The organism is Streptomyces sp. RLB3-17, assembly GCF_007113425.2.
Lineage (GTDB): Bacteria > Actinomycetota > Actinomycetes > Streptomycetales > Streptomycetaceae > Streptomyces > Streptomyces mirabilis_D.
Genome location: NZ_CP041610.2, coordinates 5,367,435 through 5,423,894, shown reverse-complemented (window position 1 = coordinate 5,423,894; position 56,460 = coordinate 5,367,435). Strand labels below are relative to the sequence as shown.

Genomic DNA, 56,460 nt, shown 5'->3' with positions numbered 1-56,460 from the left:
GGATCGAAGCGGTACGGCGCGACTTCGTCGCGAACGTCAGCCACGAGCTCAAGACGCCCGTCGGCGCGCTCTCCCTCCTGTCCGAGGCCGTCATGGACGCCTCGGACGATCCGGAGGCCGTCGAGCGCTTCGCCGGACGTATGCAGATAGAGGCCACCCGGCTCACCAACCTCGTCCAGGAACTCATCGACCTGTCGAGGGTGCAGAACGACGATCCCCTCGAGGACGCCGAGCCGGTCCGCGTGGACGAGCTGGTCGCCGAGGCCATCGACCGGTGCCGCCACCAGGCCGGCACCAAGCAGATCACCATGGCCGCCGGCGGCACCGCCGACCTGAGCATCTGGGGGAACCGGGGCCAGCTGGCCGCCGCCCTCGGCAACCTCGTCGAGAACGCCGTCAACTACTCGCCCGCCCGCACCCGGGTGGGTATAGCCGCGCGCCGGGTGACCGCGCCCGGCGGAGACCTCATCGAGATCGCCGTGACCGACCAGGGCATCGGCATCTCGGAGAAGGACCGGGAGCGCGTCTTCGAGCGCTTCTACCGCGTCGACCCGGCCCGTTCCCGCCAGACCGGCGGTACGGGTCTCGGTCTCGCGATCGTCAAGCACGTGGCCGCCTCGCACGGCGGGGAGGTCACCGTGTGGAGCTCCGAGGGTCAGGGCTCCACGTTCACCCTGCGGCTGCCTGAGGCGGCCGCGGCCCGCGACCGCGGGATCGACCACGACATGCCCGGACTCGACGATGAGGACGAGAACGGGCAGCCCGACGGGACGACCACCGTCACATCCCCGTATGAACCGCTTCCCGCTCCGGAGGTCCTTCCGTGACCCGTGTGCTCGTCGTCGAGGACGAGGAGTCCTTCTCCGACGCCCTGTCGTACATGCTCCGCAAGGAGGGCTTCGAGGTCGCCATCGCGACCACTGGGCCCGACGGACTCGACGAGTTCGAGCGCAACGGCGCCGACCTCGTCCTCCTCGACCTGATGCTGCCGGGCCTGCCCGGCACGGAGGTCTGCCGCCAGCTGCGCGGCCGCTCCAACGTGCCGGTGATCATGGTCACCGCGAAGGACAGCGAGATCGACAAGGTCGTCGGGCTGGAAATAGGAGCCGACGACTACGTCACCAAGCCCTTCTCCTCCCGCGAACTGGTCGCCCGTATCCGGGCCGTCCTGCGTCGCCGCGGGGAGCCGGAGGAGGTCACCCCGGCCGCTCTCGAGGCGGGTCCCGTCCGGATGGACGTCGACCGCCACGTGGTGACCGTCTCCGGCTCCAAGGTCGACCTGCCCCTGAAGGAGTTCGACCTCCTGGAGATGCTGCTCAGGAACGCGGGCCGCGTGCTGACCCGTATGCAGCTCATCGACCGGGTGTGGGGGGCCGACTACGTGGGCGACACCAAGACGCTGGACGTCCACGTGAAGCGTCTGCGCGCCAAGATCGAGCCGGACCCGGGCGCGCCGCGGTACCTGGTCACGGTGCGTGGCCTCGGCTACAAGTTCGAGCCGTAAACCGAACCCGTTTCACGGCGGTGCGTACGACGCGACCCACCCGTAGGACAAAGGGCGGCACGTACGACAAAGGGCGGCACCCTTCGGGGTACCGCCCTTCGTGCGTGCTGGATCAGTGGCCGGCCGACGAGGAGGCCGTCGCGGTGGCCGTGCCCGTGGCCGTCGCGCTCGCGGAGGCCGCGTCGGTGGGCAGGCCCGAGACGGAGTCGGACGGCGAGGTCGAGGCCTTCGGCGACTTCGAGGTCTTCGAGGTCTTCGGCGACTTCGAGGAGGTCGCGGAACCGGTGGCCGTCGCGCCGGGCGCCGCGGGGATGTTGGTCGGGCCCCACTTGGTGAAGTAGCTCTCGGCCGGGACGACGAACGCGCGCAGCTTCACGTCACCGGTCTTGCTGAAGGTGAAGGTGATCGGCTGGGCGTTGCCGTCCTTGACGGCCGCGCCGGGGTTGCTCAGGGCCGCGGAGGCGTTGCCCTCGCCGCCCAGGATGACGTGGCCGCCGGCGGGGATGGTCAGCTTGCCGCCGCCCTTGGCGGGCGTGATCTGGGCGACGCCGTCGCCGCCGATCTTGACCGAGTCGAGGGTCTGCGGGGTGCGGCCGTTGTTGAAGACGGTCGCGGAGACCACCGCCGGGCCCGTGGACGTCGTGTCGGGCTGGGTGATGACGAGGGCGTTCTGGATCTTGATGTCGCCGACGCTGGTCGCCGCGTTGTCCGGCTTGACCTCCAGCGTCTGTGCGTTGTTGCCGGCGCCGCATGCGGCGAGCGAGGCGATCGAGAACGCAATGGCGGCGGCGGCGAGGGCGCCGCGTCGAAGGCTGCTGCTCACGGCGGCGGCAACTCCTTGAACGTGGGCGAAGCAGAGCGGCTCCGGTGTAAAGCCGCCCTAAGGGTCTGTCAGCGGGCTTAGGTTACCGAGCCGTTCCGACGCCGCCGCACCCGACCCGCCCCTTGACGCCCGCGAGCCCCGTTGCGCCGCTCGTGCGCCCCGGTCCTCGAGTGGTTCCGGTCGGCCTCATCAGCTACTTTGAGCTTCCGTTCGTCCGCCATTCACATAAGCGGCTGTACGTGTTGCCGCGAGAGTAGTGACGAGATCCGCTTGGGGTTTTCCGGTAAGGAATCCGCGGCGGTCCGGAAAATTGATCATCGGTAGATCGGGGCGGTCCGTGATCAATTCCGGATTCGTCTCGTACCCGACTCCGCTCACCGAACGGAGTAGCGGAAGTCGAGCTCCTGGAGCGGGACAAACCGGGATGTTCAGACCCTGGTCAGGAACGTCCGGTGTGTGTAACGTACGCGTTTCTCTTGCCCTGGACAGCCGCTCCCACCTGCGAATACCCTCTTCCGCTCCCCCTTCGCAGCACGTTCCTGTCGCGGTTGTCAAGCCCCGAGATATGCCCTGACCTGCGAAAACGCCATTCAGAAGACGCCGTTTCCGTGTTACCCTGGATAGCCACGGAAGGGGTACCTGTCACATGACGTTCAAGGTTGGCGACACCGTGGTCTATCCCCATCACGGGGCCGCGCTGATCGAGGCCATCGAAACTCGCCAGATCAAAGGCGTGGACAAGACCTACTTGGTGCTGAAGGTCGCCCAGGGCGACCTGACGGTGCGTGTGCCAGCGGACAATGCGGAGTTCGTCGGCGTGCGTGATGTGGTCGGTCAGGATGGGCTGGACCGGGTCTTCGAGGTGCTGCGCGCGCCGTACGCCGAGGAGCCCACGAACTGGTCTCGTCGTTACAAGGCAAATCTGGAGAAGCTCGCCTCCGGCGATGTCATCAAGGTCGCGGAAGTCGTGCGTGACCTGTGGCGTCGTGAGCGCGAACGCGGACTCTCCGCCGGAGAGAAGCGCATGCTCGCCAAGGCCCGCCAGATCCTGGTGAGTGAGCTCGCCCTCGCGGAGAACACGAACGAGGACAAGGCCGAGGCCCTGCTCGACGAGGTTCTCGCGTCCTGACGCAGGCAGTCGAGACGGTGGCCGCTCACCCGGCGGTCGTCCCGGCGTCCACACAAGGCCGCACAGCTGCGCAATGAAATGCCGCGGTGCCCGATGACGTAATTGCTGTCGCTCCACACGATGGCTGTCGCCGGGCGCTGCGGCATGTTCGTACCCGCGCGATTTCGGAAACGTGTGGCCTCGAATACACCTGCGTCCCATGGAATACATCTGTGTCCCATGCGCCTGCGTCCCCGATGCCGCGTCGATACCCGCGTCCCCGATACTTGGCGTGCCGGGCCCGGACAGCTTGCTCGACCGGATGTCACGGAAGGGTCCGGTCAGGGCTCGCGCCCGGCACTGCCCCGAGCTCTCGGCTTCGCTCGAGCAAGGGGCACGCCCAGGCCATACCCAAGCACGCCGAGTACACAAACCTGACAGGAACCGATGTCTGACGATTCGCGCTCCTCGCTGTCCGGAGGCCGCACGGCGGCCGTCATTCCGGCCGCCGGACGGGGCGTGCGCCTCGGTCCGGGCGCCCCCAAGGCGCTTCGCGCGCTGAACGGCACCCCCATGCTCATCCACGCGGTGCGCGCCATGGCCGCCTCCCGCGCGGTGTCGCTGGTCGTCGTCGTGGCCCCGCCCGACGGTGCCGCCGAGGTGAAGGCGCTGCTCGACACACACGCGCTGCCCGAGCGAACCGACTTCCTCGTCGTCCCCGGCGGCGACAGCCGTCAGGAGTCCGTGAAGTACGGGCTCGACGCGCTGCCCCCCGGCATCGACATCGTCCTCGTGCACGACGCGGCCCGCCCGCTCGTGCCGGTGGACACGGTCGACGCCGTCATCGAGGCCGTACGCGACGGCGCGCCCGCCGTCGTCCCCGCGCTGCCGCTCGCGGACACCGTCAAGCAGGTCGAGCCGGCGAGCGAGCCGGGGATGCCGGAGCCCGTCGTCGCCACGCCCGAGCGGGCGCGGCTGCGGGCCGTGCAGACGCCGCAGGGTTTCGACCGCGCCACCCTCGTCCGCGCCCACGAGACCGTCACCGACAACGTGACCGACGACGCGAGCATGGTCGAGCAGCTCGGGGAGCGGGTGGTGGTCGTGCCGGGGCACGAGGAGGCGTTCAAGGTGACGCGTCCCCTGGACCTCGTCCTCGCGGAGGCGGTCCTCGCGCGCAGGAGGGCCAACGATGGCTTCTGAGTCACCCGCGCCGGTTCCTGTGGCGCTGCCGCAGGTCGGCATCGGTACCGACATCCACGCCTTCGAAGAGGGGCGGGAGCTGTGGTGCGCCGGGCTGCTCTGGGAGGGCGAGGGGCCGGGGCTCGCGGGGCACTCCGACGCCGACGTCGTCGCGCACGCCGCCTGCAACGCGCTGTTCTCGGCGGCGGGGATCGGTGACCTCGGCGCCCACTTCGGGACCGGGCGGCCCGAGTGGTCCGGCGCTTCCGGGGTCACGCTGCTGACGGAGGCCGCGCGGATCGTCCGCGCGGCGGGCTTCACCATCGGCAACGTCGCCGTCCAGGTCGTCGGGCCCCGCCCGAAGATCGGTAAGCGACGGGACGAGGCGCAGAAGATCCTCTCCGAGGCGGTCGGTGCACCGGTGTCGGTCTCCGGAGCCACGACGGACGGCCTCGGCTTCCCGGGCCGCGACGAAGGACTGATGGCGATCGCCACCGCCCTGGTGGCCCGCACGCCCTGACGCGCGTCGGCCCCGCCCCGTCCCCGGTGCCGATGGTGTCGGGAGGGCGATGGCCGCCCGCAGATGTCACGAATAAGTCCTCCTTGCGAGGGAAGGTCGCGGGGCACTCCCCGTGGCCCACTACCCTGGAGTGGTGACCATTCGCCTGTACGACACCAGCGCCCGGCAGATCCGTGACTTCTCCCCGCTCAAGCCGGGTTGTGTCTCGATCTACCTGTGTGGCGCCACCGTGCAGGCCGCACCGCACATCGGGCACATCCGCTCGGGCCTCAACTTCGACATCATGCGCCGCTGGTTCGAGTACCGCGGGTACGACGTCACGTTCATCCGCAACGTGACCGACATCGACGACAAGATCATCACCAAGTCGGCGGACCAGGGCCGCCCTTGGTGGTCGATCGGGTACGAGAACGAGCGCGCGTTCAACGACGGGTACGCCGTGCTCGGCTGCCTGCCGCCCACCTACGAGCCGCGGGCCACCGGGCACATCACCGAGATGGTGGAGATGATGCGCGGGCTCATCGAGCGCGGGCACGCCTACGAGGCGGACGGGAACGTCTACTTCGACGTGCGGTCCTTCCCCGGGTACCTCCAGCTGTCCAACCAGGAGCTGGACAACCTCCAGCAGCCGTCCGGTGTCGGTGAGACCGGCAAGCGGGACCCGCGCGACTTCGCCATGTGGAAGTCCGCGAAGCCGGGCGAACCGAGCTGGGAGACGCCGTGGGGGCGGGGCCGGCCAGGCTGGCACCTGGAGTGCTCCGCCATGGCCCACAAGTACCTGGGCCCCGCGTTCGACATCCACGGCGGCGGGATCGACCTGATCTTCCCGCACCACGAGAACGAGATCGCGCAGGCCAAGGCCTTCGGCGACGAGTTCGCCATGTACTGGGTGCACAACGCCTGGGTCACCATGAGCGGCGAGAAGATGTCCAAGTCCCTGGGCAACTCCGTACTCGTCTCCGAGATGGTCAAGACGTGGCGTCCGATCGTGCTGCGCTACTACCTCGGCACCCCGCACTACCGCTCGATGATCGAGTACAGCGAAGAGGCCCTGCGCGAGGCCGAATCGGCGTTCGCGCGCATCGAGGGCTTCGTGCAGCGGGTCGTCGAGAAGGCGGGGGGCGTCGTCGAGCCCGCCGCCGAGGTGCCGCCCGCCTTCGCCGAGGCGATGGACGACGACCTGGGCGTCCCGCAGGCGCTCGCCATCGTGCACACGACCGTGCGACAGGGGAATTCGGCCCTGGCCGCCGACGACAAGGAAGCCGCCGTCGCCCGCCTCGCCGAGGTGCGGGCCATGCTCGGCGTCCTCGGACTCGACCCGCTCGACGAGCAGTGGGCCGGCGAGGGCGACCGCGGTGAGGATCTGCACGGCGTCGTCGACACCCTGGTCCGGATGGTCCTCGACCAGCGCGAGGCCGCCCGCACCCGCAAGGACTGGGCCACCGCGGACGCCATCCGCGACCAGCTCAACCAGTCCGGTCTGGTCATCGAGGACGGCCCGCAGGGACCGCGCTGGACGCTCGGCCCCCGCTGAGCGGCCCCCTCGGGCCCTCCGCAGGACCTTCTCGGGGCCTCTCGGCCTTGATCGATTGTGCCGCCCGGGCCTCCGGGCGGCACACTGCATATACGACACTTCAAGAACGTACGCACGCTCGCCTCACACAGACAGGTAGGTCATGGCCGCTAACAACCGCCGCATGTCCGGCAAGAAGGGCGCGCAGGTCGGCAGTGGCGGCCAGCGACGCCGGGGCCTGGAAGGCAAGGGCCCCACCCCGCCCGCCGAGATGCGCAAGGGGCACAAGAAGAACCGCATCGCGGGCGCCAAGGCGAAGCAGATCGCACGCCGTCCCGCCGCCCCGCGCGGGCGCGGTGGCAAGGGCACGTCCGAGATGGTCGTCGGGCGCAACTCGGTCGTGGAGGCGCTGCGCGAGGGCGTGCCCGCCTCGATGCTGTACGTGCAGCAGTTCATCGACAACGACGAGCGGGTGCGCGAGGCGCTCCAGCTCGCCGGTGAGCGCGGCGGCATCCACCTCATGGAGGCCCCGCGCCCCGAGCTCGACCGCATGACCAACGGGCTCAACCACCAGGGTCTGGTCCTCCAGGTCCCGCCGTACGAGTACGCGCACCCCGAGGACCTCGCGGCCGCCGCGTACGACGAGGGCCAGGACCCGCTGATCGTCGCCCTCGACGGCGTGACCGACCCCCGGAACCTGGGTGCCGTCGTCCGTTCCGTCTCGGCCTTCGGCGGCCACGGCGTCGTCGTGCCCGAGCGGCGCGCGGCCGGCATGACCGCCGGTGCCTGGAAGACGTCGGCCGGTGCCGCCGCCCGTACGCCCGTCGCCCGCGCCGCCAACCTGACGCGTGCCCTCGAGTCGTACAAGAAGGCCGGTCTCGTCGTGGTCGGGCTCGCCGCGGACGGCGAGGTCGAGGTCGGTGATCTGGAGGCCCTCGGCGGTCCCGTCGTCATCGTCGTCGGCAGCGAGGGCAAGGGACTGTCCCGACTGGTCGGCGAGACCTGCGACTTCCGGGTGCGGATTCCGATGCCGGGCGGCACCGAGTCGCTGAACGCCGGTGTCGCGGCGGGAGTCGTGCTGTACGAGGCCTCGCGCCGACGCGTCTGAACGGACGTCCGAACGGATATCTGAACAGGCGTTTGAGCGGACGTCTGAGTGAGTCACCCCCGTGGGGCAATCGGAATGTTCGGGATGACCTTGACGCGGTCCGGACAGATCGGCGCAGTCAAAGCAGTGTCCTAAACACACATCACTCGGTTAGATGAGTGTGGACACCAGAACACCCCGCACACCCACGGGGGACCGCTCGTCGGGATTCGACGACGCTCCCGCGCTGAGCATGGTGAAGGTGCCGAGCGATCCGGCGCAGGTCATCGTCAATCATGCGAGCTTCCGCGTGCAGCTAGGCGGCGCGACGCGGACCCCATCCTCGCGCGTCGCACGGCACTTGAGCGCCGACGACACCGCACGGATCCCCGTCGTCGGTACGGCGGGCAGAGCGGGCGGCCCGGCAGCCGGGGCCCGCCGCCGCGCACCCGTCGTCTGGAGCGGGCGGTCCGACCCCGACGACACCGGCGCCCACCGCCTCCTGCAGGCCGTGCGCAGCACCAGCGTGCGCCACGGCGTCGCGGACCCGACGGGCGACGGCGGCGCCACCCAGGTCATCCCCCGCCTCGACGAACACCAGGGCTACGCGGGCGACTTGACCGTCCACACGGCCGAGACGCCCCTCGTCGGCAGCCAGCGCGGCCACGACCACGACTCCGCGGGGACCCGGCTGCTGCCGAACATGCGCAGCGTGGACAGCGCGTACGACGAACCGCGCTACACGGGCGGGCAGTTCGCGGCGGAGGACCCCGACGACGGCTACGGCGGCGGCACACCGGCCAGGCGGCACGGCTCGGACCCGGTCCGGCACGCCTACTACCCCGGGCGCCGGATGAACCTCGGCGTGGTGCTGCTCCCGCTCCGCGTCTTCCTCGGCTTCATCTCCATCTACGCCGGCATGGGCAAGCTCTGCGACCCCGTCTACTTCGACGGCGGCAAGCGCGGCTCCATGGTCAAGTGGCTGAACACGCTGCACCCTTGGGACGTCGCCGAGCCGCTGCGTCAGTTCGCGCTCCAGCACCCCGTCGGCTCCGGGCTCGTCATCGCCTTCCTCCAGGTCATCGTGGGCGTCCTCACGGTGCTCGGGCTGTGGCAGCGGGTCGCCGCCGTGGTCGGCGCGATGCTGTCGGCCGCGCTCATCGTCACCGTCAGCTGGAAGACGGTCCCCGCGTACGACGCGCCGGACATCATCTACCTCGCCGCCTGGTCGCCGCTGATCATCGCGGGCGCGCCCGTCTACTCCGTCGACGGACGCCTCGCGAGCGAGGCCTGGCGCACGCTCGGGCCCCGCGCCGACATCTGGGACCTGCGGTACCGGGTGCTGCGCCGCGGCTCGCTCGTCTCGGCCATCGTCGTCGGCCTCACGCTCCTCATCGGCTCGCTCCTCGGCGGCGCCGTTCGTGACGCCGACCGGGTGGTCGTGCCGGGACCGGGCGAGGCTCCTCGCAACGAGCTGCCCGGTTCCCCGCTTCCCGAGGAGCCCGGCACGCCCCAGCACAAGACGACCACTCCCTCGGCCTCGGCCAAGGCACCCACCCACGGCAGCTCCTCCTCGCCGTCGGGCGCGGCCACCACGCCGAGCGCCGCGGTCCGTGAGACGGGTGGCACGGTCACCAGCGGCCCCAGCCAGACCCAGGGCACCGGCCAGGCCCCGCCGCAGCAGTCCTCGCCGGTCCACCAGGCCCCGAGCACCAGCGCGGGCCCGACGTCCAGCGGTGGCGGCTCCAGCACCGGTGGCAGCGGTTCGGGCGGCGGTACCTCTTCCGGCGGTTCGAGCGGCGGCGGCAGTGGTGGTGGCACCTCCGGCGGCTCGGACAAGCTGGTCGGCGGTCTCCTCGGGTAACGCCTAACGCCCCCTGGCGATACGAGGACGGGCCCCGCACATCAGATGTGCGGGGCCCGCCCTCGTACTGCCGGAAAGGGGCTCTCAGCCCTCGTGCCGCCGGAAAGGGGCTCTCGCCCCGTACTGCCGGAAAGGGGCTCTCAGCCCCTCGTGCTGCCGGGAAGGGGCTTATCAGCGTCCCAGGGCCGCGAGTTCCTTCGCCGCCTCCGTGAGGTCCTTCGCGGTGTCGATGGCGCGCCAGTAGGCGCCCTGCGGGAGCGGGAAGCCGGCCAGGCGGCGTTCGCGGGCCAGGTGCGGGAACGTGGTGCGCTCGTGGTCGCCGCGCTCGGGGAGCAGGTCGGCGAACTCGGCGGAGAAGACGTAGACGCCCGCGTTGATCTCGTACGTGGTCGGCGGGGACTCGATGAAGTCCGTGACGCGTCCGAAGCCGTCGGTCTTGACGGCGCCCCACGGGATGCGCGGGCGGGCGAGGGCGAGGGTCGCGACGGCGTCGCGCTCGGTGTGGAAGTCCGCCATGTCGCGCAGCGAGAAACGGGTCCAGATGTCGCCGTTCGTCGCGTACCAGGGCTTGTCCGGGTAGGGGAGGTGCGCGGCGGCGTACTTCAGGCCGCCGCCCCGGCCGAGCGGTTCCGTCTCGACGACCGTCGTGATGTTGACCGGGAGGTCGGCCGAGTCCAGCCACTTCTGGAGGACCTCGGCGAGGTGGCCGCAGGAGACGACGACGTCGGTGACGCCCTCCTCGGCGAGCCAGGTCAGCTGGTGACCGATGATCGGGGTCCCGGTGCCGGGGATCTCGACCATCGGCTTGGGCCGGTCGTCGGTGTAGGGACGCAGTCGGGAGCCCTGACCACCGGCCAGGACAACGGCTTGAACGGGGCGTGACGCGGCGTTCGGATGGGTCATGCCCGAACTGTACGTGGCGCCCCGCTCGCGGCTTCTGTCGGCAACGGTTCCCTTAAACAGCTGTTACCTGACAGAACGGGTGGGGCCGGTGTGGCTCAGAGATGCGTGGCCGCGACCCCCGATGCGAAGGACGTGTCGCAGACCGGGCGCGCGAACGCCTGGGCGCGCGTCGGGCCGTACGCGCGGACCGCGGCGCGGCCGAGGGCGCGGGCGATGGAGACGCAGTGCTTGGCGAGCGACGGGCGGCCGTTCACGGCCTCCTGGAGGTGGGTGAGGGCGACGCCCGGGTTCTTCTCCTGGAGCTCCAGCAGGAGCCGGTCGCGCAGCACGTCCTGCGGCGCACGGGAGACGGCACGCGAGGAGACGTCCGAGGAGGAGGCGGTGAGCACCGAGTCCGAGGAGTTCCCCGACCAGTTGACTCGGGTGACCGCCAGGGTCCCGGAGAGCACCAGGACGACAGGCAGAACGAGGGCGAGGGTGCGACCGATCCGGCGCGCGGGGCCACGGCCACGCCGGGTCCGTTGGTTAGTGGTGGAGTGCTTCACGCGAGTGAGGGTAGCGCGGGGTGATGATTTGGCGACATTTAGTAATCAGTTCGAGGGATAGGGGACCGGCTTTCGCTGGGTGGCGAGTTGACGTACAGGGATCGAAATGACCGGCTTGCCGGGGTATTTGTCGACAACGAAGAGAGCCCCACAGTCTGCTGTGGGGCTCTCTTCGTCAACTTGGGTGAATTCGACCGCGGCGCGGTTTCCGTCCCCCCGACTTGCTTTTCGCGGTGATCAGGGCGATCAGGGCGATCGGGTGATCAGGGTGATCAGTCGGAGAGGCGCTCGCCCGTGGAGGTCGAGAACACGTGGGTCTCGCCCGGTCGCGGCACGACGTGCAGCGTGGCGCCCTTGTCCGGGACCGCGCGGCCGCTGACGCGGACGACCAGGTCCGTGAGCTTGTCGTCGACCTTGGCGCTGCCGTAGACGTAACCGTCGGCACCGAGCTCCTCGACGACGTTCACCGAGACGGCGAGGCCGGCCGGGGCGTCCGCGCTGTCCTTGGACAGCGACTTGGCGGCTTCGCCGTTGTGCTCGACGATGTCGAAGTGCTCCGGGCGGACGCCGACCGTGACGGTGCGGTCGCCCTTGTCCGCGGCGGCCTTCAGGGCCTCGCGGTTCACCGGCACGACGGAGTTGCCGAACTTCACGCCGCCGTCCGTGATCGGGACCTCGACGAGGTTCATGGCCGGGGAGCCGATGAACCCGGCGACGAAGAGGTTCGCGGGGCGGTCGTACATGTTGCGCGGCGAGTCGACCTGCTGGAGCAGACCGTCCTTGAGCACGGCCACACGGTCGCCCATGGTCATGGCCTCGACCTGGTCGTGGGTGACGTAGACGGTGGTGATGCCGAGGCGGCGCTGCAGCGAGGCGATCTGCGTACGGGTCGAGACGCGGAGCTTGGCGTCGAGGTTCGACAGCGGCTCGTCCATGAGGAAGACCTGGGGCTCACGCACGATGGCGCGGCCCATCGCGACACGCTGGCGCTGACCGCCGGAGAGGGCCTTCGGCTTGCGGGCGAGGTAGTCCGTGAGGTCCAGGATCTTCGCCGCGTCCTCGACCTTCTGGCGGATCTCGGCCTTCGGGACACCGGCGATCTTGAGCGCGAAGCCCATGTTGTCGGCGACCGTCATGTGCGGGTAGAGCGCGTAGTTCTGGAACACCATCGCGATGTCCCGGTCCTTGGGCGGCAGGTGCGTGACGTCGCGGTCACCGATGCGGATGGCGCCGGCGTTCACGTCCTCGAGCCCCGCGAGCATGCGGAGCGAGGTGGACTTGCCGCAGCCGGAGGGACCGACGAGGACGAGGAACTCGCCGTCCTCGATGTCGATCTCCAGAGCATCGACGGCGGGCTTCTCGGAACCCGGGTAGATCCGGGTTGCCTTGTCGAACGAGACAGTGGCCATGGTGAGGGGCCCCCTTCACCGGCAGGAACGTGCCGGACGATCCGTTGTAAAGGTGGTGTCCACCGCGAAGCCTTCGCGGTGGTGTAGTCCACAAGAGTGAACTGGCTCAGGACGGTACCTGGCGTTCACCTGGTCTGTCAGTAGCCAGGGGGCTGTGAACTTCGCGGAAATTTTCGAGAGGGCCCGGCTGGGACCTGGGTACACTGCACGGGCACACGCGTGCAGGCCTCCTTAGCTCAGCTGGTCAGAGCGCCGCTCTTGTAAAGCGAAGGTCGTCGGTTCGAATCCGACAGGGGGCTCCAACAGCGCAAACAACACGGGCATCCCGCGGTGATGCCCGTGGTTTTCCCTGCCATGCCCCGCTTTACGGCCTTACCCTGTTGGGCACCATCAGGGTGCCGCGCCAGCTGTGTGGAGGTAACGGGGTGAGAGGGCGCAGTCCGGATCGGGTCCGCAACGAGCTCATTGTCTCCATCGTGGACGCGTTGCAGGGGTCGGCCACGGTGAGCCAGGGGAGCAGCCGCGAGGTCTGGCGGGATCTGCTGGCCGGTGAGCTGGCCGCGCCCGTGGAACCCTTCGGCGGTGATCGGCTGCGGCCGTGGCTGTTACAGGTGGTGAAGGAGTGCACGGCCGTCGGTGACGGCCTGGCCTGCCTGGTGCGGTCGCTGGAGTACGTGGAACAGCAGTCGGCGACGGTCGCCGAGCTGTGGCCGCTCGTGGACGAGTGGGAGGCCGTCGACTTCTTCAACAACGCCGATCTCGCTCACCTGCGGCCCGTCCTGCTGGCGATGGGCTCCACGGACCTGGCCGTCATGGCGCGCCGCGCGAGCCGCTCCCGCGTCCAGGAGCTGCCCGGGTGGTGCCAGACGGGGTGGCAGGTCTTCCTGCGGCTGGCGGGCGAGAACTCCCCGGCGGGTGAACTCCCGCCCAGCATGGCCTTCCTGGCGCTGTCGGCCGACCGGCTGATGGAGGACGGCCAGGCGGACGCCGCCGAGGTGCTGCGCCGCTTCAACCGCACCCAGGCCCTCACTCTGGGCATGGAGGGACTGCTCTCGGACTGGCAGCACTCGGACTTTCCACAGCCCGCGCCCTCCCTCGTCCCCGCGTATCTGATGATCCAGTTCGAGCCGGACCGGATCGAGACGGACCGGTACTACCTCTCGCACTGGCGCCAGTCCGACTCCGAGGGCTGGCATCCCGTGCGCGGCGAGACGGTCCACCTGGGCCGGGAGGAGCTCCCGGGCGCGGTGGAGCGGCTGATCGAGGAGGCCGAGGAGAAGTGGGCCGACCTGCGGCAGCCGGTGATCCTTGAGTTCATCCTGCCCTGGGAACTGCTCAACGAGCCGGTGGAGTGGTGGTCGAAGGAGTCCGGCTCCGAGGCCCCGACCCCGCTGGTCATGGACTATCCGGTGGTGGTGCGCAGCATCGAGCGCCTGCAGCGGGCCGCCTGGCACCGGCCCTGGCACCACAAGTGGCGGCAGTTGCGGGAGCGCCCGGCGGACAGTCACTCGCACTGGAGCAGCCCGGCGGAGGACGAGGCGTACTTCTTCCACCTGGAGCGTGAACTGAAGGAGGACCGGCACGCGGTGTGCCTGGTGCTCAGTCAGCCTCCCGGTGACGACTCGGGCACCGGACGCCGCGAGATCCTCGCCGGCCTGCGGGCCGGGGTGCCCGCGATGATCTGGCACCGCAGCGACTGCGCGGACCCGAAATTCAGGGACGCCATCGGCGAGATACTGCAGGACCGGGGGCTGGGCAGCCTGGCGGAACGTGTCGGGGAGTGGCGCAAGGACGCGCTGGCCCTCGGCCCCGGTGCCTGGGACGGGCACGTGGGTCGCCATCTGGCCATTCTGCTCGACGATCCCGAGCGCAAGCCGAGTCCGCCCGGACCGGTGTAGGCCGTCATGCCCCGACGGCCCGGGACGGGCCTCCGACCGGCGGGCGGAGGCGGATACCCCATGGTCTTGCACACGCCATCGCCGACTGTCAGGCTATTGACGAGACAGAGCCACCGGCTGTCCACAGGGGGCAAGTACCATCCGGCGATTGACTTTCGGACCCTTCTGCCGTCTCCTGTGGCCTGCCATGTTGCACCGCAAGCAGACCACTGCCAGGCTTGGCACGTGGATGTCACGCATGCCCGCGGACTGCGGGACTCCTCCTCGGTGCTCCCTCCGTCGTCGGGCATGACCGGACGTTCTGAGGGCGCCGCTTATGCAGTGTGACGACGGTCCACGACCACCATCGGCATCACCGTCTGACGATGCGTCACTCGGTGTGCTGTCGCACGCTCTGCGTGGCCTCGGGCAGGCTTCCTCCGCGGATCACCCGGACGTACTGCTCGTGGTCGACGACTACGTGACCATGCGGGTCTGGGACGAGACGGTCACCCGACTGGCCGACGAACTCGCCCGCCAGGAGTCACTGGGCCCGATCACCCGCTTACGGCTGCTGAGTTCGGACGACACCGAGCCGGGCCGGATCCGGTTGGAGCACCTTCCCCCGCCCGTGGGCGAACACCGGGTGGTGCTGGTGCTGACCGACGGGCTGGCCGCGGGCTGGCGTTCGGACGCGGTGCTGCCGCTGCTGCGCGAACTGGGCCGCTCCGAGCCGCTCGCGGTCCTGCATCTGCTGCCCCAACGGCTCTGGTTCCGCACCGGCTTGGACGTCTACCGCATGCGCCTGGGCTCCGCGCGCCCCTGGGCGCCCAACGAGTCCCTGCGCTGGGAACTGCGCACCTCACCCCTCGAACCCGTGGACGACGACAGAGCGGCACGGGCCGGCGTGGTGCCCGTCCCGGTCCTGGAGCGGACCGGTCACTCCCTCACCGGCTGGGTCGACCTGGTGACGGGCCGGGCCTCCGAGGGCGTGGAGATGTCGGGCGTGCGGGCCCGCGACTGGAAGCGGCGGCCGGACGCCGCGCGTGCCGTGCCCTGGGTCGACGACGTGCCCGACCCCGCCAGCGCCGTACCCCCGTGGGAGCGCGTGTCGGAGTTCCGGGCCGCCGCCTCGCCCACCGCGTTCGCGCTCGCCACCCGCCTCGCGGCGGCTCCTCTGACGCTGCCCGTCATGAGCGCCCTGACGGCCTCGGTGCCGGGTGCCGGACCCGCCCACCTCACCGAGCTGCTGATGAGCGGTCTGGTGCGGCCCGCGGGCGCGGAGGCCGAGCGCGCGGCCGACGTGGTCTTCACCTTCGGCCCGAACATCCGCCAGGAGTTATTGGCGCTGGCCCGCCGCCGGGACACCGTCCGCGTGCTGCACGACGTACGGGTGCTGATGGCGGTCCCGGAGGGTTCCGAACCGTTGCTGCCCGCCGCGGACGAACTTCTCGAGACGACCGGCCTGCCGCCCGTGACCCCCCGGAACGTGGCGTTCCTGCGCATCGAACTGGCCGCGCTGCGCGCCCTGTCCGGACGCTTCCTGCCCCAGGCCGAGCGTCTCGCGCGGGCACTGCGGTCGTACGACCTGCAGAACACCGTCAACCTGGGCAAGGACACACGTACCCACACGCGGGACCAGGCCCCCGCCACCCGGGCCGGCCGGGATGCCGCACACGCCCCGAGGGGGCCCGAGACAATTTCAGAAGGAGCCACGACCATGGTGACCACGCAGCAGCCGACGGCGGAGAGCGCGCGTGCGACGCAGCCGCGCATCTGGGGGAACATCCCCCCGCGCAATCCGAACTTCACCGGCCGCGTGGACCTTCTGGAACGACTGCGGGAGCGCCTTCAGGAAGGCACGACCACCGTGCTGCCCGAGGCCATCCACGGCATGGGCGGTGTCGGCAAGACCCAGATGGCGATCGAGTACGCCTACCGGCACCAGTCCGAGTACGACGTCGTCTGGTGGATCCCCGCCGAGCGCCCCGGCCAGATCGGCCAGTCCCTGGTGGAACTCGCCCAGCGGCTCGGCCTCGGCACCAGCCCCGAGGCCAACATCGCCGGTCCCGCGGTGCGCGAGGCGCTGCGCGAGGGGCGGCCGTACTCCCGCTGGCTGCTGATCTTCGACAACGCCGACAGCCCCGAGCGCGTCCGTGACTACTTCCCCACCGGTGGCAGCGGCACCATCCTCGTCACCTCGCGCAACCGGCGCTGGAGCGTCGTCGGCCCCTCCCTGGAGGTCGACGTCTTCACCCGGGAGGAAAGCAAGGAGCTGCTGCGCCGCTCGGGGTCCCCCGGGGACCTCGACGACGCCGAGGCGGACCGCCTCGCCGAGGCCCTCGGTGACCTCCCGCTCGCCCTGGAACAGGCCGCCGCATGGCGCGCGGAGACCGGGATGCCGGTGTCGGAGTACCTGCGCCTGTTCGAGGACAAGCGCAGTGAACTCCTCGAGGTCTCCCCGCCCCCGGACTACCAGCTTCCGGTCGCGGCCGCGTGGAACGTCTCCCTGGACCACCTGGAGACACGCAGCCTCGCCGCCCTGCGCCTGCTCCAGCTGTGCTCGTACTTCGCGCCGGACCCCATCTCCCGTTCGATCTTCTCCGGCCTCGGCGGTTCCAGGATCGAACCCGAACTCGACCGGGCCCTCAACGACCCGATGCGGCTCGCCCGCGCCATCCGGGAGATCAACCGCTACTCCCTCGCCCGCATCGACCACCGGACGAACTCGATCGAGATGCACCGCCTGGTCCAGGCCGTGCTGATCAACCGCATGGCCCCCGAGGAACAGCAGCGCATGCGCAGTGGGGCGCACACCCTTCTGGCGGCCTCCGACCCCAAGGGACCCAACCAGTCGGCCAACTGGCCGCGCTACGCCGAGCTCTACGGCCATGTCATCGCCTCGGGCGCGGTCGAGTCCGACCAGCCGTGGGTGCGCGAGCTCGTGATGAACGTCGCCAAGTACCTGTGGTACTGGGGGGACCACAAGGTCGCGCGCGAGTTCATGGAGCAGGCCTGGCAGACCTGGCGGCAGCTGTTCGGCGAGGAGGACCAGCAGACGCGGCTGATGGCGTGGTGGCTGAGCTTCGTCTATCTCAAGGTGGGCCGCTACGACGATGCCTCGCAGCTCGTGGCCCAGCTCAAGGACGTCTATGCCCGCACCGCGCCGGCGGACCGGGAGGACACCCGTGAGGACGCGCTGGAGACCCTGAATCTGGAAGCCGCCGTGCGACGCGTCCAGGGGGACTTCTCCGCCGGGGCCGAGTTGGACGAGGCGGCCTACGACCGGGCCCGCCGTGCCTTCGGCGAGGACGATCCCACCACGCTGGACAGGGCCCACAACCTCGGGGTGAGCCTGCGGCTGGTCGGTGAGTTCCAGCGTGCGCTGGAACTGGACCAGCACACGCACGCCCTGAAGGCCCGGCTGTTCGGACGTGACCACCAGCAGTCGCTGATCACCGAGGCGAGCATCGCCGTCGACGTGCGTGAGACCGGCGACTACGTCGGCGCGCGGTCTCTGCAGCAGGCGGTCGTCGACGGTTTCCGCGCGGTCTTCGGGGCCGGGAACCCCTCGACGCTGGGTACCGTGCGCCAGCTCAGTGAGGCGTCCCGCAAGGAGGGCGACCCGGTTACCGCGCTGGTACTGGCACGCGAGGCGTTCGACCAGTTCACCCGTCGGTACGGCGACACGCACCCCGAGTCCCTGACCGCATCCCTCGCCCTGTCCGTGGCACTGCGGCACAACGGTGAGCTGGAGGCGGCCCGCGACCGCGGGGAGAAGGCGCGCGAGCGCTACCGCAGGCTGTTCCAGCCCGACCACCCGCACGTCCTGGCGGCCGACATCGACCTCGCTGTGACGTTGCGGCTGTTGGGCCGGGTGCAGGAGGCCAAGCTGCTGGACGAGAAGGCGCTGGAGTCGCTGACCGAACGCCTCGGGGCGGGCCATCCGATCGCGCTGGCCTGTGCCATCAACCTGGCGAGCGACTTGAGCGCGCTGGGACAGTCGGCCGAAGCCCGCCGACTTGGCGAGAACACAGTGGAGCTGTGCCGGGAGCGACTGGGCGAGGACCACCCCACGACATTGGTGTGTGCGGCCAATCTCTCCCTCGACCTCATCGCCGTCGGCCGGGAATCGGAGGGCGCGGCACTGCACGCGGCCACGCTGGAGCGGATGGAGCGGGTCCTCGACGGGCCCCGGCTGCGCTCCGCCGAGCCCGCGCCGCACCCGGCGACGCTGCAGACCCGGGCGATGAAGCGGGCCAACTGCGACATCGACCCGATGCCGTTGTGAGGTGAGGGGCGAGGCCGCGCGACCGCCGGTGGCTACCGCGAACCCGTGGGTGGGGCGAGCCAGGCGGCCAGACGGACGGGGTCCGGTGCGGTACCGGTAGCGCGTAACACGGCTTGGTGGACCGTCCGTGCCCGCTCGGGCCAGTGGCAGAGCAGGTGGGCCGCCGCGGGTTCCGTGCCCGCCGCCTTCAGGGCGTGCCCGAGGCCCGCCCAGGCGCCTGCCCGCTCGGGTTCGACGGCCAGGTGGGCCCGGTAGGCGTGCTGGGCCGCCGTGGGGTCTCCCGCCGCGAGCAGTGCGTCGCCGGGCAGGGCTCCGGTGACGTGGGCCGCGGCCTTCTCGGGGTCTTCGGACGGCGGACGTTCGTCGGGAGTGGTGCTGAGGTGGTGGCGGGCGAGCATGGCCATGCTGTCCAGCCAGCGTGCGGACAGGTCGGGGACGAGGTCGGGCTCGGTCGCCAGGGCGGCGGGCGGTCCGCTCGCCCCGGCCAGCCAGGCGCTTACGGCCTCCTCCACCGCGGGCGCGGGGGGCCGCAGGTGGTGGACCCGCCAGCGGGCGACGTGGTCGGCGGCGCACAGCCGGGCCAGGGCCAGTTGCTCCTCGGGAACCGGCTCCTTGAGCCACTGCGCGCAGTGGTCGCGCAGGGTGTCCAGCAGGGCGGCGCCGAGCGGTGTGCGGCGCGGATGGCGGTGGACCTGTTCCAGCGCCGTGGCCACATGGGTCCGCCACAGTGCGAACTCGAAGTGCGCGATGGCCTTCTGGGCGTCGGCCTCTTCCCGGTGGGCGCGCCAGAAGCGGGCTATCCCCACGAACGCGTAGATGCCCTGGAGCAGCCCGTCGAGAGGTCGGGGGTCGTCGCGCCAGGGCGCGTACCACAGCTCCGTACTCGCGTCGGCACTGTCGGTCAGCAGAGGTGTCAGGTGCAGGAGGCCGCCCAGTTTGGTGTGCTGGAACTCGTGCACGAGTGTGACCGCGAGCTGAACGGCGTCGTCGGGTTCCGAGGCCTCGATGCCGCCGAAGGCGTCCCCGGACGTCACGCTGCGCGGCCGAAACCTTTCCCTTGCCGGGGTCGGAGTCAGCGAGAACACCCCCCGCCGCATGGCCTCGGCCGTCCCGGGCAGTTCCCGCAGCAGCACCCTCCAGGCCCGCTCCAGCTCCTGCCGCCACTGCGCCACCGCCTCCTCGGACAGCGGGCGCGGCTCGCTCGGCTGGGGATACGTGCGATACGGGTCCAGGTCGTCCAGTGCCACGTCGAGCTGTCGCCCGGCGGGGCCGACCGCGAGCCTGCGCACGTCGTGCCACCCCGGTCCGGCCGACCCGGGCGCGGGCGGTACGGCGATCGTGGCGTCGGCCGTCTCCACCACCGCGCGTCCGCCCTCGGCGCGCACGGTGGCCGTCGTCCACGGCTCGGTCGCCGGCAGTACCGCACAGCCGAGGGTCGGCAGCGGCACCCGGCCGTGCCGAACCGGGACCTCGATGCTGAAGTCCAGCTCCGCGCGTAGCGCCGCCACGGCGGCGAGCGCCGAGAAATGGCCGAGCACCACCCACAGCGGCGGCTCGTCCTGCGGAATCGACCCCCGCAGCCGACGTAACGCGGTGGCCAGCCACATTCCCGTCTGCGGATACATCAGCAGTTCGTCGACCACGGAGGGCGAACGTTGCTGCGCCTCGCTGAGCAGGTCCCAGGCGGGACCTGGGTCCATGGCGTCGTCGAGCATCCGCAACAGCAGCAGACGGCGGCTGCGTTCGGCTTCGAGCAGGAGGTCCAAGGTGGCCGGATCGCCTTCGCCACGGGCCAGCTCGGCCAGCGCGGCGGCGGGCAGGTGATGATGGGGCGGGGACGGCTCAGCACTCATGGGCGGCCCTGGAGTCGTCAGTCGAAACGCTCCGCGGGGTTGAAGTCGCTGACACTGGCCTGTGGCAGGTCGATGCGTTGCTGCAGCTCCTCCAGCGACGCGGCGAGAACTCGACGGTCAATGGAGCGCAGCGTTTCAAGAGATACCCCCGCGAGATCGACCAGGCTGGACTCGACGGCGGCCACAGACGGCTCCATGACGGCCAAACCCCTTCCCCCCCGGCTGCGTTTGTGGATGCGGGCTGCTCACATCCTCCTGATAATGGCCCGCTGCGCGGAGGATGAAACCCCGCGCCCGCGGGGCGGCGCGATATCAGGTCAGCGGCTCTCATCGGCTCGACGGTGGCGCCGGGACAACTCCACCGCCTCTTCGTCCATACGGGCCACCCCGGCGGAGTCGCCCTCCATCAACCGTATCGCTTCGAGGAGTTGGTCCAGGGTCCCCGGGTAGCGAAGGCAGGTCCGCAGGATTCCGAACACGTCCGGTCTCAGTGCCGGTGTCCTCGGACTCATGGCCGCGACGGCCGGGTTGATGCTGCCCAGGACCAGGGCCAGGGTGGTGCGGTCGCTCACCGTGGGCAGTGCCGTCAACGCGCCCACCAGACCGTCGAGTTCGCGCAGCGGCAGGTCGTCGCGCAGGTCGGCCAGGGTGGCCGGGCGCGCGGCGGCGGTCGGCGCGGACGGGATGCGGGGCAGCTCGGGCGCCGACGCGGGCAGGCCGGCGCACTCGTGCAGCAGGGCCAGTTCGGACCTGGTCAACTGCTCGTACCAGCGGTCCACGCGGACGGCGGCGAGGCGGCCGAGACCGTCCGTGCGGTGGTGCGCGCTGACCAGGCCGACGATCGCGTCGTCGTGCCAGACCGCCGCGCCCGACATGCCCTCCCAGGGCGACCGGTCGGGCTCGTCGTCCGACTCGGGCGGGGTGACGGCGAGTTCGAGCGTGCCCTCGCGCCGGTTGGACAGCACCGAGGTCATGCCCGTCGCGTGGCAGGAGTCGCGGTACTGGGACGCCGAGCCGTCGTCGAGCCGTCGCATCCGGTCCTCGCGCAGCTTGAACCGGGGGAAGCCCATCGCGCTGCACGGCAGGACGAGGTCCGCGTCGGGCACGGCCCCGTACGAGGGGGGTTCGGTCACGGCCGCGTGGACGCCGTGCGGCGCGGATCCGTCCAGCTCGAGGAGCGCCACGTCGGCCTGCTCCGAGGCCAGCACCACCCGGGCGGCCACGGTCCACTCGTCGGCGCGGTCGGCCTCGAACCGTACGTCGGTGGCTCCCGTTCTCGCGTCACGGACGACGTGTGCGGCGGTGAGCACCCACCAGGGACCCACCCGGTAGCCGGAGCCGCGCCGTCCGGGGCCCCGCCCCGCGGGCGGTCGCACCATCACCTCCGCCACCCGGACCGGATCCAGTCCGCGGCGCGGATCCTGTGCCGTCACGACTCAGCGCTCTCGTTCGGCCTCGGCCCCGCCCACCCACGGGGCCCGTCCGCCGCCGCTGTGGGTGCGCGGGTCGAGCGTCAGCTTCACCCGATGCGTGACGCTGTCCGCCACCCGTCCGTCCGCGCCCGCCTCCACCACCCAGAAGCGGATCTTGCCGCCCGCCGTCGCCGACCGCTCCACGACCACGGCCGCCTCCAGCTCCACCGGACCCACCTCGAAGTACAGATCCTCCCCCTCCGCGGCCGTCCGGGCCGCGGTCAGTTCCCTGCGCAACTCCTCGATCAGTTCAGCGAGTTCAATCACACCCGGTCCCTACCCCACCGCGCGTGCTCCCACCGCCCTTCCGTCACCCGATCCGGGTCGATTCCGCGCTGTGGCCCTGCGCGACGGCGTTGATGCAATAGGGTCACCCAAGTAGCCTGAAATCCCTGGAAACGCCATATTCAGTGATATCTAAGGCATTGTTCGCATCACCTCACTGTCACAGGGGCGCCGCCATGGAGAAGTCCGGAGTCGAGTCCGAGCTGATCGACCTCAGCGACGTTCCGCTGGACGCGTGGCCCCAGCTGGACCTGCCGTCCGCGCAGGGCTCCATGCGTCGGCTGCTCAGCCGTATCGACGACCCCGCAAGCAGCCTCGGCGGCTACAACCCGCAGCGCGACGCGTAGCGGCGCGAGAGGTGCACCAGACGGCCCGGTCCCACGCCCTGCCGCATGCCCTGCCCCACGTCCTGCCGTCGCGGTCGTTCGACGAACTGCTGTGCGGTGGGGGCGGCCCCGCGACGGTGGACCGTCTGCGGGCGAGCGAGCGGAGCTGGCGGCTGCTCGTCGTCCGGGCCCTGCTGGACTCGGCCGCGACGGCGCCGGCCGGCCCCCTGCCCCCCTTGGCGGACGGCTGGAAGTTGCTGTCGCGTGCCTGGGCCGTGTCCAAGGAGGCGGTGGAAGACCTGCTGGGGTATCCGGCCGTGGGCGTGTGGGGTGCCCACACGCTGCGTCGGCTGCGCGGGACGGCCCAGGACGACGCACCCCTCTGGGCGGACACCGGGCACCTCCACGCGATCGCCGCCACCGCGGCCGTCCGCGCTGGCCTGGAGTTCCGAACCGACGTCCCGGTCCGCCACGGCTGGGTGGTCCTGCCCGCGCTCGGGGCGATGCGGGTGCCCGGCCGGGCGGACTGGGACGTGGCCGAGGTCAGCGCCGCCGCGGGATCCGTGCGGATCGCCGGGCGCCTGCTCGAAGGGCCGGACTGGCATGCCCTGACCGAGCTGCGCGCCGACGGCTGCACCCTGCTTCTGGACGACACCGACCCCTACCGCGACCTGCGCGCACCGGCCGGGGTGGAACCGATCGACTGCACCGCCGAGTGGCAGGAACTGTTCGGCCCCGCCTGGGACATCCTGCGGCGCACCGACACCGAGGTGGCCGAGGCGCTGGCCGGCGGGCTGGTGTCGGTGGTGCCCCGTCCGCGCGCCGAGAGGTTCCGGCCGCACAGCGCGTCCTCGGGCGACGCCTTCGGCACCGCCCTGGCATCGGCCCCGGACGACGCAGAGCAGTTCGCCTCGACGCTGGTGCACGAGTTCCAGCACAACAAGCTCAGCGCGTTCATGCACCTGTTCACCCTGTACGACGACCAGGGCACCCGGCTCCACTACGCCCCCTGGCGCGACGACCCCCGTCCCCTGGGCGGGCTGCTCCAGGGCGTGTACGCCTTCTTCGGCGTCACCGCGTTCTGGCGGCGGCGCGGCCACGCCCTCGGACAGTTCGAGTTCGCGCTGTGGCGCAGCCAGACCGCGTACGCGTTGCGCGCGGTCGGCTCGGCGGACGGGCTCAACGATCTGGGGCGGCGGTTGGTGGCCGAGCTGACGCGGCGCATCGAGCCCTGGCTCGACGAACCGGTCGACGCCCGGGTCCGGACCGCGGCGGCCCTGGCGGTCGCGGACCACCGTGCCACCTGGCGCGCCTGCCATCTGCGGCCCGCGCCGGGGACCCTCCGCGCCCACGCGACAGCCTGGGCCGCCGGAAACCCGCTGCCCAGGACGACGGACGAGCCCGAGCCCGTGCCCGTCCCGGGCAGTCCGGCGCGGGGCATCGACACCCGGGCGGTGCTGCTGCGATGGCTGCTGGCGGACCCCGCGGGCTTCGCGGCGCTGCGGGACGACCCCGGCGCGGTGGTCGCCGGAGCCCGCATCGAGGACATCGCCCTGGTGGAAGGCCGCACCGCCGAGGCCCTGAGCGCGTTTCGTGCGCGCATCGGCCGCGGCGACGGCGACCCCGAGACCTGGGTGGGGCTCGGCCTCGCGGCACGGGCCGCCGGAGACCCGGCGGGAGACGGTCTGCTGGCCCGTCCGGAACTGGCGATGGCCCTGCACGGCGAACTGGACGGACAGGCCGATCCGCTGGCACTGGGGCGCGCCCTCGCGAACGGGCCCGGGCCGAAGGGCGACCTGTTTTAGGCCGCTAGTAGGCCGCTAGTAGGCCGCTTTTAGGCCCCGCCTAGGCCCCGCGCGGGGTGCCCCGCAGTCGACGCGCGATCTCCAGCTGGACCGCCTCCAGCGGGCGGCCGTCCTCGATTTCCCACAGAGTGTTCTGTAGGACACGACCGAGGGTCCAGGCACGGGCCCGCTCGCGATCCAGGCCCATGACGTCGGTCATCGCGTCGAAGCGCCAGTGGATCTCGGCGGGCTCGAAGCGGTTGCCGAGCGCCGGGCAGAGGTCGAAGCCGGGGTCGCCCGCGAGCGGCTTGGGGTCAATGGCGACCCAGGACCCGCGGCCGACGGAGCGGGTGCCCCCGTCCTGGAGGCGGTCGGGGACCTGGAGAGCGTCGGGGTCCTGGAGGTCCCGGAGGACGTTGTCGTAATGGAGGTCCCAGTGGAGGAGACGGTCACCCGGCTCGGTCGCCACCTCGCGCACCGCCGCCGCGCAGTCCTCGACGAGACGACGCTCGGCCGGGTCCGCGATCCGTTTCAGGGCCCCCGGCACCCGCTCCAGCATGGCCTCCGCGATGTCACCGAGCCGCCGCGTCCCCTCCGGCGCCGGCACGGCCGTCAGCCGGGCCAGCAGCCGCGCGACGACCAGGGCGGCCTCGCGTGTGTCGGGGAGGTGCGTCAACATGCGGGTGTGGTCGAGCCGTTCGAGCAGCAGGGTGCAGGTGGCCTCGTCGTGGGCGAGGAGGCGTACGGCCGCGCCACCGTCCCAGACACGCAGGGCGGCCGGCTCACCCGCGCTCTCCTCGTCCAGGAGCTGGAGCTTGAGCACGGCCGGGCTGCCGTCGGCCCGCAGCACCGGCAGGACCAGCGCCGTGACGCCGTGCATGGAGGGGCCGTCGAGGCGCAGCTCCCAGCGCGCCAGGAAGTGCGCGGCCCGCTCGGGCAGCCCGGCGACGAAGGCGCGCCCCGCCGCTCCGTTGTACTTGTCCTGCGAGGCGGCCAGACCCACCGGAACATCGATCACGGAGCCGAGCCTACGGGCGGCGGTGAGGCGGCTCATGCGCATTGACGGGGCCCTGCACCGCGCCGGGAGCTACCTACGCAGTGCCCCCGGCACCTACGTGTGGCTGGCGGTCCTCTTCGTCAGCACAGTGGCTCTGCACCACATGTCTCCGGATTTCGAAGAGGACTTCCTGCGCCAGCGGTCCACGAACATCCACGAGCTGTCGGACAACCCCGTACGGGTGCTGATCACCAGTGCGATGTGGATCGACGGCGGTCTCTGGCTGCCGTACGCCGTCCTGTTCACCGCTTTCCACGCCCAGGCGGAACGCTGGCTGGGCACCCTGCGCTGGCTGGCGGTCGCGGTGGCCGCGCACGTCCTGGCGACGCTGATCAGCGAGGGGGCGCTGCTGGGCGCGATCAAGCGCGGGGCGGCGCCGCACTCGGCGGTCGACACCCTGGACATCGGGGTGAGTTACGCGCTGGCGGGCGTCGTAGGGGTCCTCACGTACCGCGTCGCGGTGCCGTGGCGGTACCTCTATCTGGTGGTGATCCTCGCGGTCTACGGCCTGCCGCTGCTCACCGGCCGCACCTTCACCGATTTCGGGCATTTCATATCGATCCTGATAGGTCTCTGCTGCTATCCGCTGGTCAGAGGCCGCGGAAAAGCATGGAATCCGAAGGAGACACTGGCCACCCTCAGGGGTTAACGTCCCGCCCATGAGCAGCGCAGGAAGCGGCACGGTCAACGGCGGCATCTCCTTCTGGTACGCGGACGACGGTCTGCCCGAGCCCCGCGAGCCCCTGGGGGGCGACGCGACCGCCGACGTCGTGATCGTCGGCGGCGGCTACACGGGCCTGTGGACCGCGTACTACCTCAAGAAGGCGGCCCCCTTCCTGCGCGTCACCGTCCTGGAGCAGAAGTTCTGCGGCTACGGCGCCTCCGGGCGCAACGGCGGCTGGCTCTACAACGGCATCGCGGGCCGCGACCGGTACGCCAAGCTGCACGGCCACGAGGCGGCGGTCCGTCTCCAGAAGGCGATGAACGAGACGGTCGACGAGGTCGTCCGGGTCGCCGCCGAGGAGGGCATCGAGGCGGACGTCCATCAGGGCGGCGTCCTCGAAGTGGCCTACACGCCCGCCCAGCTGGCCCGCCTGAAGGCCTTCCACGAGCACGAGCTCTCCTACGGCGAGAAGGACCGCGAGCTCTACGGCGCCCGGGAGACCGTCGAGCGCGTCCGGGTCGCGGACGCGGTCGGCTCGACCTGGACCCCGCACGGGGCGCGTCTGCACCCGGTGAAGCTCATCAAGGGGCTGGCGGCGGCGGCCGAGGCACTCGGCGTCACGATCCACGAGAAGACGCCGGTCACGGAGATCCGCCCCAAGCACGCGGTCACGCCGTACGGCACTGTGCGCGCCCCCTACGTCCTGCGCTGCACGGAGGGCTTCACGGCCTCCCTGAAGGGCCAGAAGCGCACCTGGCTGCCCATGAACTCCTCCATGATCGCGACCGAGCGGCTGACCCCCGAGCAGTGGGCGACGATCGGCTGGGAGGGCCGCGAGACGCTCGGCGACATGGCGCACGCCTACATGTACGCCCAGCGCACCGCCGACGACCGCATCGCGCTCGGCGGCCGGGGCGTCCCGTACCGCTTCGGCTCGCGCACCGACAACGACGGCCGCACCCAGCAGGCGACCATCGACGCCCTCCACGAGATCCTGGTCCGCTTCTTCCCCTCCCTGGCCGGCGTAGGGGTGGCGCACGCCTGGTCGGGCGTCCTCGGCGTCCCCCGCGACTGGTGTGCCACCGTCACCCTGGACCGCTCCACCGGCCTCGGCTGGGCGGGCGGCTACGTCGGATCCGGCGTCGCGACGACGAATCTCGCCGCGCGCACCCTGCGGGACCTGATCCAGCAGGACTCGGGCCAGGCGGGCCCGACCGACCTGACCGCCCTCCCGTGGGTCGACCACAAGGTCCGCAAGTGGGAGCCGGAGCCGTTTCGCTGGCTGGGCGTGCAGGGCATGTACGCCACCTACCGCACGGCCGACCGCCGCGAACTGACCACACACAGTGCGCAGTCGTCGCGGCTCGCACGGATGGCGGACCGCGTCGCGGGCCGGCACTGACCACCGGGCGGACCTCTGTCCCTCCGCGAGGGGTCCTTCACGTGTGTGTGAAACTGCGCCCATGATTCGCACCGCGACCCCCGACGACATCCCCGTCATCCACGCGATGGTCCGTGAACTCGCCGAGTACGAGAAGGCGCCGGACGAGGCGAAGGCCTCCCGGGAGCAGCTGCACGAGGCGCTGTTCGGGGAGCGGCCGGCCGCGTTCGCGCACATCGCGGAGGCGGCGGGGGAACCGGTCGGCTTCGCGCTGTGGTTCCTGAACTTCTCGACCTGGCGCGGGGTGCACGGGATCTACCTGGAGGACCTGTACGTCCGGCCCGAGGCGCGCGGCGGCGGGCACGGCAAGGCGCTGCTCACCGAGCTGGCACGGATCTGCGTCGAGCGCGGGTACGAGCGTCTGGAGTGGTCGGTCCTGAACTGGAACCGGCCTTCCATCGAGTTCTACGAGGCGTTGGGCGCGCGTCCGCAGGACGAGTGGACGGTGTACCGGCTGACGGACGGGGCGCTGCGGGGGCTGGGGAAGCCGGGTTCAGGGGACTGACTCGGGCACGGGGGCCGGTCTGGTCGCGTGTCTGGGGGTCCTCGCGGTGACCATGAGGCCCGCGACCAGACCGGCCAGGAGCATGATTCCGGCGGCCCACCAGATGGCGACCGTGTAGCCGTGCACGACGCCCTCGCGGACGATCAGGGCCTTCCGGGCGGGGTCGGTGAGGTGCGCGGCGATGTACGCCGCGCCGCTGGTGGTGGCGATGGTGTTCAGCAGGGCCGTACCGATCGAACCGCCCACCTGCTGTGAGGTGTTGACGGTCGCGGAGGTCACGCCGGAATCCTGTGGGGCGACTCCGGCGGTGGCGGTGGCGAAGACCGGCATGAAGATCAGGCCCATGCCGAGGCCCATCAGGATCAGACCGGGCAGCAGCCGGCCCGCGTAGTCGGCGTCGACCGTGAGGCGGGTGAAGAACAGCATCCCGGAGGCCGCGAGGAGCGCTCCGGGGACCATCAGCACGCGCGGTGCCACGCGGCGCAGCAGCCGCGCCGAGATCTGCGTCGTACAGATGACGATCGCGGCCGTCATGGGCAGGAAGGCCAGGCCCGCCCACACGGGCGAGTACCCGAGGACGACCTGCAGGTAGTAGGTCATGAACAGGAAAATGCCGAACATGCCGATGACGGCGAGGGCCATCGTCAGGAAGCAGCCCGCGCGCGTGCGGTCCTTGATGATGTGGAGCGGGAGCAGCGGGCTCGGGGCCCTCGTCTGCCAGTACACGAACGCGGTCAGCAGCACGATTCCGCCCGCGAGGAGGGCCAGCACCAGCGGGTCCGTCCAGCCGCGCGCCTCCGCCTCGCTGACTCCGTAGACGATCGTGACCAGTCCGCCGCAGCCGAGCACCACACCGGGGATGTCGAGCCGGGCGCGGGCGTTGCCCGGGGGGTCGGGCAGTAGCGCGAACGCGCCGAAGACCCCGATGACGGCGATGGGGATGTTGACGTAGAGGCACCAGCGCCAGTTCAGGTACTCGGTCAGCAGCCCGCCCATGATGAGTCCGATCGCCGAGCCGCTGCCCGCGAGGGCGCTGTAGACGCCGAAGGCCTTTCCGCGCTCCTTGGGTTGGGTGAAGGTGGTGGTCAGCAGGCTGAGCGCGGAGGGGGCCAGGACGGCGGCGAAGGCGCCTTGGAGAGCGCGGGCGCCGTAGAGCATGGCGGAGTTGCCGGCCGCGCCGCCGATCGCGGAGGCGGTCGCGAAGCCGATGAGGCCGAAGACGAAGGTGCGTCTGCGGCCGACGAGGTCCGCGATCCGGCCGCCGAGCAGCAGGAGACCACCGAAGGCCAGCGTGTACGCGGTGATGACCCACTGCCGGTTGCCGTCGGACATGCCCAGGGCGCGCTGTGCGGAGGGAAGCGCGATGTTCACTATGGTCGCGTCGAGGACGACCATCAGCTGCGCGAGGGCGATGATCACCAGGCCCCACCAGCGGCGGGAGTCGGCGCCTTCGGAGGTTCCAGGGGCGCCGCGTTCACCTGATCGGGTGGCGCTCACTTGCCCAGAAGACCATGAATTGGTATGTATCGCATCTTACCGGGCAGTTGATCCTGGTCACGGCTCCAGGACCACCTTTCCGAGGGTGGCGCGGGTCTCCAGGGCCCGGTGGGCCCCGGCCGCTGCGGCCAGCGGGAAACGGGTCACGGCCGGGGTGAGGCGGCCCGCGGCGGCTTCGGCGAGAGCCCTCAGCTCCAGCGTGCGGACGGGGTCGGGACCGCCCGCCGCGCGCAGCATCACGGGGCCGAGGACCTGCTCGGACACCCCCTCCACGAGCAGTGGCCCGCCGCTCTGGATGCCCTCGCCGGACCAGCCGAAGACGAGGTGTTTCCCGCCGGGGCCGAGGAGGTCGACGGCGGCGCGGGCGACGTCGCCGCCGACGCCGTCGAAGACGACGGTGACCGGCTTCCCGTCCAGCTGGGCGCGGACCCGGTCCGGCCAGCCGCCGTCCTTGTAGTCGACGGCCAGGTCGGCGCCGTTCTCGTGGACGCGGGCCACCTTCTCCGGGCCGCCCGCGAGACCGATCACGGTGGCACCCGTGTGCCGGGCGTACTGCACGAGCAGGGTGCCGATACCGCCCGCGGCGGCGGGGATCAGGGCCACGGAGCCGGGGCCCAGCTCGGCGAACTGGAGGATTCCCATCGTCGTACGGCCCGTGCCGATCATGGCGACGGCCTGGGCGAAGTCCAGGTTCTCCGGGATCTCGTGCAGGCGGCCGACGTCGGTGACGGCCAGTTCGGCGTAGCCCCCGGGGGCGAATCCGAGGTGGGCGACGACGCGCCTGCCGAGCCAGTGGCCTTCGACGCCCGCGCCGAGGGACTCGACGGTGCCGGCGACCTCACGGCCGGGGATCGTGGGCAGCGGGGTGGGGGCGGGCCCCGGGCCCCGGGCACCCGCGCGCAGGGCGGCGTCCAGGAGGTGGACACCGGCCGCGGCCACGGCGATACGGACCTGCCCCGGGCCCGGCTCGGGATCCTCGGTCCTCTCGTAGGTGAGGTTCTCGGCCGGGCCGAAGGTGTGCAGGCGGACGGCGTGCATGACGGTCTCCCTCGCTGACGTCCGGAGGCGTGCTCGATCGCTCGGTACGTGCTGGATCGCTCGGTGGTGGTGCGGCTCAGCGTTCAGCCTCAAGCGCGCTTGAGGTCAAGGCGCGGGTGCCGGGCGGGGTCAAAGGCGCCGGTCGGGGGCGTTGTCAGTGGCGGAGTGCACGATGGGGGCATGGTGCGAAAAGCGGCGGGCAGGGTGAGCGGGCGGGGCCAGGGGGCGCGGCGGCCGGAGGTGCGGCTCCCGCCGCTGGAACCCCATGACGGCTCCGGGCTGGAGCCGGACGGGGACTATGACGGGCTGGAGTTCCGGGAGGCGGACTTCGTCGGGCAGGACGGCGGAGGAGCGACCTTCATGGACTGCGCCCTGACGGGGTGCGCGCTGGACGAGACGCGACTGCATCACGCGCGACTGCTGGACTCGGTCCTGACGGGGCTGCGGGGCGTGGGCACCGATCTCGCCGAGTCGACCTGGCGCGACGTCGAGTTGGTGGACGCCCGTCTGGGCGGGGTGCAGCTGCACGGGGCGGTGCTGGAGCGGGTCCTGATCCGCGGCGGCAAGATCGACTATCTGAACCTGCGCAAGGCCCGGCTCAAGGACGTCGTCTTCGAGGGATGCGTGCTGGTCGAGCCGGATTTCGGGGCCGCCCGGCTGGAGCGCGTGGAGTTCGTGGACTGCGTCCTGAAGGGGGCGGACCTCACCGCGGCCACCCTGACGGACGTGGACCTGCGCCACGCGGCGGAGCTGGACATCGCACGGGGCGTGGACCGGCTGGCGGGGGCGGTGATCAGTCCGAGCCAGTTGCTCGACCTGGCACCCGTGTTCGCCGCGGCGCTGGGGGTGCGGGTGGACGGGGGGCCGGGACCGGGAGCGTGACGAGCCGGGGCCGAGTGGGGAGTACGGGGGTCTCAGCCCACTCGGGGGAAGCGCGCCTGGAGGGTCCAGATCGCCGGGTTCTCGGCGAGGTCGTCGTGCAGGTCCGTGAGGTCGGCGATCAGGTCGTGCAGGAAGTCGCGGGCCTCGCGGCGCAGTGCGGAGTGGGAGAACGTCAGCGGCTCCTCGTCGCGCGGCATCCAGTCGGCCTCGATGTCCACCCAGCCGAAGCGCCGCTCGAAGAGCATGCGGTCCGTCGACTCGGTGAAGTCGAGCTCCGCGTGCTGGGGGCGCGAGGCCCGGCTGCCTCGCGGGTCCCGGTCGAGCTGCTCCACGATGTCGCACAGGGCCCACGCGAAGTCGAGCACCGGCACCCATCCCCAGGCTGTGGACAGCTCCCGGTCCGCCTTGGTGTCGGCGAGATAGACGTCACCGCAGAACAGGTCGTGCCGCAGCGCGTGGACGTCCGCGCGGCGGTAGTCGGTCTGCGGGGGGTCGGGGAAGCGGTTGGAGAGGGCGTAGCCGATGTCGAGCACGTAGGTGATGGTGTCATGGGCCTGGGGGAGGGGACACGGCTCCGCCGCGCGGGCGCGACCGGCCCCCACCGGCCGGCGGCCGGGCCCTCGGGCGGGGTGCGGGGCTTGGGCGGGGTGCGTGGCCTGAGCGGGGCGCGGGGCCTGGGCGGGGCGCGGGGCTCGGGTGGGGTTGCCGGGGCCTCGTAGGATCGCTGATGTGCCCCGATCTTCCGTCGCCGTCCGCTTTGCCCCGGCCCCGGCCCTCGCCCTCGCTCTCGCGCTCACCCTCACCGCGTGCGGCGGCGGTGGTGGTGTGCACGGCAAGCCCGGTGCCACCGGGGTCCGGGATCCGTACTTCCCGAAGATGGGCAACGGTGGCTACGATGTCACGCACTACGCCCTGAGCCTCTCCTACGACCCCAAGGCGCGCCATCTCGACGGCACCGCCGAGATCACCGCCCGGGCCACCCAGAACCTCAGCGCCTTCGACCTGGACCTGAAGGGCCTGGACGTCGCCGCCGTCACCGTCGACGGCAAGGAGGCCCGCTGGAACCGGGCGGGCCAGGAGCTGACCGTGCGCCCGCACACCGACCTCGACAAGGGCGAGACGTTCCGCGCGACGGTCCGCTACTCGGGCACCCCCGAGACGCTCACCGACCAGGACGGCTCGCAGGAGGGCTGGCTGCCCACGGCCGACGGCGCACTCGCCCTCGGTGAACCCACCGGCTCGATGGCCTGGTTCCCCGGCAACCACCACCCCTCCGACAAGGCGACGTACGACATCGCCGTCACCGTCCCGAAGAACCTGCAGGCGGTCTCCAACGGCGAGTTGACGAGCGAGACGACGGCGGCCGACGGCCGCAGGACCTTCACCTGGCACACCGCCGAACCGATGGCGAGCTATGTCGCCACGGTCGCGATCGGCCGGTACGACATCACGCGCTCGACGACGAAGAACGGCCTGCCCGTGTACGTGGCGGTGGACCCGACGCAGACCGCGGCCGCGAAGAAGGTGCTGTCCGAGATACCCGAGATCATGGACTGGGAGGCGTACAACTTCGGCCCGTACCCCTTCTCCTCGACGGGCGCGATCGTGGACCGCCGCGGTGACGTGGGCTACGCCCTGGAGACCCAGAACCGCCCCGTCTTCCCCGGCGCCCCGGACACCGGCATCCTCGTCCACGAACTGGCCCACCAGTGGTACGGCGACTCCGTCACCCCCAAGTCCTGGCAGGACATGTGGCTCAACGAGGGCTTCGCCACGTACGCGGAGTGGCTGTACCAGGAGGACCACGACGGCCAGAGCGCCGACGAGATCTTCAACTCCCTCTACCGGGGCGACTACTACGACACCCCCGAGAAGAACAAGGCGATCTGGGCCTTCCCGCCCGCCAAGCCCTCCAGCGCGGCCCACATCTCCGACCCGCCCGTCTACGACCGTGGCGCGATGGTCCTGCACAAGATCCGCCGGACCGTCGGCGACGACACGTTCTACGACATCATCCAGGGCTGGGCCGCCACCCACCGCCACGCCAACGCGTCCACGGCGGACTTCACGGCCTACGTCGAGAAGAAGGCCCCGGACAAGGACTTCAGCGGCATCTGGAAGGACTGGCTGTACGGGGAGGGCAAGCCGCCCCGGGCGTGACTCAGGTCCTCCCGTCCAGCGCCTTGCGCAGTACCGCGCAGGGGCGGCCCAGTTGGCGGTCCTCGCGGTGACCGATGGTCTCGTAGCCGAGGGCGGTCCAGAAGGCGAGGCCCTGGGGGTTGTTGTCGAGGACGGCGAGGCGGGCGGCGTCTCGGCCGGTGCGGCGGAACCGCTCCTCTACCAGTGCCGCGAGTTCACGCCCGTACCCCTTTCGCCGCTCCCGCGCGTCCACGATCAGCAGCCCGATCCACGGATCCGGATCGGTGGGGTCGGGGTGGTGCGCGAGGGTGATCGCGACCCCGACGACTCGCCCCGCACTCCGCGCGAGCAGCACCTCGGCCCCCGGATGTGCCATCTCCTCGGTGAGCGCCGCCGCGACCTGCTCCGGCCGGATGTCGTGGGCGTCGGGGAAGTCCCCGCTGAGGGAGAAGAACTCGTGCTGGGAGGCGTAGAGGGAGGTGAGTTCGGTCAGGACGGCGACCGGGATGTCGTGGCCGGGTACGAGGGCTTCGAGAATCACCCGGTGCAGGCTAGCCAATCGGTCCCGTGCCCGGTGGTGGCCGGGCACGGGCGGGGAGGAGCGGGGACGGTCAGGTCTCGTCGGGGCTGGACGAGGGAGGGGGGCCGCCGAAGCCGTGTGCGGAGAGGTCGAACCAGTTGCCCTCCGGGTCCATGGCCCGGTACTCGGCGAAGGGGCGGTCGGTGAAGCGTTCGGCGGGCTTGTCCGTGCCCGCTTCGACCAGGGCCGCCGAGGTGGCCTCCGTGTCGGTGACGTGGAAGCCGAAGTGGTTCATGCCGAGCGGGGTGTCACCGTCGAGGCGGTGCTTGATGAGGGCCAGGGAGAGATGGCCGTCGGAGAGGAAGCAACTGCCGTCGGGGTCCCGGTGGAAGAGTTCCATCGAGAAGACCGAGGTGTAGAAGGCGGCCAGTTTCTCCGGGTCCTTGGCGACGATCGCCAGGTGGCGGAGCCTCGGACGGGCCTGTTCGGACTCGGTGGGCTGCGGCACGGCGGCTGTCTCCTTCGGGATCGCCGGGATCATGTTGTGGAACGCGGTGAGGTGCCAGTCCCCGGTGGCGGTCCGCTCCGCCACCGCCAAGGCGTGTGTCTTCGCCAGGGGCGCGCCCGCGGCGGTGAGGATCGTCGACTCGGCCTCGACCGTCGCCAGGTCGGGACGCAGGTGCCGGACCGCGACGATCCGCGCCTCCAGGCGCGTCGAGGCGTACTGCGTGCGGAACAGGCGGTCGTGGCCGGCCGCGATGCCCGCCCGGCCCGGTGGCTTGTCCCCCCGCACGGTGGTGAAGTCGCAGTCAGGGGAGAAGACGGAGGCGAAGAGAGCGGCGTCGGCCGATGCCCAGGCGCGGGCCATCGTTTCCCACAGGGCGTGGATCGCGTGCGTTTCGGCGGTCGTCATGACGTCAGACACCTGCCGCGGTGCTCGTACGGACGCGCAGGGGGAGTTCGGTGCACTCACTGTCGAGATGTTCGGCCGGGGGCGGGGCCCAGGCCGCGAGCGCGTGGTAGAACGCGTCGGCCCGGCGCTCCAGGTAGCAGATGATGTTGATCGGCCAGGCCGTCTGCCCGAAGACGTGGCGGTCCATGGGGGTGGGGCGCTCGCTGAGAACGACGGCGCGTTCCTGCGGTGGCCCCAGGCGGTGCCAGTCGGGGTGCATGTGGATGGAGCCCAGCAGTTCCAGGCCCAGGGCGTCCGCTTCCCTGGAGGCCTTGAGGAGGTCCCGGGAGTCGATCCACCAGGCGCGGTGCTCGTTCTCGTAGGCCGGTCCGAAGCGGGGCACGATCGTCTCGCTGAACTCGAGGCGGGCGGCCGGGTCCGAGGTGCGGGCGTTGCGGCCGAAGGCGACGCGTTCGATGTGGAGGGTGGCCCGGCCGGCGTTGCCCAGGAGGAGGGCGAAGCAGGGGAGGGGGGTTCGGGGGGTGATGAGCTGGTACTCGGTGACCGCGGCGGTGAGGAAGTCGTCGAGTGCCTGGTTGTCCATCAGGACGGTGGGGGGAGCGCTGTCGTTCGTACAGTGCTCGTCCGATAAGCCGGACAGGGAGTGGGACATGAGGTGGGGGCTCCGTTTCCCGTGGGGGGTGAGGGGGACGCCCGGGAGCCTAGAGGTGAATGCTTGAAGGTTTCAGTACCTTGCTCGGAACGTGGGGATATCCCTATGGAGCCCTGTGGAGACGGAGCCCTGTGGAGACGGAGCCCTGTGGAGACGGGGAGCGGGGGTGCGGGCGATGGGAACGCGAGGAGCCCCTGGCCCGATGTCCCGGGCCAGGGGCTCCTTCAATCGCCTTGTACGGATCAGACGTTGACGCCGAAGTCCTGGGCGATGCCCACGAGGCCCGAGGCGTAGCCCTGGCCGACCGCGCGGAACTTCCACTCCGCGCCGTTGCGGTAGAGCTCGCCGAAGACCATGGCGGTCTCGGTGGCGGCGTCCTCGCTCAGGTCGTAGCGGGCGATCTCGGCGCCGCCGGCCTGGTTGATGATGCGGATGTAGGCGTTGCGGACCTGGCCGAAGTTCTGCGAGCGGTTCTCCGCGTCGTAGATGGAGACCGGGAAGACGATCTTGTCGACGTCGGCGGGGAGGCCCGCCAGGTTGACGTTGATCGCCTCGTCGTCGCCCGCGCCCTCGCCCGTGCGGTTGTCGCCGGTGTGGACGATGGTCTGGTCCGGGGTCTGCTTGTTGTTGAAGAAGACGAAGTGACCGTCGGAGTAGACCTTGCCCTGGGTGTTGACCGCGATGGCCGAGGCGTCGAGGTCGAAGTCGGTGCCCGTGGTGGTGCGGACGTCCCAGCCGAGGCCCACGGTGACGGCGGTCAGGCCCGGAGCCTCCTTGGTGAGCGAGACGTTGCCACCCTTGGACAGGCTTACAGCCATTGTTGGGAGTCCCTTCCCTCGTTGCGTACGTGCGCTGTGCCCGTACGTATGGGCTTCGTACGGGCACGAAGCTACAGCTACCCCTAAGAACGCCAAGAGGGGTGCCGAAGGTTCCTGCCCTCTTTACTTTCTTTACCCTCTTGGCGGACACGTGACGGCGAAAACGGGGTGACGTGGACCGGACATCCACGCGACCATGGACCCATGCCTGGTCCTTACGTCATCCGCGGCTCCGTCTCCCTCCCCGAGGCCGAGCTCCTGTGGCGTTTCTCGCGCTCCAGCGGGCCCGGCGGACAGCACGTCAACACCAGTGACTCGCAGGTCGAGCTGAGGTTCGACCTCGCGAAGACCGAGGCGTTGCCCCCGGTCTGGAAGGAGCGCGCCCTCGCCAAGCTCGCCGGGCGGCTCGTCGACGGCGTCATCGGCGTCCGCGCGTCCGAGCACCGGTCGCAGTGGCGCAACCGGGAGACCGCGGCCGTACGGCTCGCCTCCCTGCTCGCCGAGGCCACCGCGCCACCGCCCAAGCCCCGCCGGGCCACCCGCATCCCCCGGGGGATCAACGAGCGGCGGCTGCGCGAGAAGAAACAGCGCTCCGACACCAAGCGGGGCCGCTCCGGGCGCGACTGGGGTTAGGAGCACCCACGGCACCCCCAGCACCCGCGGCACGCGCGAGTCTTCCGTGGGCGTGTCGGCCACTGAGCGGGTATGAGGTGACGGGCCTTTGTGCCGAGTTGTCGCTAATCTCATGGAATGGACGGATACGAGGACAGGGCGCACCTCGAGTGGTGGGCCAATCGATCGACCTGCCTGGCGCGGATCCCTGTCCGGTTGCGGCAGGCCGCCGTGCCCGACGCCCGTGCGTGGGACGCCGTCGTCTCCGCGCCGCTGGACAGCGGCGCGCGTGAGGACATGCAGTTCCTGATCGAGGCCAGTCCGTACTTCACCCTCCGCTTCGCGGACGATTCCGTGAACGAGGTCGAAGTGGAGCGCTCCGGGGACGGCGGCCGACTGCGACTGAGCGCCGTACCGGAGACGTGACGTCACATCAGCAGGCCGCGGTCCGTCAATGCCATGACGGGCAAGTCCGTGCCGGACCGCGGCGGCGACCAGGAGATGTGACGTATGAGCGACAGCGAATTTCCCGGAGAGAACGGGAATGACGGCAAGAATGCGAAGAACGCGAACGCGAAGAAGGCCGAGAACGCGAAGGACGGCGCGAACGCGAACGAATTTCTCGCCGCGCGATTCGAATCCCACCGCGGTCACCTCCGCGCCGTCGCCTATCGCATGCTCGGCTCCCTCTCGGAGGCCGACGACGCGGTCCAGGAGGCCTGGCTCAAGCTCAGCCGCGTCGACGCCGACCGGGTCGACAACCTCGGCGGCTGGCTCACGACCGTGGTCGGCCGCGTCTGTCTCGACATGCTGCGCTCCCGCCGAAGTCGCGGTGAGGAGCCGCTCGGCCCCCTGGCGGAGGAGCCCGGTGTCCGGATGCCGGAGCCGGTGCTCAGCCCCGTCTCGGGCATCGACCCCGAACAGGAGGCGCTGCTCGCCGACTCGGTGGGCCTCGCCCTGTTGGTCGTACTGGAGACGCTGACGCCCGCCGAACGGCTCGCCTTCGTGCTGCACGACCTGTTCGCGGTGCCCTTCGAGGAGATCGCGCCCCTCGTGGGCCGTACGTCGGCGGCGTCCCGTCAGCTCGCCAGCCGGGCCCGGCGCAGGGTCCAGGGCGGGGCGCCCGTGCCCGATCCCGACCTGGCGCGGCAGCGGGCGGTCGTGGACGCGTTCCTCGCGGCGGCGCGGGACGGCGACTTCGACGCGCTCGTCGCCGTGCTCGACCCGGACGTGGTGGCCCGGAGCGAGGCCGGGGTGACGGCCGGTGCCATCGCCGTGGCCTCGGGGGCGAGCGGTTACGCCCACCTGGCCCGGATCGCGCGGCCCGCGCTCGTCAACGGCGCCGCGGGTGTGGTCGTGGTCGCTGAGGGACGCGTCGTCGGTGTCCTCGCCTTCACGGTCGTGCACGGCAGGGTCGCCGTCATCGACATCCTCAACGACCCGGAGCGGCTGGCCGGGCTGGACGTCACCGTCCTCGACCGGTAGCCCCGGCCCCCGGCCCTCGGAGAAGGGGCGTCAGCCCAACTGCCGGTAGCGCCCCTTGAAGTACAGCAGCGGTCCGCCGTCCCCGCTCGGTACCGACGCGGTCAGCACCCGCCCGATGACGAGGGTGTGGTCACCGGCGGCGACCCGCTGCTCGGTGCGGCACTCCAGGGTCGCCAGGGCACCGCCCACCACGAGTGCCCCGGACGCCTCGCCACGGACGTACGGGATGTCCTCGAAGAGCAGGCGGTCGCTGATGCGGCCCTTCATGGCGAAGCGGCCCGCGATGTGCCGCTGGCTCTCGGAGAGCACGGAGACGGCCCACAGGGGCTGTTCGTCGAGCAGGTCGTCCATGCGGGAGCCCTCGCGCAGGCTGACCATGACGAGTGGCGGGTCCAGGGAGACGGACAGGAAGGCCGTCGCCGTCATGCCGACGTCCTCGCCGCCGGGGCCTTCCGGATCCAGCGCGGGCTCGTGCGCGGTCACCAGGACCACACCCGCGGCCAGCCGGGACATGGCGGCACGGAACTCGTCGTTGCTCACCCCCTCAGCATGCACGGAGGGGGTGAGTGGAGCGGTAGAGGGAGTGTTCAGCACGCCGAAACGCTAGTCTCCGACCCCGGGGAGCCACATCGGGCCTCGGCCCGAGCCTGGTCCTAGGTCCGGTCCTAAGTCTGGTCCTGAGCAGGGTCCTAGGTCTCGGGACGGACACAACTGCTCACAGTGTCTACACAGCGTCCAAATAAGCGTTCAGTAAACACACGGGGGAAATGCAGAAACCCCACTCAATTGCTCATCTTCTGTTGTGACTTGAGTCACAGGGGCCATATTTTGTTGACCCTGTGTACCGAGTGGGCAGCGCGCTGTGATTCAGTGGCGTGGAAGCTATGAACGAAGCTACCAAGTAGTACGCGAGAGAACCGTAAGAGAACCAGGTACGCCGAAGACAACCCTGGAGTTGCTGCGAGGTCTCGAGGGGAGGGCGAATGGAGACCGAGTCGGAGCCCTATGTCCGTCTTGCGACCCTGCGGCAGCTCCATCAGGTGATGGCGGACATGAACACCGCGCGGAGCCTGGCGGACACGCTGCAGACCGTCGCCGACGGCGTGGTCACGGGCCTCGGCTACGAGCTGGCGTGTGTCAATCTCGTACGCCCCGACAGCGACCTCGTGGTCGCCGCGCTCGCCGGCAACTCCGCCGCCGAAGCGCTGATCACCGGCCGGGTCGGCTCCCGCGCCTCCTGGGACCGCCGGCTGAACATGGGCGAGGCCTGGGGTGATCTGCGCTTCATTCCGCACACCGAGGGCTGGGTCCTCGACGACGACGACGTACCGCAGTGGTACACCGACGGGCCCGCGCCGCGCTTCGAGGACGAGTGGCACCCCTCCGACCGCCTCTTCGCCCCCATGTACACCCCGGGCATCTCCGGGGGCAGCACCGGTGAGCTGATCGGCGTCCTGTCCGTGGACCGGCCGCGCAACGGGCGGCGCCCTGGCGCGTGGGGACGCGAGGCGCTCCAGATGTACGCCTTCCAGGCCGCCATCGCCATCAGCAACGCGCGTCTACGAGCCAATATGCAGCGCGCCCTGGTCCGGCTGGAGCGGGAGCAGCAGGCCCTGCGCGCCAGCGAGGAGAGCTTCCGGCAGGCCTTCGAGTACGCCCCCTCCGGCATGGCCATCGCCGAGATGGGTGGCGACCAGCACGGCCGCATCCTGCGCACCAACGACGCCCTGTGCCGCCTCCTGGGCCGCCCCGCCTCCGCGATGCGCCGCTACTCCTTCTCCGACCTCGTGCACCCCGAGGACATCGGCACCCTGCTCCGGACGTCCGCCGAGGGCGGGCGCGCCGAGCTCAGACTCGGCCGCCGCGACGGCACCTACGTCTGGGTCTCGCTGCGCAACTCCGTGGTCGCGGACGCCGCCGACGGCCCCCGCTTCCTGCTCACGCACGTCGAGGACATAGAGGAACGCAAGCGCCGCGAGCTCCAGCTCGCCCACCGCGCCTCGCACGACTCGCTCACCGGCCTGCCGAACTCGGCCGAGCTGCGCTCCCGCCTCGGCTCCCGCCTCTGCCAGCGCCCCGGGGCCCTTCAGCCGGGCACGGTCGAGTCGCTGGACGCGGCGTACGGGCACGGTCCGTTCGCGGACCAGGCGGCCGAGCACAACTCCTACGACAACCACCTCGGCGGCGGCGCGGGCACCAACGGCAACGGGAGCGGGCACGGGTTCGACCTCGGGCCGGGCTTCGACGCGTACGACGCCTTCGACCACCATGTGCACACCATCGCGCCCGAGGGTGAGACGGACGACGGCACCAAGGGGCTCGCGGTGCTCTTCTGCGACCTCGACGGCTTCAAGTCGATCAACGACCGCTTCGGGCACAACGCGGGCGACGCGGTGCTCATCGAGGTCGCCAGACGCCTGACCAACGGCGTCCGGGACGGCGACACGGTGGCCAGGCTCGGCGGCGACGAGTTCGTGGTGCTGGCCGACGGGCTCGGCCGGGCCGACGCCGCTGACCTCGCCGTACGGCTGCGGAACGCGATCATCCCGCCGATCCGTGTGGACGGCAGGGCCGTCCGGGTGGGCGCCAGCTTCGGCATCGGGTGGGCACACTGCGGCATGACGGCGGACGAGGTCTTGAAATCCGCTGACGAACGGATGTACGTCGAGAAACGGTCTCGTCCCAAACAGCATCGGCGTGCCGGATAAGTCACAGGTCAGTGGGTTGATGCGAGGAAGCCCACCCGTTTGGCCCCCTGGGAGCGGGTAGGCTCGCCATTCATCCATGTACCGCATCTGAACCGCACCTGTTGAGGAGACCAAGGGATGACGCCCGGCAACAACGGCGCGAGCACGCCCGAGGACGACGACCCGTTCGGCTATCTGTACGCCGATGGTCAGGCCAACGGCGCCACTCCGCCCAGCGGAGGCGGCGGCTACGGCTACCCCGGCTCGGTCAACCGGGTGCGGGCGGTCGGCGAACGCCAGTACGGACAGCAGCAGCCCGGTTACGGCCAGCAGGCCCCGACCGCGCAGTACGGCCAGCAGGCCGCCCCGACCGCACCGTACGGCCAGGTGCCGCAGCAGGGTGCCTACGGGCAGCCGAACGCGCACTACTCGGCGCCCGAGACGGTCCCCGGCGGGGCCCCGACCGGCCGGCAGCCGTCGGGAGGCGGCGGCGGTCGTGGCCGCGGCCCGAACACCAAGGGTCTGCTGATCGGCGCCATCGCCGTGGTCGCCGCCGTCGTCATCGGCATCGGCGTCGCCATGATGAACGGCAACGCGAACGACAAGAGCAAGGACAACGCGGGCGGCGGCTCGACCCCGTCGGCCTCCGAGAGCGCCTCCCCGAGCACGTCGGCCTCACAGTCGGCGCCCGCCGGTGAACTCCCGAAGATCGACGCGAAGGCGCTGAACCTGACGGGCGGCACGGCCACGGCTTCCGACGTCAAGGGCGCGAAGGCGGACGGCGGCGTCTACGTCACGAACTTCAATCAGGTCGGTGCGGCCGTCACCTGGAACGTGAGTGGCATCCCCGCGGACGGCAAATACACGCTGTACGTCAACTACGGGGTGCCCGGCAAGGACGCCAAGGCCACGCTCACGATCAATGGCACGGCCCAGGACCGCCTGCTCAACATGGGGAACTTCGCCCACGCCGCGGAGGGTGACTACGAGAAGGGCTGGACCAACACCTGGGGGGACATCACCCTCAACAAGGGCACCAACACCATCAAGATCTCCTGTGAGCAGGGCAACCAGTGCGACGTCAACTTCGACCAACTCCGGTTGGAAACGGGATGGAAGTAGCCCGCCCACGCCTTGTCCGGACTCGGACCCGCGCCGCCCGCCGCTGATGCCGGCAGCGACGAGGGGCGTCACGACAGCGAGCCTGTCGTGACGCCCCTCGCTCTGTCAGCTCACACGATCCAGTTGGTGCACGAGTTCAGGTAGGTGTCTCCCTCGTACCTGGCCACCTGGATGCCCCAGTTGAAGATGCCCGAGCTGTTCGTGGCGTACGAGTTCACGTCGACGCTGGTGTTGTTGCCGCCGTAGTTGTAGTGCCACGGCCAGTTCTTTCTCACGTTGTTGACGTCGGTGGTGACGAGCCGGGCCCTGACGTGGTGACCATCGGCCAGCATGTCCGTGAAGGTCATGCTGAAGTCGATCCGGGTGTCGGATCCGTACCAGTCCGAATAGACGTAACCGTACGCGCCGGTGGTGGAGCACTCCGCCTGCATGGGGTTGGCCTGGGCCGAGCCCGATGTGGCCACGGTCAGGACCAGGGCTCCGAGGGCGGTACCCGTGAGCTGAAGGGTCTTCCGGCGCTGCGATTTCGTAAGAGACATGGCCATGACATTACTGGTTCATGTCGCGTCTTGGGGAGATCTTTATTCCGTCAGGGTGGGCACTGACCGCGGAGACTGAGTCACGCCGCCGTCGCGTCCACCGTCACCGCGATCTGGTCGAGCAGGGTCTCGTACGCCGAGCGGTCGAACTCGCCCGCCACCGGGGCCAGTACGGTCGCCGCGGACAGGGCGACGGCCCGGGCAAGGCGCTCCGGCCACGGCAGGCGCTCCACCAGTCCCGACAGCAGGCCCGCGACCGCCGAGTCGCCCGCGCCGGTCGGGTTGCCGTGGACGCGGCGCGGTGGGGTGGCGCGCCAGAGACCGTCCGGAGTGTGGGCGAACAGGCCCTGGGCGCCCAGTGAGGCCACGACGGCGTGCGCGCCGCGCCTGCGGGCGTCCCGGGTCGCCTGCAACGGCTCGTGGGAGCCGGTGAGTTCGGCCAGCTCGTCGGCGTTCGGCTTGACGATGTCGGGACGGGCGGCGACGCCCCGGCGCAGGGGTTCGCCGCTGGTGTCCAGGAGGACCGGGACGGCCGCCGCACGGGCCGCGCGGATCAGCCCCGCGTACGCGCCCACCGGCACCCCCGGCGGCAGGCTGCCGCACAGGGCCACCGCCGAGGCGGAGCGCAGCAGCACCTCGTAGGCCTCCTGGAAGGCCGCCCACTCGGCAGGGGTGATCTGCGGTCCTGGCTCGTTGAGTTGAGTCGAGTCACCCGTCGTCGTGTCGACCACGGCTATCGTGCGGCGCGTCGTCCCCTCGACCGGGATCAGCGCGTCCACCACCCCGGGTGTGTCCGCGAGTTGGTCCCGCAGGGCGCGGCCCGTCACGCCGCCCGCGAAGCCCGTGACCGTCACCTCGTGGCCGAGGGCGGCGAGCACGCGGGCCACGTTCAGGCCCTTGCCGCCGGGGCGTTCGGTCACCTCGGTCACCCGGTGCGCGGTGTGCGGGCGCAGGGACCGTACGCGATAGGTGATGTCGAGAGCGGTGTTCGGTGTGACCGTGAGGATCACCTGGACCGACCTCCCCCGATGAATGCGCTGGCCGACAGTTTCGAGTTCCGGAGAATCCGGAGGCTCGATCATGCCAAAGACAACGGCGGTCGGCCCAGTCCCGGGACGACCGCCGTACGTCACATCGCGCTCCAACCGGAGGGCGAATCAGCCCAGTTGCGGGTCAACCACCCATTCGCCCCGGCGCATCACGCCCTTGAGGGCGAACTCCGCGTCCAGGACCACCAGGTCGGCGTCCTTGCCCGGTTCCAGCGAGCCCACCCTGTCGTACAGGCCGAGCAGGCGGGCCGGGTTGGCGGACAGGGCCGCGACGATGCCCTCGACCGGCAGCCGGTCGACGGTCACCGCCCGCTGGAAGGCGCGGTCGAGGGTGAGCGTGGAGCCCGCGATCGAGCCGCCCTCCACCAGCCGGGCGACCCCCTCGCTGACCTCGACCTCCAGCGGGCCGAGCCGGTAGCGGCCGTCGCCGAAGCCCGCCGCGTCCATGGCGTCCGTGATGAACGCCACCCGGTCCGCGCCCGCGTGATGGAACGCCAGCTGGAGCGCGGCGGGGTGGAGGTGGGTGCCGTCGTTGATCAGCTCGACGGTGATCCGCTCGTCCTCGAGGAGGGCGGTGATCGGGCCGGGCGTGCGGTGTCCGAGCGTGGGCATGGCGTTGAACAGGTGCGTGGCGACGGTCGCGCCCGCGTCGATGGCCTCCACCGTCTGCTCGTACGTCGCGTCCGTGTGCCCGATCGCCGCGATCACCCCGTGCTCGGCCAGCAGGCGTACGGAGTCGATGCCGCCCGGCAGCTCGGTGGCGAGGGTGACCATGCTGGCCCGGCCGCGCGCCGCGTCGATCAGCTTGCGGACCTCGGCCGGGTCCGGGTCGCGCAGCAGTTCCTCGGAGTGCGCGCCCTTGCGGCACGGCGAGATGAACGGGCCCTCGAAGTGGATGCCCGCGATGTCGCCCTGCTCGGCCAGCTCGGAGAGCAGCCCGGCGCGCTGGGCGAGGCCGTCCATGTCGCCGGTCACGGTCGAGGCGACGAGGGTGGTGGTGCCGTGCAGCCGGTGGGTGTGGACGCCCCGGAGGACCTCCTCGACGGTCCCGGAGGTGAAGGAGGCACCGCCGCCGCCGTGGTTGTGGAGGTCCACGAAGCCGGGGACGAGCCAGTGGCCCGACAGGTCCAGTGTCCGCGCCGACGAGGGCGCGCTGCCGGCGATGCGTGTGCCGTCGACGATCACACGACCGTCGTCGACGACTCCGGTGGGCAGTACCACCCTGGCACCGGCGAGAACCGTTCTAGGGGCCATCAGGTGGTTACCTCCGAAGTCGGTCGGGAAACGGTGGTCGGCTGATTCAGCAGGTCCCAGGCCAGCAGGCCCGCGCCCAGGCAGCCTGCGGTGTCCCCGAGGGCCGCGGGGACGAGGGACGGCAGTTTCTGGAAGGTGACGCGCCGCTCGACGGCGGCCCGTAGCGGTGTGAACAAGGTTTCCCCCGCTTCGGCGAGACCGCCACCGATGATCAGCGTGCGTGGATCCAGCAGGGTGAGCGCGGTGACGAGCCCGTCGGCGAGCGCGTCGATGGCGTCCTGCCAGACCTCCCGCGCCCGCGCGTCCCCGGACTCGACGGCCTTCGCGCAGTCGGCGGCGTCCGCCGTCGGGTCCCCGCAGGCCTCGGCCCAGGCCTGGCTGACGGCGGCGGCGGACGCGTACCGCTCCAGACAGCCGTGCTGCCCGCACGGACACGGGGTCCCGCCGGGGCGTACGACGACATGGCCGATCTCGCCCGCGAAACCGTGCGCGCCCGCCTCGACGCCGCCGTCGATGCCGATCGCGCCCGCGATGCCGGTGCCGAGGGGGACGAACAGGAAACGGTCGGCCCCCTGCCCCGCGCCGATCCGGCCCTCCGCGAGCCCGCCGGTGCGCACGTCGTGTCCGAGCGCCACCGGCACCCCGCCCAGCCGGTCGCCCAGCAGCCGGCGCATCGGGACGTCGCGCCAGCCCAGGTTGGCCGAGTACACCGCCACGCCCCGGCCTGCGTCGACGATGCCGGGGACGGCGACTCCGGCGGCCGCCGCGGACTCGCCGAGGTGGTGCTCGCCGTACGCGCGCAGCTCGGCCGCGAAGTCGAGGATCGCGTCGACCACGGCGTCCGGACCGCGCTGGCGGCCGGTGGCGCGACGGGCCTGGTGGAGGAGCTCGCCCTCCGACCCGACCAGGGCGGCCTTCATCCCGGTGCCGCCCACATCGAGGGCGATGACATGTCTCACGGGGACAGTGTCGCCCCTTACCCCAGGAGAGGTCTAGTCCACTCACGTGGTGTAGACCTTGTATCCGCATTCCGAGACGGATGCAACGGACGCAGAAGCAAAGACGGACAGCCCCGGGACAGGGGCGGCCGGGGGTTGGGAGAAGCGCGGTGCAGCGGCGTAGGACAGGACGTAGGACGGTACTGATCGCGGCGGCGTCCGCGTTGGGCATGACGGCGACCCTCGCGGGCTGCGGCGGCTCGACCGGTTCCGGGGACGTGACCCTCAGGCTCGTGGCCGCCGACTACGGGGACTCCAAGGCCAACAGCTCCCAGAAGTACTGGGACGAGCTCGTGAAGGCGTACGAGGCCGGCCACCCCGGGACCAAGGTCGAGGTCACCGTCTACCCGTGGACGGACGTCGACCGCAAGGTCAAGGAGATGGTCGCGCGGGGCGACGCCCCCGACATGGCGCAGATCGGCGCGTACGCCGACTACGCCGACAAGGGCGAGCTGTACAAGGCCGAAGAGGTGCTCTCCATACCCGTCCAGGCCGACTTCGTCGCGCAGCTCACCGATGCGGGGAAGATGAACCGGGTGCAGTACGGCATGCCGTTCGCGGCCTCCACCCGGCTGCTCTTCTTCAACAAGAAGCTGTTCGCCGCCGCGGGTCTCAGCGCGCCGACGACCTGGAGCGAGCTGGCCGCCGACGCCCAGGCGCTGAAGGCCCGGGGAGTGAAGATCCCGTACGCGCTGCCCCTCGGTCCCGAGGAGGCCCAGGCCGAGACCATGCAGTGGCTGCTGAGCGGCGGCGACGGCTACACCGACGACGTCGGCACCTACAGCCTCGACTCCGCCCAGAACGTCGCCACCCTCACCTGGCTCAAGGACGACCTGGTCGGCAAGGGGCTGACCGGACCGGTCGCGCCCGCGAAGCTCAATCGTGCGGACGCCTTCGCGGCGTTCGCGCGCGGCGAGGTCGGGATGCTCAACGGGCACCCCACGCTGATGAAGATGGCCGCCGACAAGGGCGTGAAGTTCGGAATGGTGCCGATGCCCGGCGTCAGCGGGAAGAGCCGGGCCACGATGGGTGTCGCCGACTGGATGATGGCCTTCAAGAAGAACGGCCACCGGGAACAGATCGGTACGTTCCTCGACTACGTCTACAGCGAGAAGAACGTGCTCGCCTTCTCGCACGAGTACGACCTGCTGCCGGTCACGACGTCCGCGTCCGAGGCGATGGCGGCGGACAGCGGCAACGCGGACCTCACCCCGTTCCTGGACGAGCTCCCCTCCTCCCAGCTCTATCCGGTCGGCAAGACGTCCTGGGCCGCCGTCAGCGCCGACATCAAGAAGCAGATCGGCAAGGCGGTCTCCCCGGACGGCAGCCCGGCCGGGACCCTCGCCTCGCTCCAGCAGAGGGCGACCACGATGGACTCCGCGGGGTAGCTCCGCTGTCGGTGGTGGGCGCTACGGTGCGGTCATGGACGAACTGAGCGGGAGGGAGCGGGGGATCCTCGCCATGGAGCGCCGTTCCTTCGCGGGGCCCGGCGCGAAGGAACGAGCGATACGCGAGCGACTCGGCCTCGCCCCCGTCCGCTACTACCAACTCCTCAACGCCCTCCTCGACGACCCCCGCGCCCTCGCCCACGACCCGATCACGGTGAACCGCCTCCGCCGCATCCGGGACAGCCGCCGCGCGGAACGCTGACACCGCCTGGTGTGACTCGGTGAGCCGTGGGTGCGCCCGGGGGTGCGCGGATAGGGTCGGGGCATGGGCAGCCACTCGGAAATCCCGGAATCCCCGGACGTCACGGAACCCTTGCCGACACCCGTGACCCCCGCCGGACGCGACGGTCTCGACGCCATCCTCACCCGGCCCGACCGGGCCGTCATCGCGCTCGACTTCGACGGAACACTCGCCCCCATCGTCGCCGACCCGGAGCAGGCCCGCGCCCACCCCGACGCGGTCCCCGCCCTCGCGGCCCTCGCCCCGAAGGTCGCCTCCGTCGCCGTCGTCACCGGCCGCCCGGCCGGCGTGGCGGTCCGCCACGGCGGCTTCGCGGGTGTCCCGGGCCTCGACCACCTCGTCGTCCTCGGCCACTACGGCGCCGAACGCTGGGACGCCCGCACCGGCACCGTCAACGCCCCCGCCCCGCACCCCGGCGTCGCCGCCGTCCGCGCCGAGCTGCCCGGGGTCCTCGACGGGGTCGGCGCCTGGCACGGCACCTGGATCGAGGAGAAGGGCCGCGCGGTCGCGGTCCACACCCGCCGCGCGGAGGACCCCCTGGCCGCGTTCGAGGCACTGCGCGAACCCCTCGCCGACCTCGCCACCCGCCACGGCCTGATCGTCGAACCCGGTCGGATGGTCCTCGAACTCCGTCCTCCGGGCATGGACAAGGGCGTCGCCCTCCTGGAGTACGTCCGCGAGGTCCACGCCGAAGCCGTCATGTACGCCGGCGACGACCTGGGCGACCTCCCCGCCTTCGCCGCCGTCGACAAACTGCGCTCGGACGGCGTCCCGGGCCTGCTGGTGTGCAGCGGCAGCGCGGAAGTCACCGAACTGGCCGAACGGGCAGATCTTGTGGTCGACGGCCCGGCGGGAGTCGTACGCCTGCTGATGGCATTGGCGAGTCGCCTGGACCGTTGATCGCCGGCGACTACAGCGCCCCGTCAGGGGCGCGGGGAACTGCGCGACCAGCCACAACGCGCCCGCAGCCGACCGATACCCCTTACCCCTCCAACTCCCGCAACTGCTCAAGAAACCACTGCGCCGGAGGCAACGCGGTCCCGGCGGCAGCCAACCGCTTCGTACGTTCCGCCCGTTCCCCCACCGGCATGGTCAGCGCCGCGTCCAGCGCCCGCGCGGTGCCGACCACGTCGTAGGGGTTCACCACCACCGCGTCCTCGCCCAGCTCCTCGTACGCTCCCGCCTCCCGGGAGAGCACCAGCACGCACCCCTCGTCGGAGACGACCGGCACCTCCTTGGCGACGAGGTTCATGCCGTCGCGGATGGGGTTGACGAGGGCGACGTCGGCGAGCCGGTACGCGGCCAGGGAGCGGGCGAAGTCGTCCTTGACGTGGAGGACGACCGGGGTCCAGCCCGGTGTCCCGTACTGGGAGTTGATCTCGGTCGCCACCCGCTGGACCTCGGCCGTGTAGTCGCGGTAGACGGCCAGGTCCTGGCGGGAGGGGTAGGCGAAGGCCACGTGGACGACGCGCTCGCGCCACTCCGGGTGGTCCTCCAGCAGCTGCCGGTACGCCAGCAGGCCCCGCACGATGTTCTTCGACAGCTCGGTCCGGTCGACCCGCACGATCGTCCTGCGGCCCTCGCCGATCTGCTCGCGCAGCGCGGCCATGCGGTCCGCGACGTCCGCCTCGTGCGAGCGCCTGCGCAGGAAGTCCGCGTCCGCGCCGAGCCCGTGCACGCCGATCCGGGTGTCGCCGAGCCCGCCGACGAGCGCGTCGCAGCAGGCGGTGAACGCGTCCGCCCAGCGCTGGGTGAGGAAGCCGAGCCGGTCCGCGCCGAGCATGCCGCGCAGCACCTGTTCGGCGATGTCGTCGGGCAGCATCCGGAAGTAGTCGACCGGCGCCCAGGGGGTGTGCGAGAAGTGGCCGATCCGCAGGTCGGGACGGCGCTCGCGGAGCATCCCGGGGACGAGGGTCAGGTGGTAGTCCTGGACGATCACCACCGCGCCCCGCGCCGCCTCCGCGGCCAGTGCTTCGGCGAACGCGCGGTTGTACGCCTCGTACGACGCCCACTGGCGCCGGAACTCCGCGTCGAAGACCGGCTCCAGCGGGGTCTGGTACAGCATGTGGTGGACGAACCACAGCACGGAGTTCGCGATGCCGTTGTAGGCGTCCGCGTGCACGTCGGCGTCGATGTCCAGCATCCGTACGCCGTCCTCGGCGATCCCGCGCCGGACCGCCTCGCGGTCGCCGTCGCCGAGCGCCGAGCACACCCACAGGGCCCCCGCGTCCGGCCCGATCGCGGAGAGGCCCGAGACCAGCCCGCCGCCACCGCGCCTGGCGCGCAGCGAGCCGTCCTCCTGGACCTCGTAGGTGACCGGGCCGCGGTTGGAGGCGACGAGGATGTTGTGGGCGCCTTGCGTTGAAGCCATGCCTCGAAACTTAGCCCCGCATGGAAACGCTCAAACGTTCCCGTTGGCCATATGAGGGGTCGTATGTGATCTTCCGGCCGATGGGGGCTGAGCCGCAGTTCCCCGCGCCCCTTGCGGGGGCGCCGCTACGCCGCCCTTCGTTTCTGGTACTCGGAGATTTCGACCATCGGCGGACGTTCCTCCGTGTCCACCGAGTACGTGCGCGGCTCGAAACCGTCCCCGCCCCGTTCGAACTGGGTGAGGGCCGGGCGGATCAGGTGGCCGCGGGCCAGCCGGAGCTGGGCCGTGCGGTAGATCGCGGCGGACATCCGGCCCAGCGCCTGCCCGTCCTGGTGGCGGTGCTTGCGCACGCCCACGTCGACCTGGGCGAGCGCGTCCAGGCCCACCAGGTGCAGGGCGTCGACCAGCATGCCCAGCTCGACCCCGTACCCGACGGGGAAGGGGAGCTGTTCGAGCAGCGAGCGGCGGGCCGCGTACTCCCCGCCGAGCGGCTGCACGAAGCCGGCCAGCTGCGGCCAGTGCATGTTGAGGAGGGGGCGGGCCATGAGTTCGGTGACCCGGCCGCCCTGCCCCGCCGTACCGCCGAGCGGACGGTCGTACATCGCCTTGACGAGGTCCACGCCGGGCTCGGTGAGCAGCGGCCCCACGATCCCGGAGACGAAGTCCGAGGAGAACTCCTTCAGGTCCGCGTCGATGAAACAGACGATGTCCCCGCTCGTCACGAGGAGGGAACGCCACAGCACCTCGCCCTTGCCGGGCACGGTCGGGATGCGCGGCAGGATCTCGTCCCGGTGCACCACGCGCGCGCCCGCCGCGGCGGCCACCTGCGAGGTGCGGTCGGTCGAGCCCGAGTCGACGACGACGATCTCGTCGACGAGGGGCACCTGCTGCATCAGGTCGTGGCGGATGATGGCGACGATCTCGCCGACCGTCTCCTCCTCGTTCAGCGCGGGCAGGACGACGCTCACCGAGGAGCCCGTGGCCCGTTTGGCGGACATGAGTCTGTGGAGCGGGCGATCGGTCACGGACCAGGAGCGATTGCTCAGCCAGCGCTCAGTTTCCTTCAGCACAGTCTGCGGCTCCTCACTGTCTGATCACCCGCTGTCTCACGGTGTGATCCATCTCGCGGTTCGGACGACTATCTCAACTGTCCTGGCCTTCGGTTACAGTCTTGAACAACGCGGATGACCATCGCATGTCGTAGATCATTTGCGGACCACCGCACCACCCGCACGACACAACCGAATACCGCTCATCCAGAGGGGCAGAGGGATACGGCCCGATGAAGCCCCGGCAACCCTCCAGCTGGTCCTGTCACGTTGATGTGGCGAGGCTCCCGGCTAGGGAAGGTGCCAAATCCGTCTCACGGCGAAGTGCGTCGTGAGGAAGATGAGGAGAAAGGGCCTCGCCTCCATGGCTGCGCAGACTGTTGCAAGTTCGACCGTTGCAAGCACCACGAACCCTGTCGCGGGCGACACCACCACCGTAGTCGGTGTGGATCTCGGACCCGCCGCCGCGCTTTCCTGCCGCGAGTGCGGGCACCGCGTGCCGCTCGGCCCGGTCTTCGCCTGCGAGGAGTGTTTCGGCCCGCTGGAGATCGCGTACGACTTCTCGGCCTACGAGACCGAAGAGCTCCGGGCACGCATCGAAGCCGGCCCCGCGAACATCTGGCGCTACGCGCCGCTCCTGCCCGTCCCGGCCGACGTCGCCGACAAGCCGAACATCAACCCCGGCTGGACCAAGCTCGTCAAGGCCGACAACCTCGCCCGCGAGCTGGGCGTCGAGGCCGGCAAGCTCTTCGTCAAGGACGACTCCGGCAACCCGACGCACTCCTTCAAGGACCGCGTCGTCGCCCAGGCCATCGAGGCCGCCCGCGCGTTCGACTTCACGACCCTTTCCTGCTCCTCCACCGGCAACCTCGCCGGCGCCGTGGGCGCCGCCGCCGCCCGTGCCGGCTTCCGCTCCTGCGTGTTCATCCCGCACGACCTGGAGCAGGGCAAGGTCGTCATGGCCGCGATCTACGGCGGCGAGCTCGTCGGCATCGAGGGCAACTACGACGACGTGAACCGCTTCTGCTCCGAGCTGATCGGCGACCCGGCGGGCGAGGGCTGGGGCTTCGTCAACGTCAACCTGCGGCCGTACTACGCGGAGGGCTCCAAGACCCTCGCGTACGAGATCTGCGAGCAGCTGGGGTGGAAGCTCCCCGACCAGCTGGTGATCCCCATCGCCTCCGGCTCCCAGCTCACGAAGATCGACAAGGGTCTTCAGGAGCTGATCAAGCTCGGACTGGTCGAGGACAAGCCGTACAAGATCTTCGGTGCCCAGGCCGAGGGCTGCTCGCCGGTGTCCGTCGCCTACAAGGCGGGCCACGACGTCGTACGGCCCCAGAAGCCGAACACCATCGCCAAGTCGCTCGCCATCGGCAACCCGGCCGACGGGCCGTACGTGCTGGACATCGCGCGGCGCACGGGTGGGGCCGTGGAGGACGTGAACGACGAGCAGGTCGTCGACGCGATCAAGTTGCTCGCCCGTACTGAGGGGATCTTCGCGGAGACCGCCGGTGGTGTGACGGTGGGCGTGACGAAGAAGCTGATCGAGAACGGGCTGCTGGACCCGACGCTGACCACCGTCGTCCTGAACACCGGCGATGGTCTGAAGACGCTGGATGCGGTGGCCGGTACGGGGTTGACGGCGACCATTCGTCCCAACCTGGACTCTTTCCGAGAGGCCGGGCTCGCTTAGGGCCTGGCTCGGAGGGTTGTTTCTCCGCTGCGGGCCGGTGCGGGCCGGTCGCGCAGTTCCCCGCGCCCCTACGGGGCGCTCCCCAGCCGTAGGCCAAGAATCCGACCGGGAGGTCTCACCGATATGAGCGTCAACGTCCGCATCCCCACCATCCTGCGCACCTACACCGGTGGTCGGGCCGAGGTGACGGCCGAGGGTGGGACCCTCGGTGAGGTCATCGCGGATCTGGAGAAGAACCACACGGGTATCGCCGCGCGCGTCCTGGACGACCAGGGCAAGCTGCGCCGGTTCGTCAACGTCTACGTGAACGACGACGACGTCCGTTTCGAGCAGGGTCTGGAGACGGCGACGCCGGACGGCGCGGGCGTCTCGATCATCCCCGCCGTCGCCGGCGGCTGACCGCCTCGCGAGCCGTTACCCAGGGTGAGATAGTTACCCTTGGTAATGCCAATTACCGAGAGTTCATCGAATTGCCCCCTCCGTGAGAGAAGCGGAGGGGGCAATTCTGCATGGTTGAGCGCGGTACAGTTGGGGAACCCGCTCCACTTTGCATGCCGGGCGCATATGAGTTCGCGCCCGAAGTCCGGCAAGAAGTAGCCAAAGTGTCCCGTGCTTTTGAGCCTTATATGGCTTTTATGGGGCCCGACTTGCCCTGAATCTTCGCAAATTCTCCCTATATTTCCGATCAGTCGTGCCCGGAATTCTCGTCCGATTGACCTGTTGCAGACGGCAGTTGGACAGATACATTCAGCCGCGGTCGACGCGTTCCGGCGCACACCCCCAACCGTTGGGGGGTGAGGTCTGACCCGGGTCCGCGAAGTGCGGTCCTGTGCAAGGGCCAGTAATAGGGGAGTTAGGCATGGCTCAGGGCACCGTCAAGTGGTTCAACGCGGAGAAGGGGTACGGCTTCATCGCGGTCGACGGTGGTGCGGATGTTTTCGTCCACTACAGCGCGATTCAGATGGACGGCTACCGCACCCTGGAAGAGGGTCAGCGGGTCGATTTCGAGATCTCGCAGGGCCAGAAAGGGCCGCAGGCGGACATGGTCCGACTCGCGACCAGCTGAAGCACGCGCCGACTGACTGTTCGACGTGACGAGGGGCTCGTATCCCATGGGGTACGAGCCCCTCGGTCTGTCCGCGCACAGTCGTGGGCCCGCTCGCGCACCGGCGCGACGCGCGGGTTGCGCGCCCCTTCTCACCTGCGGATCAAGGGAAGGCGCTTGCACTCGGCAGGGGCGAGTGCTAATCATTGGCGTTAGCACTCTGAAGGTGAGAGTGATAACGAAGGACCGGGTCGGTGAGGCCCGCAGGCCAGGTGGTGCAAGGAACCACGGGGCAGGCAGGCCGTCCGTCGCGGGCGCCAGCGCGGTCCGGAGCAATCCACCCCAGTCCGGGAGGACCACTTCACATGGCCAAGATCATCGCGTTCGACGAGGAGGCACGGCGCGGTCTCGAGCGCGGGATGAACCAGCTCGCCGACGCCGTCAAGGTCACCCTTGGCCCCAAGGGCCGCAACGTCGTCCTCGAGAAGAAGTGGGGCGCCCCCACGATCACCAACGATGGTGTTTCCATCGCCAAGGAGATCGAGCTCGAGGACCCGTACGAGAAGATCGGCGCCGAGCTGGTCAAGGAAGTCGCCAAGAAGACGGACGACGTCGCCGGTGACGGTACGACCACGGCGACCGTTCTCGCCCAGGCGCTCGTCCGCGAGGGCCTGCGCAACGTAGCCGCCGGCGCCAACCCGATGGCTCTCAAGCGTGGTATCGAGAAGGCCGTCGAGGCCGTCTCCGGTGCCCTCCTTGAGCAGGCCAAGGATGTCGAGACCAAGGAGCAGATCGCTTCCACGGCCTCCATCTCCGCCGCCGACACCCAGATCGGCGAGCTCATCGCCGAGGCGATGGACAAGGTCGGCAAGGAAGGCGTCATCACCGTCGAGGAGTCCCAGACCTTCGGTCTGGAGCTTGAGCTCACCGAGGGTATGCGCTTCGACAAGGGCTACATCTCGGCGTACTTCGCCACCGACATGGAGCGTATGGAGGCCGTCCTCGACGACCCGTACATCCTGATCGCCAACTCGAAGATCAGCAACGTCAAGGACCTGCTGCCGCTCCTCGAGAAGGTCATGCAGTCCGGCAAGCCGCTGCTGATCATCGCCGAGGACGTCGAGGGCGAGGCCCTGTCGACCCTGGTCGTCAACAAGATCCGTGGCACCTTCAAGTCCGTCGCCGTCAAGGCTCCGGGCTTCGGTGACCGCCGCAAGGCCATGCTCGGCGACATCGCCATCCTCACGGGCGGCGAGGTCATCTCCGAGGAGGTCGGCCTCAAGCTGGAGAACGCGGGTCTGGACCTGCTGGGCCGTGCCCGCAAGGTCGTCATCACCAAGGACGAGACCACGATCGTGGACGGCTCCGGCTCCGCCGACCAGGTCCAGGGCCGGGTCAACCAGATCCGTGCCGAGATCGAGAACTCCGACTCGGACTACGACCGCGAGAAGCTCCAGGAGCGCCTGGCGAAGCTGGCCGGCGGCGTGGCCGTCATCAAGGCCGGTGCCGCCACCGAGGTCGAGCTCAAGGAGCGCAAGCACCGCATCGAGGACGCCGTTCGCAACGCGAAGGCGGCCGTCGAGGAGGGCATCGTCGCCGGTGGTGGCGTGGCCCTCATCCAGGCCTCCTCGGTCTTCGAGAAGCTCGAGCTCTCGGGTGACGAGGCGACCGGCGCCAACGCCGTGCGGCTCGCCCTGGAGGCCCCGCTCAAGCAGATCGCCGTCAACGGTGGTCTCGAGGGTGGCGTCATCGTCGAGAAGGTGCGCAACCTGCCCGTCGGCCACGGCCTGAACGCCGCGACCGGTGAGTACGTCGACATGATCGCCGAAGGCATCATCGACCCGGCGAAGGTGACGCGCTCTGCCCTGCAGAACGCCGCTTCCATCGCCGCGCTGTTCCTGACCACCGAGGCCGTCATCGCCGACAAGCCGGAGAAGGCCTCCGCGGCCGCTCCGGGCGGCATGCCGGGCGGTGACATGGACTTCTGATCCTTCCGAGGATCGGTTTTCCTGCCGAGGGCGGTACTCCCTGGAAACAGGGGGTACCGCCCTCGGGCGTGTCCGGGGTCACAGGGCGGGATGCCGGGCGGCCGGAATGACATGAACGGCCGGAGAGTTGTGGTTGACGCACCATCGATGCATACGCACATACCATCCGGTACCCGAGGAGCCCCCACACGTGTCTACGACTGCCCCCGCCTCCCGCGCGGCCGAGATCCTCTCCCGCCCTGTCTCGCTGAACGGCCTGACCGTCCCGAACCGGATCGCGATGGCACCGATGACCCGGCAGTTCTCCCCGGGCGGCGTCCCCGGTGAGGACGTGGCCGGGTACTACGCCCGCCGCGCCGCCGCGGGCGTGGGCCTCATCGTCACCGAGGGCACGTACGTCGGCCACGACT

53 protein-coding genes, 1 tRNA gene and 1 riboswitch (2 of these 55 running past the window's edge) are annotated in these 56,460 nt (G+C 70.6%); of the genes, 31 read left to right on the top strand and 23 right to left on the bottom strand.

Annotation, left to right across the window (positions count from 1 at the left end; all coding sequences use genetic code 11):
• Together FNV62_RS24595 and FNV62_RS24590 are read left to right on the top strand one after the other, a co-directional pair.
• Positions 1-827, top strand: the 3' portion of a protein-coding gene (locus FNV62_RS24595; protein WP_054232435.1) for a sensor histidine kinase. The gene continues 451 nt to the left of window position 1, outside the view; 827 of the gene's 1,278 nt are visible here — the last part of the coding sequence; its start codon lies beyond the left edge, outside the window; the stop codon is at positions 825-827.
• A complete protein-coding gene (locus tag FNV62_RS24590) occupies positions 824-1,504 on the top strand; it encodes a response regulator transcription factor (RefSeq protein WP_009340348.1) in 681 nt (226 codons plus the stop codon). Before FNV62_RS24595 ends, FNV62_RS24590 begins: the two co-directional genes overlap by 4 nt.
• A 112-nt stretch (positions 1,505-1,616) precedes the next feature.
• Here the strand turns inward: FNV62_RS24590 and FNV62_RS24585 are convergent, their stop codons facing one another.
• Positions 1,617-2,327, bottom strand: coding sequence for a copper chaperone PCu(A)C (locus FNV62_RS24585; RefSeq protein WP_143602141.1), 711 nt, complete (start codon positions 2,325-2,327; stop codon positions 1,617-1,619).
• Positions 2,328-2,973: 646 nt separating this feature from the next.
• On the opposite strand from FNV62_RS24585, the gene FNV62_RS24575 reads away from it, so the two are divergent.
• The 6 genes from FNV62_RS24575 (at position 2,974) to FNV62_RS24550 (ending at position 9,598) form a co-directional block, all read left to right on the top strand.
• Positions 2,974-3,456, top strand: coding sequence for a CarD family transcriptional regulator (locus FNV62_RS24575; protein WP_003953493.1), 483 nt, complete (start codon positions 2,974-2,976; stop codon positions 3,454-3,456).
• Positions 3,457-3,882: 426 nt separating this feature from the next.
• Positions 3,883-4,635: a 2-C-methyl-D-erythritol 4-phosphate cytidylyltransferase gene (gene ispD / locus FNV62_RS24570; protein WP_054232437.1), complete on the top strand. Its 753-nt coding sequence runs from the start codon at positions 3,883-3,885 to the stop codon at positions 4,633-4,635.
• A complete protein-coding gene (gene ispF / locus FNV62_RS24565; protein WP_060895217.1) occupies positions 4,625-5,134 on the top strand; it encodes a 2-C-methyl-D-erythritol 2,4-cyclodiphosphate synthase in 510 nt (169 codons plus the stop codon). The genes ispD and ispF overlap by 11 nt, the downstream gene beginning before the upstream one ends.
• A 133-nt stretch (positions 5,135-5,267) precedes the next feature.
• The gene (gene cysS, locus FNV62_RS24560) at positions 5,268-6,668 is read left to right on the top strand and encodes a cysteine--tRNA ligase (protein WP_060895218.1); all 1,401 of its coding nucleotides are present in this window, start codon (positions 5,268-5,270) and stop codon (positions 6,666-6,668) included.
• Positions 6,669-6,810: 142 nt separating this feature from the next.
• Positions 6,811-7,755, top strand: a complete 945-nt coding sequence (rlmB, locus tag FNV62_RS24555; RefSeq protein WP_054232440.1) for a 23S rRNA (guanosine(2251)-2'-O)-methyltransferase RlmB — start codon at positions 6,811-6,813, stop codon at positions 7,753-7,755.
• A gap of 154 nt (positions 7,756-7,909) precedes the next feature.
• Positions 7,910-9,598 carry a DoxX family protein gene (locus FNV62_RS24550; RefSeq protein ID WP_225900354.1) on the top strand — a complete coding sequence of 563 codons (1,689 nt, stop codon included), beginning with the start codon at positions 7,910-7,912 and terminating at the stop codon, positions 9,596-9,598.
• A gap of 171 nt (positions 9,599-9,769) precedes the next feature.
• Here FNV62_RS24550 and FNV62_RS24545 read toward each other — a convergent pair whose 3' ends face one another.
• The 3 genes from FNV62_RS24545 to FNV62_RS24535 form a co-directional block, all read right to left on the bottom strand.
• Positions 9,770-10,501 carry a nucleotidyltransferase family protein gene (locus tag FNV62_RS24545; RefSeq protein WP_097285266.1) on the bottom strand — a complete coding sequence of 244 codons (732 nt, stop codon included), beginning with the start codon at positions 10,499-10,501 and terminating at the stop codon, positions 9,770-9,772.
• A gap of 95 nt (positions 10,502-10,596) precedes the next feature.
• Positions 10,597-11,046 (bottom strand): hypothetical protein, encoded by a 450-nt coding sequence (locus FNV62_RS24540; RefSeq protein ID WP_054232443.1) that lies wholly within the window; start codon positions 11,044-11,046, stop codon positions 10,597-10,599.
• A gap of 272 nt (positions 11,047-11,318) precedes the next feature.
• On the bottom strand, positions 11,319-12,455 hold the full coding sequence (locus FNV62_RS24535) for an ABC transporter ATP-binding protein (RefSeq protein WP_054232444.1): 1,137 nt from the start codon (positions 12,453-12,455) through the stop codon (positions 11,319-11,321).
• A gap of 225 nt (positions 12,456-12,680) precedes the next feature.
• On the opposite strand from FNV62_RS24535, the gene FNV62_RS24530 reads away from it, so the two are divergent.
• The 3 genes from FNV62_RS24530 to fxsT all read left to right on the top strand — a co-directional run bounded on the left by FNV62_RS24530 (position 12,681) and on the right by fxsT (position 18,623).
• Positions 12,681-12,757, top strand: a tRNA-Thr gene (locus FNV62_RS24530).
• Between the two features lie 174 nt (positions 12,758-12,931).
• On the top strand, positions 12,932-14,353 hold the full coding sequence (locus tag FNV62_RS24525) for an effector-associated domain 2-containing protein (protein WP_143602139.1): 1,422 nt from the start codon (positions 12,932-12,934) through the stop codon (positions 14,351-14,353).
• Between the two features lie 379 nt (positions 14,354-14,732).
• Positions 14,733-18,623 carry an FxSxx-COOH system tetratricopeptide repeat protein gene (gene fxsT / locus FNV62_RS24520; RefSeq protein WP_143608497.1) on the top strand — a complete coding sequence of 1,297 codons (3,891 nt, stop codon included), beginning with the start codon at positions 14,733-14,735 and terminating at the stop codon, positions 18,621-18,623.
• A 32-nt stretch (positions 18,624-18,655) separates the two neighbouring features.
• Here fxsT and FNV62_RS24515 read toward each other — a convergent pair whose 3' ends face one another.
• From FNV62_RS24515 to FNV62_RS24500, 4 genes are all read right to left on the bottom strand, one after another.
• Positions 18,656-20,476: an HEXXH motif domain-containing protein gene (locus FNV62_RS24515; protein ID WP_143608495.1), complete on the bottom strand. Its 1,821-nt coding sequence runs from the start codon at positions 20,474-20,476 to the stop codon at positions 18,656-18,658.
• A 17-nt stretch (positions 20,477-20,493) separates the two neighbouring features.
• Complete coding sequence (locus FNV62_RS24510; RefSeq protein ID WP_159055260.1) at positions 20,494-20,661, bottom strand: hypothetical protein; 168 nt, start codon at positions 20,659-20,661, stop codon at positions 20,494-20,496.
• A 132-nt stretch (positions 20,662-20,793) separates the two neighbouring features.
• A complete protein-coding gene (locus FNV62_RS24505; RefSeq protein WP_143602132.1) occupies positions 20,794-21,909 on the bottom strand; it encodes an effector-associated domain 2-containing protein in 1,116 nt (371 codons plus the stop codon).
• 3 nt (positions 21,910-21,912) lie between these two features.
• Positions 21,913-22,215: a trypco2 family protein gene (locus FNV62_RS24500; protein ID WP_054232450.1), complete on the bottom strand. Its 303-nt coding sequence runs from the start codon at positions 22,213-22,215 to the stop codon at positions 21,913-21,915.
• Between the two features lie 194 nt (positions 22,216-22,409).
• Here FNV62_RS24500 and FNV62_RS24495 point away from each other — a divergent pair, with 194 nt between their 5' ends.
• Both FNV62_RS24495 and FNV62_RS24490 read left to right on the top strand, forming a co-directional pair.
• The gene (locus FNV62_RS24495) at positions 22,410-22,580 is read left to right on the top strand and encodes a hypothetical protein (RefSeq protein WP_159055261.1); all 171 of its coding nucleotides are present in this window, start codon (positions 22,410-22,412) and stop codon (positions 22,578-22,580) included.
• 11 nt (positions 22,581-22,591) lie between these two features.
• Positions 22,592-24,364, top strand: a complete 1,773-nt coding sequence (locus FNV62_RS24490; protein ID WP_164404886.1) for an HEXXH motif domain-containing protein — start codon at positions 22,592-22,594, stop codon at positions 24,362-24,364.
• Positions 24,365-24,404: 40 nt separating this feature from the next.
• On the opposite strand, the gene FNV62_RS24485 is transcribed toward FNV62_RS24490, so the two are convergent.
• Positions 24,405-25,397: an aminoglycoside phosphotransferase family protein gene (locus tag FNV62_RS24485; protein ID WP_143602129.1), complete on the bottom strand. Its 993-nt coding sequence runs from the start codon at positions 25,395-25,397 to the stop codon at positions 24,405-24,407.
• Between FNV62_RS24485 and FNV62_RS24480 the strand changes: the two genes are divergently transcribed.
• The 3 genes from FNV62_RS24480 to FNV62_RS24470 all read left to right on the top strand — a co-directional run bounded on the left by FNV62_RS24480 (position 25,396) and on the right by FNV62_RS24470 (position 28,010).
• Entirely contained in the window at positions 25,396-26,049 is a 654-nt protein-coding gene (locus FNV62_RS24480) for a rhomboid-like protein (protein ID WP_164404779.1), read from the top strand. The two genes, FNV62_RS24485 and FNV62_RS24480, sit on opposite strands and share 2 nt — an antisense overlap.
• Positions 26,050-26,059: 10 nt before the next feature.
• Entirely contained in the window at positions 26,060-27,466 is a 1,407-nt protein-coding gene (locus FNV62_RS24475) for an NAD(P)/FAD-dependent oxidoreductase (protein ID WP_054232453.1), read from the top strand.
• 61 nt (positions 27,467-27,527) lie between these two features.
• Positions 27,528-28,010, top strand: a complete 483-nt coding sequence (locus FNV62_RS24470; protein WP_097285258.1) for a GNAT family N-acetyltransferase — start codon at positions 27,528-27,530, stop codon at positions 28,008-28,010.
• On the opposite strand, the gene FNV62_RS24465 is transcribed toward FNV62_RS24470, so the two are convergent.
• Together FNV62_RS24465 and FNV62_RS24460 are read right to left on the bottom strand one after the other, a co-directional pair.
• Complete coding sequence (locus FNV62_RS24465; RefSeq protein ID WP_225900352.1) at positions 27,999-29,507, bottom strand: MFS transporter; 1,509 nt, start codon at positions 29,505-29,507, stop codon at positions 27,999-28,001. The two genes, FNV62_RS24470 and FNV62_RS24465, sit on opposite strands and share 12 nt — an antisense overlap.
• Positions 29,508-29,564: 57 nt before the next feature.
• The gene (locus FNV62_RS24460) at positions 29,565-30,545 is read right to left on the bottom strand and encodes a zinc-binding dehydrogenase (protein WP_143627115.1); all 981 of its coding nucleotides are present in this window, start codon (positions 30,543-30,545) and stop codon (positions 29,565-29,567) included.
• A gap of 180 nt (positions 30,546-30,725) precedes the next feature.
• Here FNV62_RS24460 and FNV62_RS24455 point away from each other — a divergent pair, with 180 nt between their 5' ends.
• Positions 30,726-31,427: a pentapeptide repeat-containing protein gene (locus FNV62_RS24455; protein ID WP_143627113.1), complete on the top strand. Its 702-nt coding sequence runs from the start codon at positions 30,726-30,728 to the stop codon at positions 31,425-31,427.
• Positions 31,428-31,459: 32 nt separating this feature from the next.
• Here the strand turns inward: FNV62_RS24455 and FNV62_RS24450 are convergent, their stop codons facing one another.
• Positions 31,460-31,960 carry a hypothetical protein gene (locus tag FNV62_RS24450; protein WP_054232473.1) on the bottom strand — a complete coding sequence of 167 codons (501 nt, stop codon included), beginning with the start codon at positions 31,958-31,960 and terminating at the stop codon, positions 31,460-31,462.
• Between the two features lie 196 nt (positions 31,961-32,156).
• On the opposite strand from FNV62_RS24450, the gene FNV62_RS24445 reads away from it, so the two are divergent.
• Positions 32,157-33,587, top strand: coding sequence for a M1 family metallopeptidase (locus FNV62_RS24445; RefSeq protein ID WP_143627111.1), 1,431 nt, complete (start codon positions 32,157-32,159; stop codon positions 33,585-33,587).
• Position 33,588: 1 nt separating this feature from the next.
• Here FNV62_RS24445 and FNV62_RS24440 read toward each other — a convergent pair whose 3' ends face one another.
• The 4 genes from FNV62_RS24440 to FNV62_RS24425 all read right to left on the bottom strand — a co-directional run bounded on the left by FNV62_RS24440 (position 33,589) and on the right by FNV62_RS24425 (position 36,469).
• A complete protein-coding gene (locus FNV62_RS24440) occupies positions 33,589-34,107 on the bottom strand; it encodes a GNAT family N-acetyltransferase (RefSeq protein ID WP_097285253.1) in 519 nt (172 codons plus the stop codon).
• 70 nt (positions 34,108-34,177) lie between these two features.
• Positions 34,178-34,999: an SgcJ/EcaC family oxidoreductase gene (locus FNV62_RS24435; RefSeq protein WP_143627109.1), complete on the bottom strand. Its 822-nt coding sequence runs from the start codon at positions 34,997-34,999 to the stop codon at positions 34,178-34,180.
• A gap of 4 nt (positions 35,000-35,003) precedes the next feature.
• Positions 35,004-35,651, bottom strand: a complete 648-nt coding sequence (locus FNV62_RS24430; protein WP_054235129.1) for a hypothetical protein — start codon at positions 35,649-35,651, stop codon at positions 35,004-35,006.
• Positions 35,652-35,893: 242 nt separating this feature from the next.
• The gene (locus FNV62_RS24425; RefSeq protein ID WP_054235130.1) at positions 35,894-36,469 is read right to left on the bottom strand and encodes a TerD family protein; all 576 of its coding nucleotides are present in this window, start codon (positions 36,467-36,469) and stop codon (positions 35,894-35,896) included.
• 204 nt (positions 36,470-36,673) lie between these two features.
• Here FNV62_RS24425 and arfB point away from each other — a divergent pair, with 204 nt between their 5' ends.
• The 3 genes from arfB to FNV62_RS24410 all read left to right on the top strand — a co-directional run bounded on the left by arfB (position 36,674) and on the right by FNV62_RS24410 (position 38,566).
• Entirely contained in the window at positions 36,674-37,102 is a 429-nt protein-coding gene (gene arfB / locus FNV62_RS24420; RefSeq protein WP_054235131.1) for an alternative ribosome rescue aminoacyl-tRNA hydrolase ArfB, read from the top strand.
• A gap of 117 nt (positions 37,103-37,219) precedes the next feature.
• Positions 37,220-37,507, top strand: coding sequence for a hypothetical protein (locus FNV62_RS24415; RefSeq protein WP_054235132.1), 288 nt, complete (start codon positions 37,220-37,222; stop codon positions 37,505-37,507).
• A gap of 84 nt (positions 37,508-37,591) precedes the next feature.
• Positions 37,592-38,566: a sigma-70 family RNA polymerase sigma factor gene (locus FNV62_RS24410; protein ID WP_143608488.1), complete on the top strand. Its 975-nt coding sequence runs from the start codon at positions 37,592-37,594 to the stop codon at positions 38,564-38,566.
• A gap of 30 nt (positions 38,567-38,596) precedes the next feature.
• On the opposite strand, the gene FNV62_RS24405 is transcribed toward FNV62_RS24410, so the two are convergent.
• Positions 38,597-39,160, bottom strand: a complete 564-nt coding sequence (locus tag FNV62_RS24405; RefSeq protein WP_181360901.1) for a flavin reductase family protein — start codon at positions 39,158-39,160, stop codon at positions 38,597-38,599.
• Between the two features lie 389 nt (positions 39,161-39,549).
• Between FNV62_RS24405 and cdgB the strand changes: the two genes are divergently transcribed.
• Both cdgB and FNV62_RS24395 read left to right on the top strand, forming a co-directional pair.
• On the top strand, positions 39,550-41,274 hold the full coding sequence (gene cdgB, locus FNV62_RS24400) for a diguanylate cyclase CdgB (protein WP_143602117.1): 1,725 nt from the start codon (positions 39,550-39,552) through the stop codon (positions 41,272-41,274).
• Positions 41,275-41,391: 117 nt separating this feature from the next.
• Positions 41,392-42,375 (top strand): CBM35 domain-containing protein, encoded by a 984-nt coding sequence (locus FNV62_RS24395; RefSeq protein ID WP_143608486.1) that lies wholly within the window; start codon positions 41,392-41,394, stop codon positions 42,373-42,375.
• Between the two features lie 110 nt (positions 42,376-42,485).
• Here the strand turns inward: FNV62_RS24395 and FNV62_RS24390 are convergent, their stop codons facing one another.
• The 4 genes from FNV62_RS24390 to FNV62_RS24375 form a co-directional block, all read right to left on the bottom strand.
• Complete coding sequence (locus FNV62_RS24390; RefSeq protein ID WP_067733624.1) at positions 42,486-42,914, bottom strand: hypothetical protein; 429 nt, start codon at positions 42,912-42,914, stop codon at positions 42,486-42,488.
• 80 nt (positions 42,915-42,994) lie between these two features.
• Entirely contained in the window at positions 42,995-43,924 is a 930-nt protein-coding gene (locus FNV62_RS24385) for a 1-phosphofructokinase family hexose kinase (protein ID WP_097285247.1), read from the bottom strand.
• Between the two features lie 147 nt (positions 43,925-44,071).
• Positions 44,072-45,217 (bottom strand): N-acetylglucosamine-6-phosphate deacetylase, encoded by a 1,146-nt coding sequence (nagA, locus tag FNV62_RS24380; RefSeq protein WP_097285246.1) that lies wholly within the window; start codon positions 45,215-45,217, stop codon positions 44,072-44,074.
• Positions 45,217-46,176, bottom strand: coding sequence for an ROK family protein (locus FNV62_RS24375; protein ID WP_143627107.1), 960 nt, complete (start codon positions 46,174-46,176; stop codon positions 45,217-45,219). The genes nagA and FNV62_RS24375 overlap by 1 nt, the downstream gene beginning before the upstream one ends.
• Before the next feature lie 209 nt (positions 46,177-46,385).
• Here FNV62_RS24375 and FNV62_RS24370 point away from each other — a divergent pair, with 209 nt between their 5' ends.
• The 3 genes from FNV62_RS24370 (at position 46,386) to otsB (ending at position 48,804) form a co-directional block, all read left to right on the top strand.
• Positions 46,386-47,603, top strand: coding sequence for an ABC transporter substrate-binding protein (locus FNV62_RS24370; RefSeq protein ID WP_225900351.1), 1,218 nt, complete (start codon positions 46,386-46,388; stop codon positions 47,601-47,603).
• Positions 47,604-47,637: 34 nt separating this feature from the next.
• Positions 47,638-47,865 (top strand): DUF3263 domain-containing protein, encoded by a 228-nt coding sequence (locus FNV62_RS24365; protein WP_097285243.1) that lies wholly within the window; start codon positions 47,638-47,640, stop codon positions 47,863-47,865.
• Positions 47,866-47,928: 63 nt separating this feature from the next.
• The gene (gene otsB / locus FNV62_RS24360; protein WP_097285242.1) at positions 47,929-48,804 is read left to right on the top strand and encodes a trehalose-phosphatase; all 876 of its coding nucleotides are present in this window, start codon (positions 47,929-47,931) and stop codon (positions 48,802-48,804) included.
• An 82-nt stretch (positions 48,805-48,886) separates the two neighbouring features.
• Here otsB and FNV62_RS24355 read toward each other — a convergent pair whose 3' ends face one another.
• Both FNV62_RS24355 and FNV62_RS24350 read right to left on the bottom strand, forming a co-directional pair.
• On the bottom strand, positions 48,887-50,275 hold the full coding sequence (locus FNV62_RS24355; protein WP_143627105.1) for an alpha,alpha-trehalose-phosphate synthase (UDP-forming): 1,389 nt from the start codon (positions 50,273-50,275) through the stop codon (positions 48,887-48,889).
• Positions 50,276-50,400: 125 nt separating this feature from the next.
• Positions 50,401-51,345: a glucosyl-3-phosphoglycerate synthase gene (locus FNV62_RS24350; protein ID WP_097285240.1), complete on the bottom strand. Its 945-nt coding sequence runs from the start codon at positions 51,343-51,345 to the stop codon at positions 50,401-50,403.
• Positions 51,346-51,524: 179 nt separating this feature from the next.
• A riboswitch (SAM riboswitch) is annotated at positions 51,525-51,671 on the top strand.
• A 17-nt stretch (positions 51,672-51,688) separates the two neighbouring features.
• Between FNV62_RS24350 and thrC the strand changes: the two genes are divergently transcribed.
• From thrC to FNV62_RS24325, 5 genes are all read left to right on the top strand, one after another.
• Entirely contained in the window at positions 51,689-53,017 is a 1,329-nt protein-coding gene (thrC, locus tag FNV62_RS24345) for a threonine synthase (protein ID WP_054235144.1), read from the top strand.
• 123 nt (positions 53,018-53,140) lie between these two features.
• Positions 53,141-53,416 (top strand): MoaD/ThiS family protein, encoded by a 276-nt coding sequence (locus FNV62_RS24340; RefSeq protein ID WP_054235145.1) that lies wholly within the window; start codon positions 53,141-53,143, stop codon positions 53,414-53,416.
• 460 nt (positions 53,417-53,876) lie between these two features.
• A complete protein-coding gene (locus tag FNV62_RS24335) occupies positions 53,877-54,083 on the top strand; it encodes a cold-shock protein (protein ID WP_019057200.1) in 207 nt (68 codons plus the stop codon).
• A gap of 344 nt (positions 54,084-54,427) precedes the next feature.
• Complete coding sequence (gene groL, locus FNV62_RS24330) at positions 54,428-56,050, top strand: chaperonin GroEL (RefSeq protein WP_054235146.1); 1,623 nt, start codon at positions 54,428-54,430, stop codon at positions 56,048-56,050.
• Positions 56,051-56,240: 190 nt separating this feature from the next.
• A protein-coding gene (locus tag FNV62_RS24325; protein ID WP_054235147.1) for an NADH:flavin oxidoreductase crosses the window boundary here: on the top strand, positions 56,241-56,460 show its start. 905 nt of this gene lie beyond the right edge of the window; only the first 220 of its 1,125 coding nucleotides appear in the window; it begins with the start codon at positions 56,241-56,243; its stop codon lies off the right edge, out of view.

Excerpts from the sequence above, each read along its gene's own strand:
- FNV62_RS24575 (WP_003953493.1), top strand. The coding sequence starts at position 2,974 with ATGACGTTCAAGGTTGGCGACACCGTGGTCTATCCCCATCACGGGGCC.
- ispD (WP_054232437.1), top strand. The coding sequence starts at position 3,883 with ATGTCTGACGATTCGCGCTCCTCGCTGTCCGGAGGCCGCACGGCGGCC.
- ispF (WP_060895217.1), top strand. The coding sequence starts at position 4,625 with ATGGCTTCTGAGTCACCCGCGCCGGTTCCTGTGGCGCTGCCGCAGGTC.
- rlmB (WP_054232440.1), top strand. The coding sequence starts at position 6,811 with ATGGCCGCTAACAACCGCCGCATGTCCGGCAAGAAGGGCGCGCAGGTC.
- FNV62_RS24550 (WP_225900354.1), top strand. The coding sequence starts at position 7,910 with ATGAGTGTGGACACCAGAACACCCCGCACACCCACGGGGGACCGCTCG.
- FNV62_RS24545 (WP_097285266.1), bottom strand. The coding sequence starts at position 10,501 with ATGACCCATCCGAACGCCGCGTCACGCCCCGTTCAAGCCGTTGTCCTG.
- FNV62_RS24535 (WP_054232444.1), bottom strand. The coding sequence starts at position 12,455 with ATGGCCACTGTCTCGTTCGACAAGGCAACCCGGATCTACCCGGGTTCC.
- FNV62_RS24515 (WP_143608495.1), bottom strand. The coding sequence starts at position 20,476 with ATGAGTGCTGAGCCGTCCCCGCCCCATCATCACCTGCCCGCCGCCGCG.
- FNV62_RS24495 (WP_159055261.1), top strand. The coding sequence starts at position 22,410 with ATGGAGAAGTCCGGAGTCGAGTCCGAGCTGATCGACCTCAGCGACGTT.
- FNV62_RS24480 (WP_164404779.1), top strand. The coding sequence starts at position 25,396 with ATGCGCATTGACGGGGCCCTGCACCGCGCCGGGAGCTACCTACGCAGT.
- FNV62_RS24485 (WP_143602129.1), bottom strand. The coding sequence starts at position 25,397 with ATGAGCCGCCTCACCGCCGCCCGTAGGCTCGGCTCCGTGATCGATGTT.
- FNV62_RS24475 (WP_054232453.1), top strand. The coding sequence starts at position 26,060 with ATGAGCAGCGCAGGAAGCGGCACGGTCAACGGCGGCATCTCCTTCTGG.
- FNV62_RS24470 (WP_097285258.1), top strand. The coding sequence starts at position 27,528 with ATGATTCGCACCGCGACCCCCGACGACATCCCCGTCATCCACGCGATG.
- FNV62_RS24460 (WP_143627115.1), bottom strand. The coding sequence starts at position 30,545 with ATGCACGCCGTCCGCCTGCACACCTTCGGCCCGGCCGAGAACCTCACC.
- FNV62_RS24455 (WP_143627113.1), top strand. The coding sequence starts at position 30,726 with ATGGTGCGAAAAGCGGCGGGCAGGGTGAGCGGGCGGGGCCAGGGGGCG.
- FNV62_RS24435 (WP_143627109.1), bottom strand. The coding sequence starts at position 34,999 with ATGACGACCGCCGAAACGCACGCGATCCACGCCCTGTGGGAAACGATG.
- FNV62_RS24430 (WP_054235129.1), bottom strand. The coding sequence starts at position 35,651 with ATGTCCCACTCCCTGTCCGGCTTATCGGACGAGCACTGTACGAACGAC.
- FNV62_RS24425 (WP_054235130.1), bottom strand. The coding sequence starts at position 36,469 with ATGGCTGTAAGCCTGTCCAAGGGTGGCAACGTCTCGCTCACCAAGGAG.
- arfB (WP_054235131.1), top strand. The coding sequence starts at position 36,674 with ATGCCTGGTCCTTACGTCATCCGCGGCTCCGTCTCCCTCCCCGAGGCC.
- FNV62_RS24415 (WP_054235132.1), top strand. The coding sequence starts at position 37,220 with ATGGACGGATACGAGGACAGGGCGCACCTCGAGTGGTGGGCCAATCGA.
- FNV62_RS24410 (WP_143608488.1), top strand. The coding sequence starts at position 37,592 with ATGAGCGACAGCGAATTTCCCGGAGAGAACGGGAATGACGGCAAGAAT.
- cdgB (WP_143602117.1), top strand. The coding sequence starts at position 39,550 with ATGGAGACCGAGTCGGAGCCCTATGTCCGTCTTGCGACCCTGCGGCAG.
- FNV62_RS24395 (WP_143608486.1), top strand. The coding sequence starts at position 41,392 with ATGACGCCCGGCAACAACGGCGCGAGCACGCCCGAGGACGACGACCCG.
- FNV62_RS24390 (WP_067733624.1), bottom strand. The coding sequence starts at position 42,914 with ATGTCTCTTACGAAATCGCAGCGCCGGAAGACCCTTCAGCTCACGGGT.
- nagA (WP_097285246.1), bottom strand. The coding sequence starts at position 45,217 with ATGGCCCCTAGAACGGTTCTCGCCGGTGCCAGGGTGGTACTGCCCACC.
- FNV62_RS24370 (WP_225900351.1), top strand. The coding sequence starts at position 46,386 with ATGACGGCGACCCTCGCGGGCTGCGGCGGCTCGACCGGTTCCGGGGAC.
- FNV62_RS24365 (WP_097285243.1), top strand. The coding sequence starts at position 47,638 with ATGGACGAACTGAGCGGGAGGGAGCGGGGGATCCTCGCCATGGAGCGC.
- otsB (WP_097285242.1), top strand. The coding sequence starts at position 47,929 with ATGGGCAGCCACTCGGAAATCCCGGAATCCCCGGACGTCACGGAACCC.
- FNV62_RS24355 (WP_143627105.1), bottom strand. The coding sequence starts at position 50,275 with ATGGCTTCAACGCAAGGCGCCCACAACATCCTCGTCGCCTCCAACCGC.
- thrC (WP_054235144.1), top strand. The coding sequence starts at position 51,689 with ATGGCTGCGCAGACTGTTGCAAGTTCGACCGTTGCAAGCACCACGAAC.
- FNV62_RS24340 (WP_054235145.1), top strand. The coding sequence starts at position 53,141 with ATGAGCGTCAACGTCCGCATCCCCACCATCCTGCGCACCTACACCGGT.
- FNV62_RS24335 (WP_019057200.1), top strand. The coding sequence starts at position 53,877 with ATGGCTCAGGGCACCGTCAAGTGGTTCAACGCGGAGAAGGGGTACGGC.
- groL (WP_054235146.1), top strand. The coding sequence starts at position 54,428 with ATGGCCAAGATCATCGCGTTCGACGAGGAGGCACGGCGCGGTCTCGAG.